The sequence below is a fragment of the Burkholderia sp. Tr-20390 genome, from assembly GCF_017104595.1.
GTDB lineage: Bacteria > Pseudomonadota > Gammaproteobacteria > Burkholderiales > Burkholderiaceae > Burkholderia.
On sequence record NZ_JAAGPC010000044.1, the window covers coordinates 1 to 55,756 of the forward strand.

Annotated in this window: 51 protein-coding genes; 16 read left to right on the forward strand and 35 right to left on the reverse strand. The window is 67.5% G+C overall.

Features of this window, described 5'->3' with window-relative positions; all coding sequences use genetic code 11:
• Window positions 1-77: 77 nt before the first annotated feature.
• The 5 genes from G3N98_RS14560 to G3N98_RS14580 form a co-directional block, all read right to left on the reverse strand.
• Window positions 78-1,460 carry an NtaA/DmoA family FMN-dependent monooxygenase gene (locus G3N98_RS14560; protein ID WP_206148535.1) on the reverse strand — a complete coding sequence of 461 codons (1,383 nt, stop codon included), beginning with the start codon at window positions 1,458-1,460 and terminating at the stop codon, window positions 78-80.
• Window positions 1,461-1,486: 26 nt separating this feature from the next.
• A complete protein-coding gene (locus tag G3N98_RS14565; RefSeq protein WP_089476386.1) occupies window positions 1,487-2,254 on the reverse strand; it encodes an ABC transporter permease subunit in 768 nt (255 codons plus the stop codon).
• Window positions 2,251-2,985, reverse strand: coding sequence for an ABC transporter permease subunit (locus G3N98_RS14570; RefSeq protein ID WP_206148536.1), 735 nt, complete (start codon window positions 2,983-2,985; stop codon window positions 2,251-2,253). The genes G3N98_RS14565 and G3N98_RS14570 overlap by 4 nt, the downstream gene beginning before the upstream one ends.
• A gap of 4 nt (window positions 2,986-2,989) precedes the next feature.
• Window positions 2,990-3,793 (reverse strand): transporter substrate-binding domain-containing protein, encoded by an 804-nt coding sequence (locus tag G3N98_RS14575; RefSeq protein WP_089433897.1) that lies wholly within the window; start codon window positions 3,791-3,793, stop codon window positions 2,990-2,992.
• A 188-nt stretch (window positions 3,794-3,981) separates the two neighbouring features.
• Window positions 3,982-5,289 (reverse strand): NtaA/DmoA family FMN-dependent monooxygenase, encoded by a 1,308-nt coding sequence (locus G3N98_RS14580; RefSeq protein ID WP_206148537.1) that lies wholly within the window; start codon window positions 5,287-5,289, stop codon window positions 3,982-3,984.
• 347 nt (window positions 5,290-5,636) lie between these two features.
• On the opposite strand from G3N98_RS14580, the gene G3N98_RS14585 reads away from it, so the two are divergent.
• From G3N98_RS14585 to G3N98_RS14610, 6 genes are all read left to right on the forward strand, one after another.
• Window positions 5,637-6,800 carry an MsnO8 family LLM class oxidoreductase gene (locus G3N98_RS14585; RefSeq protein WP_206148538.1) on the forward strand — a complete coding sequence of 388 codons (1,164 nt, stop codon included), beginning with the start codon at window positions 5,637-5,639 and terminating at the stop codon, window positions 6,798-6,800.
• Complete coding sequence (locus G3N98_RS14590; RefSeq protein WP_206148539.1) at window positions 6,797-7,372, forward strand: GNAT family N-acetyltransferase; 576 nt, start codon at window positions 6,797-6,799, stop codon at window positions 7,370-7,372. Before G3N98_RS14585 ends, G3N98_RS14590 begins: the two co-directional genes overlap by 4 nt.
• Before the next feature lie 66 nt (window positions 7,373-7,438).
• On the forward strand, window positions 7,439-9,079 hold the full coding sequence (locus G3N98_RS14595) for an ABC transporter substrate-binding protein (RefSeq protein WP_206148540.1): 1,641 nt from the start codon (window positions 7,439-7,441) through the stop codon (window positions 9,077-9,079).
• A 62-nt stretch (window positions 9,080-9,141) separates the two neighbouring features.
• Window positions 9,142-10,152, forward strand: coding sequence for an ABC transporter permease (locus G3N98_RS14600; RefSeq protein WP_089476393.1), 1,011 nt, complete (start codon window positions 9,142-9,144; stop codon window positions 10,150-10,152).
• Window positions 10,153-10,165: 13 nt separating this feature from the next.
• The gene (locus G3N98_RS14605) at window positions 10,166-11,035 is read left to right on the forward strand and encodes an ABC transporter permease (protein ID WP_089476394.1); all 870 of its coding nucleotides are present in this window, start codon (window positions 10,166-10,168) and stop codon (window positions 11,033-11,035) included.
• A complete protein-coding gene (locus tag G3N98_RS14610; RefSeq protein ID WP_206148541.1) occupies window positions 11,032-12,699 on the forward strand; it encodes an ABC transporter ATP-binding protein in 1,668 nt (555 codons plus the stop codon). Before G3N98_RS14605 ends, G3N98_RS14610 begins: the two co-directional genes overlap by 4 nt.
• A 471-nt stretch (window positions 12,700-13,170) precedes the next feature.
• Here G3N98_RS14610 and G3N98_RS14620 read toward each other — a convergent pair whose 3' ends face one another.
• Complete coding sequence (locus G3N98_RS14620; RefSeq protein ID WP_206148542.1) at window positions 13,171-13,911, reverse strand: GntR family transcriptional regulator; 741 nt, start codon at window positions 13,909-13,911, stop codon at window positions 13,171-13,173.
• Window positions 13,912-14,068: 157 nt separating this feature from the next.
• Here G3N98_RS14620 and G3N98_RS14625 point away from each other — a divergent pair, with 157 nt between their 5' ends.
• From G3N98_RS14625 to G3N98_RS14635, 4 genes are all read left to right on the forward strand, one after another.
• A complete protein-coding gene (locus tag G3N98_RS14625) occupies window positions 14,069-15,631 on the forward strand; it encodes a DASS family sodium-coupled anion symporter (RefSeq protein WP_346779087.1) in 1,563 nt (520 codons plus the stop codon).
• 38 nt (window positions 15,632-15,669) lie between these two features.
• Complete coding sequence (locus G3N98_RS14630; RefSeq protein ID WP_206148543.1) at window positions 15,670-18,081, forward strand: hypothetical protein; 2,412 nt, start codon at window positions 15,670-15,672, stop codon at window positions 18,079-18,081.
• 407 nt (window positions 18,082-18,488) lie between these two features.
• On the forward strand, window positions 18,489-18,710 hold the full coding sequence (locus G3N98_RS39795; RefSeq protein ID WP_089429953.1) for a hypothetical protein: 222 nt from the start codon (window positions 18,489-18,491) through the stop codon (window positions 18,708-18,710).
• A gap of 241 nt (window positions 18,711-18,951) precedes the next feature.
• Window positions 18,952-20,061, forward strand: coding sequence for a polyamine ABC transporter substrate-binding protein (locus G3N98_RS14635; RefSeq protein ID WP_175238619.1), 1,110 nt, complete (start codon window positions 18,952-18,954; stop codon window positions 20,059-20,061).
• 136 nt (window positions 20,062-20,197) lie between these two features.
• Here G3N98_RS14635 and G3N98_RS14640 read toward each other — a convergent pair whose 3' ends face one another.
• The 5 genes from G3N98_RS14640 to G3N98_RS14660 all read right to left on the reverse strand — a co-directional run bounded on the left by G3N98_RS14640 (window position 20,198) and on the right by G3N98_RS14660 (window position 25,186).
• Window positions 20,198-20,749 carry an LOG family protein gene (locus G3N98_RS14640; protein WP_179257781.1) on the reverse strand — a complete coding sequence of 184 codons (552 nt, stop codon included), beginning with the start codon at window positions 20,747-20,749 and terminating at the stop codon, window positions 20,198-20,200.
• 44 nt (window positions 20,750-20,793) lie between these two features.
• Window positions 20,794-22,041: an MFS transporter gene (locus G3N98_RS14645; protein WP_089476412.1), complete on the reverse strand. Its 1,248-nt coding sequence runs from the start codon at window positions 22,039-22,041 to the stop codon at window positions 20,794-20,796.
• Between the two features lie 300 nt (window positions 22,042-22,341).
• Entirely contained in the window at window positions 22,342-22,671 is a 330-nt protein-coding gene (locus G3N98_RS14650; RefSeq protein WP_089429956.1) for an H-NS histone family protein, read from the reverse strand.
• A 327-nt stretch (window positions 22,672-22,998) separates the two neighbouring features.
• Complete coding sequence (locus G3N98_RS14655) at window positions 22,999-24,348, reverse strand: reverse transcriptase family protein (protein ID WP_206148544.1); 1,350 nt, start codon at window positions 24,346-24,348, stop codon at window positions 22,999-23,001.
• Window positions 24,349-24,613: 265 nt separating this feature from the next.
• A complete protein-coding gene (locus G3N98_RS14660; RefSeq protein WP_206148545.1) occupies window positions 24,614-25,186 on the reverse strand; it encodes an Osa protein in 573 nt (190 codons plus the stop codon).
• 672 nt (window positions 25,187-25,858) lie between these two features.
• Here G3N98_RS14660 and G3N98_RS14665 point away from each other — a divergent pair.
• Window positions 25,859-26,131 (forward strand): hypothetical protein, encoded by a 273-nt coding sequence (locus G3N98_RS14665; RefSeq protein WP_021160117.1) that lies wholly within the window; start codon window positions 25,859-25,861, stop codon window positions 26,129-26,131.
• Window positions 26,132-26,513: 382 nt separating this feature from the next.
• Here G3N98_RS14665 and G3N98_RS14670 read toward each other — a convergent pair whose 3' ends face one another.
• The 6 genes from G3N98_RS14670 to G3N98_RS14700 all read right to left on the reverse strand — a co-directional run bounded on the left by G3N98_RS14670 (window position 26,514) and on the right by G3N98_RS14700 (window position 31,497).
• The gene (locus G3N98_RS14670) at window positions 26,514-27,437 is read right to left on the reverse strand and encodes a LysR family transcriptional regulator (protein WP_206148546.1); all 924 of its coding nucleotides are present in this window, start codon (window positions 27,435-27,437) and stop codon (window positions 26,514-26,516) included.
• Between the two features lie 123 nt (window positions 27,438-27,560).
• On the reverse strand, window positions 27,561-28,118 hold the full coding sequence (locus G3N98_RS14675; protein ID WP_206138115.1) for an ester cyclase: 558 nt from the start codon (window positions 28,116-28,118) through the stop codon (window positions 27,561-27,563).
• A gap of 72 nt (window positions 28,119-28,190) precedes the next feature.
• Window positions 28,191-29,372 (reverse strand): MFS transporter, encoded by a 1,182-nt coding sequence (locus G3N98_RS14680; RefSeq protein ID WP_206148547.1) that lies wholly within the window; start codon window positions 29,370-29,372, stop codon window positions 28,191-28,193.
• Window positions 29,373-29,524: 152 nt separating this feature from the next.
• Window positions 29,525-29,710 carry a hypothetical protein gene (locus G3N98_RS14685; protein WP_206148548.1) on the reverse strand — a complete coding sequence of 62 codons (186 nt, stop codon included), beginning with the start codon at window positions 29,708-29,710 and terminating at the stop codon, window positions 29,525-29,527.
• A gap of 304 nt (window positions 29,711-30,014) precedes the next feature.
• The gene (locus G3N98_RS14695; protein ID WP_206148549.1) at window positions 30,015-31,061 is read right to left on the reverse strand and encodes a polysaccharide deacetylase family protein; all 1,047 of its coding nucleotides are present in this window, start codon (window positions 31,059-31,061) and stop codon (window positions 30,015-30,017) included.
• A gap of 223 nt (window positions 31,062-31,284) precedes the next feature.
• Window positions 31,285-31,497 carry a hypothetical protein gene (locus tag G3N98_RS14700; RefSeq protein ID WP_206148550.1) on the reverse strand — a complete coding sequence of 71 codons (213 nt, stop codon included), beginning with the start codon at window positions 31,495-31,497 and terminating at the stop codon, window positions 31,285-31,287.
• Window positions 31,498-31,508: 11 nt separating this feature from the next.
• On the opposite strand from G3N98_RS14700, the gene G3N98_RS14705 reads away from it, so the two are divergent.
• A complete protein-coding gene (locus G3N98_RS14705) occupies window positions 31,509-31,943 on the forward strand; it encodes a hypothetical protein (protein ID WP_346779088.1) in 435 nt (144 codons plus the stop codon).
• A 164-nt stretch (window positions 31,944-32,107) separates the two neighbouring features.
• Here G3N98_RS14705 and G3N98_RS14710 read toward each other — a convergent pair whose 3' ends face one another.
• The 4 genes from G3N98_RS14710 to G3N98_RS14725 all read right to left on the reverse strand — a co-directional run bounded on the left by G3N98_RS14710 (window position 32,108) and on the right by G3N98_RS14725 (window position 35,407).
• Entirely contained in the window at window positions 32,108-32,818 is a 711-nt protein-coding gene (locus tag G3N98_RS14710; protein WP_206148551.1) for an SDR family oxidoreductase, read from the reverse strand.
• Between the two features lie 178 nt (window positions 32,819-32,996).
• Window positions 32,997-33,623 (reverse strand): hypothetical protein, encoded by a 627-nt coding sequence (locus tag G3N98_RS40335; RefSeq protein WP_346779089.1) that lies wholly within the window; start codon window positions 33,621-33,623, stop codon window positions 32,997-32,999.
• A gap of 51 nt (window positions 33,624-33,674) precedes the next feature.
• Window positions 33,675-34,640 (reverse strand): SDR family oxidoreductase, encoded by a 966-nt coding sequence (locus tag G3N98_RS14720; RefSeq protein WP_206148552.1) that lies wholly within the window; start codon window positions 34,638-34,640, stop codon window positions 33,675-33,677.
• 353 nt (window positions 34,641-34,993) lie between these two features.
• A complete protein-coding gene (locus G3N98_RS14725) occupies window positions 34,994-35,407 on the reverse strand; it encodes a DoxX family protein (RefSeq protein ID WP_089429970.1) in 414 nt (137 codons plus the stop codon).
• A 1,008-nt stretch (window positions 35,408-36,415) separates the two neighbouring features.
• On the opposite strand from G3N98_RS14725, the gene fliD reads away from it, so the two are divergent.
• On the forward strand, window positions 36,416-37,918 hold the full coding sequence (fliD, locus tag G3N98_RS14730; RefSeq protein ID WP_206148553.1) for a flagellar filament capping protein FliD: 1,503 nt from the start codon (window positions 36,416-36,418) through the stop codon (window positions 37,916-37,918).
• Window positions 37,919-38,110: 192 nt separating this feature from the next.
• Here the strand turns inward: fliD and G3N98_RS14735 are convergent, their stop codons facing one another.
• The 3 genes from G3N98_RS14735 to rbsK are packed head-to-tail and all read right to left on the reverse strand — an operon-like array spanning window position 38,111 to window position 41,406.
• Window positions 38,111-39,055 carry a dihydrodipicolinate synthase family protein gene (locus tag G3N98_RS14735; RefSeq protein ID WP_175238629.1) on the reverse strand — a complete coding sequence of 315 codons (945 nt, stop codon included), beginning with the start codon at window positions 39,053-39,055 and terminating at the stop codon, window positions 38,111-38,113.
• Window positions 39,056-39,099: 44 nt separating this feature from the next.
• Entirely contained in the window at window positions 39,100-40,419 is a 1,320-nt protein-coding gene (locus G3N98_RS14740) for an MFS transporter (protein ID WP_089433920.1), read from the reverse strand.
• A 60-nt stretch (window positions 40,420-40,479) separates the two neighbouring features.
• Window positions 40,480-41,406 (reverse strand): ribokinase, encoded by a 927-nt coding sequence (gene rbsK / locus G3N98_RS14745; RefSeq protein WP_206148554.1) that lies wholly within the window; start codon window positions 41,404-41,406, stop codon window positions 40,480-40,482.
• A gap of 241 nt (window positions 41,407-41,647) precedes the next feature.
• On the opposite strand from rbsK, the gene G3N98_RS14750 reads away from it, so the two are divergent.
• Entirely contained in the window at window positions 41,648-42,733 is a 1,086-nt protein-coding gene (locus G3N98_RS14750; protein WP_089476428.1) for a LacI family DNA-binding transcriptional regulator, read from the forward strand.
• 37 nt (window positions 42,734-42,770) lie between these two features.
• Here the strand turns inward: G3N98_RS14750 and G3N98_RS14755 are convergent, their stop codons facing one another.
• The 7 genes from G3N98_RS14755 to G3N98_RS14785 all read right to left on the reverse strand — a co-directional run bounded on the left by G3N98_RS14755 (window position 42,771) and on the right by G3N98_RS14785 (window position 50,795).
• Window positions 42,771-43,841: a lysozyme inhibitor LprI family protein gene (locus tag G3N98_RS14755; RefSeq protein WP_241025921.1), complete on the reverse strand. Its 1,071-nt coding sequence runs from the start codon at window positions 43,839-43,841 to the stop codon at window positions 42,771-42,773.
• Window positions 43,842-43,972: 131 nt separating this feature from the next.
• Window positions 43,973-45,010: a GTP-binding protein gene (locus G3N98_RS14760; RefSeq protein WP_206148555.1), complete on the reverse strand. Its 1,038-nt coding sequence runs from the start codon at window positions 45,008-45,010 to the stop codon at window positions 43,973-43,975.
• Entirely contained in the window at window positions 45,007-46,674 is a 1,668-nt protein-coding gene (locus G3N98_RS14765) for an amidohydrolase (protein ID WP_206148556.1), read from the reverse strand. Before G3N98_RS14765 ends, G3N98_RS14760 begins: the two co-directional genes overlap by 4 nt.
• Window positions 46,675-46,710: 36 nt before the next feature.
• Window positions 46,711-48,105: a sodium:solute symporter family protein gene (locus tag G3N98_RS14770; protein ID WP_206148557.1), complete on the reverse strand. Its 1,395-nt coding sequence runs from the start codon at window positions 48,103-48,105 to the stop codon at window positions 46,711-46,713.
• 84 nt (window positions 48,106-48,189) lie between these two features.
• Window positions 48,190-48,387 (reverse strand): DUF3311 domain-containing protein, encoded by a 198-nt coding sequence (locus G3N98_RS14775; RefSeq protein ID WP_085040323.1) that lies wholly within the window; start codon window positions 48,385-48,387, stop codon window positions 48,190-48,192.
• 274 nt (window positions 48,388-48,661) lie between these two features.
• Window positions 48,662-49,783, reverse strand: a complete 1,122-nt coding sequence (locus G3N98_RS14780) for a Fic family protein (RefSeq protein ID WP_175238635.1) — start codon at window positions 49,781-49,783, stop codon at window positions 48,662-48,664.
• Window positions 49,784-49,877: 94 nt separating this feature from the next.
• A complete protein-coding gene (locus tag G3N98_RS14785) occupies window positions 49,878-50,795 on the reverse strand; it encodes a LysR family transcriptional regulator (RefSeq protein ID WP_089476432.1) in 918 nt (305 codons plus the stop codon).
• 128 nt (window positions 50,796-50,923) lie between these two features.
• Between G3N98_RS14785 and G3N98_RS14790 the strand changes: the two genes are divergently transcribed.
• Together G3N98_RS14790 and wrbA are read left to right on the forward strand one after the other, a co-directional pair.
• A complete protein-coding gene (locus tag G3N98_RS14790; protein WP_089444529.1) occupies window positions 50,924-51,649 on the forward strand; it encodes a pirin family protein in 726 nt (241 codons plus the stop codon).
• Window positions 51,650-51,710: 61 nt separating this feature from the next.
• A complete protein-coding gene (gene wrbA, locus G3N98_RS14795; RefSeq protein ID WP_039355294.1) occupies window positions 51,711-52,313 on the forward strand; it encodes an NAD(P)H:quinone oxidoreductase in 603 nt (200 codons plus the stop codon).
• Window positions 52,314-52,404: 91 nt separating this feature from the next.
• On the opposite strand, the gene G3N98_RS14800 is transcribed toward wrbA, so the two are convergent.
• The 4 genes from G3N98_RS14800 to G3N98_RS14815 form a co-directional block, all read right to left on the reverse strand.
• On the reverse strand, window positions 52,405-52,710 hold the full coding sequence (locus tag G3N98_RS14800; protein WP_206148558.1) for a hypothetical protein: 306 nt from the start codon (window positions 52,708-52,710) through the stop codon (window positions 52,405-52,407).
• Window positions 52,711-52,982: 272 nt separating this feature from the next.
• Window positions 52,983-53,717, reverse strand: coding sequence for an LrgB family protein (locus G3N98_RS14805; protein WP_089429981.1), 735 nt, complete (start codon window positions 53,715-53,717; stop codon window positions 52,983-52,985).
• Window positions 53,714-54,085 carry a CidA/LrgA family protein gene (locus G3N98_RS14810; protein ID WP_089429982.1) on the reverse strand — a complete coding sequence of 124 codons (372 nt, stop codon included), beginning with the start codon at window positions 54,083-54,085 and terminating at the stop codon, window positions 53,714-53,716. The genes G3N98_RS14805 and G3N98_RS14810 overlap by 4 nt, the downstream gene beginning before the upstream one ends.
• Window positions 54,086-54,269: 184 nt before the next feature.
• A partial coding sequence (locus G3N98_RS14815; protein ID WP_206148559.1) for a HAMP domain-containing sensor histidine kinase occupies window positions 54,270-55,756 on the reverse strand: 1,487 nt, incomplete at its 5' end.

Here is a 55,756-nt window from a genome sequence, read left to right on the forward strand (position 1 = left end):
GCGCTTGCAGGAGAAACAGGTCGTCGTGGGTCATGTCACGCAACTCCGCTGAGGGTCGTCCGGTATTGATCGGCTCGTCAGCCCGCTTCCGGCACCGGAAACCGGAACGAAGCGCCATAGGCCGTGTCCGGCAGGCGGTCCCGCCCGCTCAGCCGTGAACGGAAGGTGCCGCTCGCCGGCGTCGCTCGGTACAGGCCGCGTTTTTTCAGTTCCGGCACGATCAGTTCGGCGAAATCGTCGAGCGTGCCCGGGCTGATCAGCGGATTGAGCATGTAGCCGCTCGTCGTCGATTGCCGCGCATGCTCGGCGAGCTGGTCGGCGACTTCGTCAGGCGAGCCGACGAGGATCAGGTCGGTGCCGCGCGTGACATTCGCGAACTTGCGCCGCACGTCGCCGGCGGTGAGCGGCTTGCCGCTGCCGTCCGGCCGCACCACGTAGGACGTGAGCCCTTCCGTTTGTGTCGTCAACGGCTCGTCGTCCGCATAGCGATCGATGTCGATGCCGGTATCGCCCGCATAGCTGACGAGTTGAGCCTGCAGGTGATAGTGCTGCTGCAGCGCGTGGTACTTCTCCTTCGCGTCGGCCGACGAACGCGCCGTCACGATCCGCAGCACCGTGAGCGCCTTCACATCCTCCGCTGCCCGGCGGTTTTCGACCGCCAGCCGCCGGATTTCATCGAGGCCGGTGCGGATCTCATGCGGATTCGACTTCGCGACGAACACCACTTCCGCGTGCTTCGCCGCGAATTCGCGCCCCCGCCCCGACCAGCCGGCCTGGATCAGCACCGGCGAGCGCTGCGGCGACGGCGCGCAGACGTGCGGGCCATGCACGCGATAATGCGTGCCTTCGTGCGCGATCGGCCGCACACGGTCGCCGCGCGCGTAGCGCGGCTCGCGCTTGTCGGCGACGACCGCGTCGTCCGCCCAGCTCCCTTCCCACAGCTTGTAGGCCACGTCGAGAAACTCCTCCGCACGCGCGTAGCGTTCGTCGTGGCCGATCATCCGGTCGAGCCCGAAGTTGCGCGCCGCGCTCGTCAGATAGGAGGTCACGATGTTCCAGCCGATCCGGCCGTTGCTCAGGTGGTCGAGCGTGCTGAAGCGCCGCGCGAGCGCGAACGGGTGCTCGTAGGTCGTGCTCGCGGTCACGCCGAATGCGAGCCGCTCGGTCTGCGCGACGAGCGCCGGAATCAGCATCATCGGATCGTTCGCGGGCGCCTCGACCGCCCACCGGACCGCCGCGTCAGCCGACCCGCCATGGACGTCGTACAGGCCGAGCACGTCCGCGAAGAACAGCATGTCGAGATCGGCCTGCTCGGCCGTGCGCGCGAGGTTCGACCAGAACGCGAGCGTGTTCGCGCGCAGCCGTTCGTCGGCGGGATGGGTCCACAGGCTCGGCGCACCGCCGCAGCCGACGCTGGCCTGTTCGTAAAGGGAAAACAGCAAGGGGCGAGGATCGGACATCGTCGTGTTCAGTGCAAAAGCAGGAATCAGTTGGGTGCCGCCCACGCGCCGGACGATGCGCGGCGGCGCCGTGCGGGCGGGCGATCGTCGGGCTCGCGCGTCAGGTAGCGGTTGAGGTGTTTCTCGAGACGGGCGGCGGGAATCGTCAGCAGCGCGACCAGCACGACATAGACGATCGCCGCGCCCGCGAGCGGCTCATAAACGCGCAAGGTTTCGAAACGAAGCGTATTGGCCGTCCCCATCACGTCGAACACCGTGACGGTCGACGCGAGAACGGTCGACTTCAGCAGCAGGATCGCTTCGCCGGTGAGCGCCGGCAGCGCGAGTCGCCACGCACGCGGACCGACGATCCGGCGCAGTACACCCGCCCGCGTCATTCCGTATGCAAAGCCGGCCTCGATCTCGCCGGCCGGCACCCCGGCAATCGCGCCGCGCAGGATCGTCGCGACATAGGCGCCCTCGTTCACGCTCAACGCGACGACCGCATACCAGAACGCGTCCCGCAACAGCGGCGACGCCCAGCTGTCGCGCATCCATTCGCGCGGGACGATCTGGCCGAAGCCGTAATACAGCAGATAAAGCTGCACCAGCAGCGGTGTTCCGCGAACCAGCATGATCCAGCCGCGCGCGGGCCAGCGGCAGGCTGCGTGGCGCGAACCCGCCGCCAGCGCGAGCGGAATGCCGATCACCACGCTGGCGATACCCGACAACAGCAGCAACGCCAGGGTCGTCGGCACCGCGGCGAGCAGCTTCGGCATCACCGTGTCGAGCAGGAAAGGCAGCGAGAAAATCATGTCGTCGCGCGCCTCGTGCCGCGGTTCGCATGCCGCTCCAGCGCCGCGAAGAGGCCGGTCGACGTGATGCTCAGCAGCAGGAACAGTGCGGCCGTGACCAGATAGAAGAATACGTAGTGCCGCGTCGCGCCGGCCGCGAGCTGGCTCGCCTTCAGCAGATCGGTGAACGAGCCGAGCACGCTGATGAACGACGCGTCCTTGGTTGCGTTCAGCCACACGTTGCCGACGCCCGGCAGCGCGAGCCGCGCGGCGGCCGGGAACCGGATGCGCGCGAACGTCTGCCATGGCGTCATCCCGTACGCGTGCGCGGCTTCGATCTGGCCGACCGGCACGTTGACGAGCGCCGCGCGGAAGATGTCGGTGAGATACGCACCCTGGATGAAACCGAGCGACAGCGCGGCGACGACGAACGGATCGAACGCGAAGTCGCCCGATACCATGCCGCTGCCGCGAAGCGCGTTCTCGATGGCCGGTGCGACCGCGTAGAACGCGAGCAGCAGGCACAACAGTTCGGGCAGCGCGCGCACGAGCGTCGTGTAGAGGCGCGCCAGCCACACGAGCGCCGCGTATCGCGACAGCTTGCCGAGCGCGCCGGCGATGCCGAGCAGCACGCCGGCGCAGAACGACGCCGCCGCGACGCCGAACGTCAGCGCGAACGCGCCCGCGAACACGCGGCCATAACCGCCGTCGCCGAATGCGAGCAACGCGAGCAGCGAATCGTCCGCGGCCATGCGCTCAGCGCCCCTTCTCGATCGTGCCTTTCAGGTTCGGATAGCGGGCGGTGATCGCATCCCACGTGCCGTCCTGCTGCAGTTGCGCGATCGCGGTCGACAGCTTGCCGCGCAGCGCATCGCCGCGCCGCACGCCCGCGCCGACACCGAGGCCCAGGACCGGATCGTCCGCGCACGTGGCCTTGACCTCGAAGTCCTTGCCGTCGCGCGACGCGAGGAACGCCGTGAACAGCCCCTTGCCTTCCTGCACGTAGTCGACGCGACCGGACACCAGATCCGCGAGCGCATTGTCGAACTTGTCGAACGCCTTGATCTGCACGTTCTGCTTGAAGCGGGCATCGAGGAACGCCGAGAAGTTCGTGCCGGCCTCGACGCCGATCACGCTGCCCTTGAAGGTCGTGGGCACTGCGCAGTCGACGCGGCGCCGGTCGCTTTTCGCGCCGACGAACACCGTCGGCGACTCATAGTAGGCACGACTGAAGTCGATCGCTTTCTGCCGTTCGCCGGTGATCGTCATCGACGACCAGATCACGTCGATCTTGCGGTTCTGCAACGCCGGAATCAGGCCGTCCCATGCAATGTCGGTGAGCTCGCACCGCACGTTCAGCTTGCCGCATGCGGCATCGAGCACGTCGATTTCCCAGCCCTTCCACTTGCCGCCGGCATCTTTCGAAAAGAACGGCGGATACGATTCGGCGTCGATGCCGACGCGCAACGTCGGCTGGGCCGCGTGGGAAATCGGCGCGAGGCCGAGCACGAACAGCGCGGCCGCGGCACGGCGGACCCTGGAACGCATCAAACGATTCATGTGGCGAATTTCTGAAATAACGTCGGAACGACCGGCGTTGCAGCCGGCAGGAGGCGTGACTGTAATGCGCGCCGATGCGTGTACCAAATGGTTATTTTTGCGATGGATATCTGATCGCGCGATATGCACGATATGCACGAAACCGCGCACCGTCCGACGTACGGCACGGTACGCGGTTCATCCGTCGTTCACGCCGCCACGGCCTCGCGCCGCAACGCCGGCAGTTCCAGGTTCGCGCGAAAATCGCCGCCTACGTAGTCGGTATCGAGCAGATCGCGCCGCCGCAATTCGGGCAGCAACCCGTTGAGCAGCAGGTCTTCCTGGTCCGGCTGGCCGAGCCCGTGCAACGACAGCACGTCGACGAGCCCCGCGCGATAGCGCGTTTCAATCGCGTCGGCGAGCTGTTCCGGCGTGCCGGCGACGGACCAGTGGCCCGTCTCCTGCGCACGGATGATCAGCTCGCGCAGCGTCAGCCGCTGGCGTGCGTAGCCCACGAAGATCGCGACGCGTCCGCGCCGGCGATGCACGCTGTCGATCGCCGGCAGCAGCGACGCCGGCAACGGCTGGTCGAGCGGCAGCTCGCGCAGGTCGACGCCGCCGCCGAGCATGTCCGCGAGCTTCAGCCTGCCCTGTTCGTAGTCGATGCGTTCATGCTTGTCGCGCAACCGCCGCGCAACGTCGGCATCGGATTCGCCGATCACCGAATGGAACGAGTTCATCACGAGCGGCAGCCGGTCGGCGCGGCCGAATGCGATGGCCTGCCGATGCAGCTCGGCGACGAATGCGCGCGCATCGTCGTGCGTCGGCTGTGACGTATAGACGACCTCCGCGTACTTCGCGCCGAGCGATACGCCGCTGGCCGACTGCCCGGCCTGAAACAGCACCGGCCTGCGCTGCGGCGACGGCGGCACGTTCAGCGGCCCCTGCACCTGGAAGTGCTCGCCGCGGTAGTCGATCGCGCCGAGCTGGCGCGGATCGACCGAGATGCCGCCGCCCTGCCCGCGCCGCGTCGCGCGCGGATCGTTCGCGTCGAACAGCGCGTTGACGACTTCGACGAATTCGGCCGCACGCGCGTAACGCCGTTCGGGGTCGGGCAGCGCCGCATCGCCGAAATTCTCCTCGCCGACCGACGACGTGACGGCATTCCACGCGGCCCGCCCGCCGCTCACGTGGTCGAGCGTGCCGATCAGCCGCGCGAGGTTGTACGGATGGTGATACGTGGTCGACACCGTCGCGACGAGGCCGATCGCCGACGTCGCCTGGCTCAGCGCCGCCAGCGCGACGATCGGCTCCTGGCTGCCGGTGGTGCCCGCGAGGCCGGCCGCATCGGCCTGCAGCAGGTCGGCGGTAAAGAGGCCGGTGATCTTCTCGGCCTCCGCCCTGCGTGCGAGCGACGCCGCACGTCGCACACCCTGTGCGACATCCGCATCGCCGGGCGCGTACAGCACGCTCGCCGCGCCGACGAGCGTCTTCAGCCGTCTGCGTGCGCCGCTCATGACGCGGCTCCGGTCGTCGCGCGATGGCACGCCGTGAGGGCCGTACGTCGTTCGCGTTGCTCGTTCATTCGCACTCCTCGTGATTCCGTTCGGTCTGAGAATCGGAGCGTGCCCGCGGGCATCGCGACGGCGAGCGTACTCGCGTCGGACCGTCGGTCAGGCTCCACGCACGCGCCGCGAGGCGCGCAGCCAACGACCATAACGCAAGCCCCCGGGGCGGCCGGAACGAATATTTTCGGCTTTCGATATTCTTCTTGATTGTTTGACCGTGCGAACGTCGACGCAAAATAATTCGGCATGCCAAATCCGCTGATCAGGCCGTTTCGACCCGCGCCGATCGCTTCATCATGACGTTCGACGCCCTCCGCTCCCACTTCGATTTGTCCGCTTTGTCCGCATTGCCGTTCCGCTTGAGCGTGCTCGACAAGAGCCCCGTCGCGCCCGGAGAAACCGCCGCCGACGCGCTGGCGCGCACCGTGTCGCTCGCACGCTTCGCCGATGCGGCCGGCTATCACCGCTACTGGCTCGCCGAACATCACAACACCGCCGCGCTCGCGTGCCCGTCGCCGGAAATCCTGATCGCGCACGTGCTCGCGCAGACGCGGCGCATTCGGGTCGGATCGGGCGGCGTGATGCTGCAGCACTACAGTCCGTACAAGATCGCGGAAAACTTCAACCTGCTCGCGTCGCTCGCGCCCGGCCGCGTCGATCTCGGCATCGGCAAGGCGCCGGGCGGCCTGCCGCTGTCGACCCGTGCGCTGCAGGCCGGCTACGATCCGGCGCGGCGCGCGTCGTTCGCCGATCTGGCCGAGGAACTGAATCGTCATCTCGAGGGCGACGATGCAACAGCCGACGCGACCGATCAGGATGGCGCTACGCTGCATGCGACGCCACGCCCGCCCGAGCCCGCGCAACCGTTCCTGCTCGGCGCCAGCGCGGAAAGCGCCACGCTCGCCGCGCGGCTCGGCTGGGCGTTCGTCTACGCGTCGCATCTGAATGCCTCCGCGACGGATCTGGAGCGCACGTTCGACACCTATCGCGACGCGTCGGGCGGCCGCACGCCGCTGCTGGCCGTCTCCGCGATCGTCGCCGGCACCCGCGACGCGGCGGCGCAACTCGCGAGCGGACATCAGGGCTTTCGCGTTCAGGTGGGCGACACGCCCGCCGTCAACGTCGGCAGCCTCGAACAGGCGCACGCGTACATCCGCCAGGCCGGCGGCGGCCCGCACCGGATCGACCCGCGCGAAACGCGGATCGTGCACGGCACGCGCGACGACGTGCTGCACGAGCTCGACGCATTGCATCGCCGCCACGGGATTGCCGAATTCGTCGTCGACACGCCGGTCGCCGACGCCGCCCCGCGCATTGCGTCGCTGCGCTTGCTGGCCGGCGCGCATGCCGACGGTGACGACACGGCGGCGGGGGCGCGCGACGAAGCCAACGCGAACGCGCGAGATGCCGGCGCACGCACGATCGCACGCCAACCGGACTTCGAGGGCACCGCGCCATGACCGATACGATTCGCATCGCCCGCGCGGACGACGTGCCGGCCGTCTACGCGTTGCTGCAGGACGCCTACGCGCCGCTCGCGGCGCAGGGCGTGCACTTCACGATCACGCGCTCGCCGATCGAACGCGTCGCGCAAGCCGTCGCGCGCGAAACGACGTTCGTGCTCGAACATGCGGCACCCGACGGCCGTACCGCCCTCGCGGCCACGTTGACCGTGCGGTTTCCGTGGGTATCCGGCGAACGCCATCGCACGCCCTATCCGTTCCTGCACTGGTTCGCGGTTGCGCCCGCGTTCACGCGGCAAGGGCTCGGGCACACGCTGCTCGAACACGTCGAGACACGATTCCTGGCCGCGCAGGTCAAGGCGCCCGCGACGTATCTCGCGACCGCGATCCACCATCCATGGCTGCAGTCGTACTACGAGCGCGGCGGCTACGTGCCGTTCGATCGCTCGACCAACGCGCTCGGCACGCCGCTCGTCTGGCTCAGAAAAATCCTGATCCCGGCTCTCTACGAGGATCCGGCGACGGCCGACGCCGCGCCGGAGCGCCTGCCTGTCCCCGTGAACGCGTGACGCGCGGGCACACCCTGCTTCGCATAGTGCATCCCCTGCCATCCATCTCGTGAAAGGCTTCAACGCATGACTCTCGCATTTCCGGATTCCGCTTTCCGCGCGTCGCGCCACACCGTATCGGCTGCGTTGCTGCTCGCACTCGCGATGCCGTATGCGGCGTTCGCACAGGGCACACCCGTCCCCGGCGGCACGCTGACCTGGGGTGTCGAAACCGAGCCCCGCACGCTGAATCCGCAACTGAACGGCCAGGACAAGGTCGAGCTGTTGCTGCGCAACGCCTACGAAAGCCTGCTCGCGCAGAAGCCCGACGGCAGTTACGTGCCGTGGCTCGCGACCGGCTACAAGGTCTCGGCCGACGGCAAGACCTACACGTTCACGCTGCGCGACGGCGTGAAATTCACCGACGGCGCGCCGTTCGACGCGCAGGCCGTCGCCCGCAACTTCCTGAACGCGCGCGAACTGTCGTACTCGGCCGGCAGCCAGCTTGCGCGGCTGATCTCGCACGTCGCGGACGTGAAGACGCCCGACGCGCACACGGTCGTGATCGCGCTCGACGCGCCGTATACGCCGTTCCTGACGTTCGCCGGCCGTCTGCCGCTGCTGTCGCCGAACGCGTTCGGCCGGCCGAGCCTGAAGTCGGGCGGCACCGACATCGCGGGCACCGGCCCGTTCATCCTGAAGCGGTACGTGAAAGGGCAGGAAATCGAGTTCGCGAAGAACCCCGACTATCGCTGGGCGCCGCCGACGGCGGGCCACCAGGGCCCCGCGTACCTCGACCGGATCGTCTACCGGTTCCTCCCCGAATCGTCGGTGCGCACCGGCGCGCTGTTGTCCGGCCAGGTCGACGTGATCGAAGGCGTGTCCGGCAACGACGCGGCACTGATCCGCAAGAACGCCGATTTCACGTATCGCCGCGCGCTCAATACCGGCACGCCCTACTCACTGTTCCTGAACGTCGACTACGGCCCGACCCGCGACGTGAAAGTACGCCGCGCGCTGCTCGAAGGACTGGACGCGACCGGCATCGTGCAGTCGATCTACCGCGGCGAGCGCACGCGCGCGTGGGGGATCACGTCGCCGATCGATCCGCTCTACGACGCCGCTGTCGAAAAGACCTACGGCAACAATCCGAAACGGGCGAACCAGCTGCTGGACGAAGCCGGCTGGCAAGCACGCGACAGCAGCGGCTACCGGACCCGCGACGGCGAACGCCTGACGATCGCGGTGATCCAGGCGCAGGCGACGGTACGCGATCAGCGCGACGTGCTGCTGCAGGCACTGCAGGCGCAGGCACGGCAACGCCTCGGCGTCGACCTGAAGATCCAGTACGTCGACGACGGCACGTACGTCGAAGCGCGCAAGAGCGGCAAGTTCGGCTCGATCGCGAACTCCAACACGCCGCCCGACGGCATCGACATCGAGGGCCACTACCTGCCGGTCGATCGCGGCGGCGCGCTGAACTACAGCCGTGCGGCGGCGCCCGAACTGACGCGCTGGTTGCAGGCGGCCGCGCGTACGCAGAACGTCGCGCAGCGCAAGCAGTCGTACGGCGAGCTGCAGCGCTTCGCGATCAACGAACAGGCGTACGCGGTCCCGCTTTACGAACCGGAAGACCAGATCGCGGCCGCGAAGGCCGTCCAGGGGCTGCGCTTCCGCTCGTTCGCGCAGATGCCGGAGAACCCGTACGACGTGTGGGTGAAGCAGTAAGCCGGCGCGCAGCGGCCCGCCTTTGCATCACGGTGCGCGCCGACCCGACAGGAGATTTCCCAATGAGCCATTCGACCTCCGCTCCCGCCTCCCTCCCTGACGCACGGCCGGCCGCGCCGTCGCCGGCCGCATGGCGACGCTGGCCGGGCTCGCCCGTCGTCACGCGGCTCGCCACCGGCGTGCTCGTGCTGTGGGCCGCGATCACGCTGTCGTTCGCGGCCGTGCATCTCGCGCCGGGCGATATCGTCAGCATCCTGATCGGCGAGCAGTTGAGCACGCCCGAGATCGAGGCCGCGATCCGCCAGGAATGGGGACTCGACGAACCGCTCGCACTGCAATACGTGCACTACCTGTGGCGCGTGCTGCACGGCGAGTTCGGCCGCTCGTACATCCTGAACACGGACGTCGCACCGCTCGTGCTCGGGCAGCTGTGGCCGACGCTGAAGCTGACGGGCGCGGCGCTCGTCGTGACGATCGTGTTCGCGGTCGGCCTCGCGGTTCTGACGGCCGGCCGCCGCTGGGCGGGGCGCGCCGCGTCCGGCGTCGAACTGCTGCTGGCCTCGACGCCGTCGTTCTGGCTCGGAATCATGCTGTTGTTCGTGTTCAGCTTCACGCTGAAGCTGTTCCCGGTGGCCGGCGATCGCGGCTTCGCGTCGCTCGTGCTGCCCGCGCTGTCGCTGGGGCTCGCGCAGGGCGCGGTGATCGGCCGCGTGCTGCGGCAAGGCATCGAGCGCGCGCTCGACGAGCCGTATGCGCTGACGGTGCGCTCGTGGGGGATCGGCGGGTTCGCGCTGCGCGTGCGCCATGCGCTGCGCCACGCGGCGCTGCCGGCCGTCACGCTCGCCGGCTGGCTCGTGGGCGGGCTGCTGAGCGGCGCCGTGATCACCGAGCAGGTGTTCGGCCGGCCGGGCCTCGGCAAGGTGACGGTCGACGCGGTGCTGTCGAAGGACATGCCGGTGATCCTCGCGATCGCGATCCTGTCGGCCGCGATCTACGTCGCGCTCAGCACCGCCGTCGATCTGCTGTACCTGCTGATCGATCCCCGCCTGCGCGAACGCCGCGCACGGCATTGAACCGGAGGCACCGATGTCCGTTCCCGTCGATCTCACGTTGCGCCCGAGCGCGACCCGCGGCACGGCCGGCTGGCTGTCCCGCCATCCGGGGCTGGCGCTCGCCGCCGTCTATCTGCTGCTGAACGTGGTCGCCGTCGTCGCGCCCGGCTGGCTCGCGCACGGCGATCCGCTCGCCGCCGATCCGCTGTCCGCGCAGCTCGGCAGCAGCGCCGAGCACTGGCTCGGCACCGACCAGCTCGGCCGCGACATCTACTCGCGCGTCGTGTATGGCGCACGCTACTCGCTGTCGATCAGCGTGGCCGCGATCGGCGTCGCGACGCTGTTCGGCACCGCGCTCGGGCTGCTCGCCGGCCTCGCCCGCGGCTGGCTCGACGAGCTGATCACGCGCGTGCTCGACGTCGTGTCCGCGTTCCCCGACCTGCTGCTCGCGCTGATGCTGATCTCGTTCACCGGCCCCGGCGCGGTGAACCTGGTGTTCGCGCTCGGCGTCGCGTCGGTGCCGCGCTTCGCGCGCGTCGTGCGCGCGCAGACCTTCGTCGTCGCATCCTCCGGTTACGTCGAGCACGCGCGCACGCTCGGCCTCGCGCCGGCGGTGCTGGTCTGGCGCCACGTGCTGCCGCACGCGATCGCGCAGGTGCCGGTACTCGCGACGATCGGTCTCGGCACCGCGATCATCGGCGCGTCGGGGCTCAGCTTTCTCGGCATGGGGCCGCAACCGCCGGCAGCCGAATGGGGGCTGATGCTCGCCGAGGGCCGCAACTATCTGTACAACGCGTGGTGGATCGCAGTGTGGCCCGGCCTCGCGATCACCGCGGCCGTGATCGCGGTGAATGCGCTCGGCGGCTACTGGCAGGCGCGCTTCGAGCGGCGGGAGGCAGCATGAGTACGATCGGCGCCGTGTCGCAGCCGACGCCCGCGCGTGGCGCGCCGCTGGTCCGCATCGAGCAGCTGACGGTCGGGTTCCGCGGCGCGCAGCCCGTCGTCGGGCCGCTCGATCTCACGCTGCATGCCGGCGAATGCGTCGCGCTGGTCGGCGAGTCGGGTTCCGGCAAGTCGGTGACCGCGCGCAGCCTCGTCGGGCTGAACGGCCCGCATGCCGCGATCGACGCAGCACGCTTCGACATCGCCGGCATCGACGTGCGCCGCCATCGGGAACGCGACTGGCGCGCCATTCGCGGCCGCCGGATCGGCTATGTGCTGCAGGACGCGCTGGTGTCGCTCGACCCGCTGTGGCGCGTGCGCGACCTCGTCGCCGAAGCGCTGCACGATACGCGGCGGCGCGACATCGCAACGCGCAGCGCCGACCTGCTGCGCTCGGTCGGCATCGACGACCCCGAGCGGCGGCTGCCGCAGTATCCGCACCAGTTGTCGGGCGGCTTGCGGCAGCGCGTGCTGATCGGCACCGCGATCGCGGGCGGCGCGGCGCTGCTGATCGCCGACGAGCCGACCACCGCGCTCGACATGACCGTGCAACGCCAGATCCTGTCGCTGCTGCGTGCGCGCCGCGATGCCGGCGACGCGGTGCTGCTGATCAGCCACGATCTCGCGGTCGTCGCCGAACTGGCCGATCGCGTGCTCGTGATGCGCGGCGGCCGGATCGTCGAGCAAGGGCCGGCACGCGACGTGTTGAGCGCGCCGACGCATCCGTACACGCGGCAGCTGCTCGCGGCGATTCCCACTGCCGCGTCACGCGGGTTCCGGCTCGCAGCCACCCCGCGCGTGCCGCTGCCGCCGAAGCGCATCGATGCGGGCACGCCGGTGCTGGCCGTCGACGCGTTGACGAAACGCTACGGCGGCCGCGACACGCCGGCCGCGGTCGACGGCGTGTCGTTCACGCTCGCGCGCGGCGAGACGCTCGGCATCGTCGGCGAATCCGGCTCCGGCAAATCCACCGTCGCGCGAATCGTGCTCGGGCTCGTCGAACCGGACAACGGCGCCGTCGCGCTCGACGGCCAGCCGTGGAACGGCGTGCCGGAAGCCGCGCGGCGAGCGCGCCGCGCGCGGCTGCAGTTGATCGCACAGGATCCGTACAGCTCGTTCGACCCACGCTACTCGGTCGGGCAGATCGTCGGCGAAAGCCTCGACGTGGCCGGCATCCGTGGCGACGCGCGGCGCCGCCGCGTCCTGCAGCTGCTCGACGAAGTCCAGCTCGGCGCCGGTTGCATCGACCGGTATCCGCGCGAACTGTCCGGCGGCCAGCGGCAGCGCGTCGCGATCGCGCGCGCGTTCGCGTCGAATCCGGCGCTGCTCGTCGCGGACGAGCCGGTCAGCGCGCTCGACGTGTCGATCCAGGCGCAGGTGCTGGACCTGCTCGCCGACCTGCAGGCCGAGCACGGCACCGCGATGCTGTTCATCTCGCACGATCTCGGCGTGGTGCATCACGTCGCCGACCGGATTCTCGTGATGCGAGGCGGCCGCGTCGTCGAAAGCGGCCCTGTCGACCGGGTGTTCGGCGCGCCGTCGCACCCGTACACCGCATCGCTGCTCGACGCGCTGCCGCTTCTGCCCGACGCCCGTGCGGCGTCGCCGCTGCCCGCCGTCGCCTGACCACGGCTTTTCACCGAGCCGCTGCCATGCGTCGATCGACGCCCGCCTCTCCCCGCCGGATCCATCTCGGCGCCATCATCCAGCGCGCGGCCGGCAACATGTCTGCGTAGCGGCACCCGGGTGCGGTCACTGACGCGAGCCTCTCGGGCTTCCGTATCCGCCGAACCGGCACGCACGCGCGGCATCGAGTCGTGCGCGTGGCCGGGCCTTGCGTGACGGTTCCGTGCGTAGTTGCACGGTACGAATCTTTCGCCCGGGAATATCGAGCAGGATCGGGAGATCCGGCAAGGGCCGCCGGATCAGCTCGATGGTCGCCCGATGCCAGTCGAGGGAGCCGTGCGAACCGTTCAGGCGCGCGACGGTCATCCCGCACGGTGCAGCGCGAGCAGCGCTTCAGCGGTATTCGACGCCGGCCCGATCGACCGACTGACTGCGCATGGCCATTGCCACGGCCCACGGCCAAACGCATGTTCAACCGACAAATCGCGCTTCGACACCGCTTCGCACCACCAGATCGAAGCGCTCCGGACGAATATGAAACACGGTGGATTCACACGTGCGGCCGTCGGCCAGACGCGACGTGCGCCGCAACACGAGCAGCGGCGCCTGCCTTGCGGTCTTGAGCCACACGGCGATATCGTCGGGCGCGGCCACGGCCGTCACCGACATGTCGGCGTCGGCAATGCGCCAGCCGAGCAGTTGCTCCAGCAGCTCGTAGGTCGGCAGGCTGTCGGCCCGCGCAAAAGCGACGTCGCTCGCTTCGGGCAGCAGGCAGGTCTGCGCGAGCGCGATGGGCGCGTCGTCGACCCAGTGCAGGCGTTCGAGATAGACGCAGCGCGTGACGTCGGCGGCGAACGCGTGTCGCAGGCCGGGCGGCACGTCGCACGCCTCCATGCGCAGCAGTTCCATCCGTGCCTTGGCCCCCTGTCCCGCGATCGAATCGTGCAGTCCACGCAGCACATCCAGTCGATGCCGCAGCCGCTGCTTGGCGGCGAACGTGCCCTTGCCCTGCTTGCGCTCGACGACTCGCGCGTCGGTCAGCCGGTCGAGCGCGAGCCGGACGGTCACGCGACTCACCTGAAAACGCTCGCTCAATTGCGCCTCGGACGGCAGCTTGCCGGTCGGCTCGTACGCGCCTTGCTCGATCTCATCGCGCAGCGTCGTCGCGATCTGCTCGTAAAGCGACGTCGCATCATCACGCAACAGCGTCATCGAATCTTCCTCTCCGTGCCCGGCTCGCGCTATGCGCGAATCCTGATTTCGATATGAAAAGCAATTGGATCGACCAACTTGTATTAATACGTATTATGACATCTCGATAGACGATCGGGCCTGCTGTCCCAGGGCCCGACGCACGGGGAGCATACCAGTGACTGAAAACGCAATCGGCACGCCGCCGCTCGACAGCACGCACGCCAGCCGGCCGCCATCGGCCGGATCGCCGGCGACGCGACACGCCGATCCGCACGCGGCCGGCCGATCGCATCGCGCGCACTGGCGTGCCGCGATCGGCTTCGCTGCAGCGTGGCTCGCGTTCTTCGCGATCGCCTGGTGGCTGCCTGCCCCCGCGCATCTGTCCGCGGAAGGCAAGGCGACACTCGCGGTGGTTTCGTGGGTCGCGATCGTGTGGATCACCGACGCGGTTCCGGTCGGCGTGAGCGGCATCCTGCTGCCGATGCTGCTCGTGCTGTCGCATGCGAGCCCGTCGTTTCCGAAGGCGGCCAGCGGCTTCGCCGCGCCCGTCGTGTTCCTGTGCCTCGCCGCGTTCCTGTTCTCCGCGATCATGCAGGCGTGTGGACTCGACCGCCGCATCGCCCTGTTGCTCCTCGATCGCCTGAAGGTGCGAACCGCCAACGGCGTGATCTGGGCCATGTTCGCGGTGAATTGCGTGATGGCGCTCGTCGTGCCGGCCGCGAATGCTCGGGCCGCTACGCTGCTGCCCGTCACGAACGGGATCGTCCGGCTGTTCGGCGAGTCGCCGCGCGAGCGTGCCGCACGCAAGGCGATCGTGATCCAGACGCTCGTCTACGGCGCGATGATCAGCGGCATGTGCATCCTGACGGCCCACCTGCCGAACATGGTCGTGTCCGGGCTGCTCGAGAAACAGCTCGGCATCCGGATCTCGTATCTGACGTGGCTCAAGCTCCAGTGGCCGTACCTCGGGATGTTCGCGATCACGCAAGCCTGGGTGCAATTCCATTTCCGCTCGCGCGCCGTCGCGATTCCCGGCGGCCCGGGCGCGATCGCGGCCATGCGCCGCGCGCAACCGCGCGCGGCGCGCAACGACTGGGCCGTGCTCATGCTGTTGGCCGCCGTCGCCGTGTTGTGGGCGACCGAGCCGCTGCATCACCTGCCGTCGGAAATCGTCGCGCTGATCGCGCTGGCGCTGCTGTTCGCGCCCGGCGTGCTGCGCTTCGGCTGGGCTGAAGTCGAGCAGCGCACGATCTGGGGCACGCTGTTCCTGCTGGCCGGCGCGCTGTCGCTGTCGTCGGCGATCAGCGCGTCGGGGCTCGCGAGCTGGGCCGCCGATCACATCTATGTCGCCGCGCGCGGTCACGGCTGGTGGTTGGCGATCGCGATCGTGATGCTCGGCACGCACGTGATCCGCATCGGCATGCTGTCCAACGTCGCGGCCGTCACGATGATCGCGCCGATCGCCCTCGCACTCGCGCCGCGCCTCGGGCTGCATCCCGTCGCCTTCACGATGCTCGTCAGCGATACCGACAGCTTCGCCTATCTGCTGCCCACGCAGATCACCGCGGGCGTCATCGCGTACAGCAGCGGCGCGTTCTCGACGGCCGACTACGCGAAGGTCGGCGCGGTGTCCGTGCTGATCGCGATCGTCTACGGCCTCTGCGTGATTGCACCGTGGTACGCGTACATGGGCATCCCCGTCTGGGACGCGAGCGCGCCCTGGCCGTTCGCGCATTGAAGCGCCCGAGTTCCATCGCCATTTCTTCCGGATTGACCATGAACGAATCCAACGACGCCCTCGATACCGTCGATGCCCGCGCCGCCGCGCTGCGCGACCGCCTGGGCCCGCACGTCGCGCCCGAAGGCCTGTATGAGCGCCACAAACGCCTGCCGTTCGCCGGACGCGTGCGCTGCAACGTCGTACAGCTCGAAGCCGGCGCATGGAGCGAGATCGTGCTCGACTACGAAGTCGGCTCGTCGGGCATCGCCGACGGTGGCTGGCTGAAGGCCACCTTCAAGTTCTATTCGGATTGGGCGCTGTTCCAGACCAGCGACCCGGGCGCCGCCAACTACATCAGTGCCGAGTACCATGCCGCACCACCCGTGCCGGGCCAGAGCCCGGCCACCGTGCAGGCGCTGAACGTGCGCTTCGACCAGAAGGGACACGAGCGGCCGTTCCAGAAAGCCGTGATCGTCGACGTCGTCGACGGTTACGTGAATGCCGGCGACCGGATCGTGATCCGACTCGGCGATCGCCGTCGCGGCCCCGGCACGCGCGTGCAGACCTTCGCCGAGGACAACTTCCGGTTCCGGCTCTACGTCGATCCGCTCGGTACGTCGCGCTTCGTCGCCGTGCCCGGAGACATCTCGATCGACATCCGTGCCGGCGCACCTTCCGACGTACTCCTGAACGGCCCGCGCTTCGTGCGGCCCGGCACGCGCGCGCCCTTCCGGCTATCGCTGCAGGACCGCTGGGGCAATGCGTGCCGAGACGCAGGCGGCACCGCGCGCGTCGTCGCATACGACGCACGCGGCGAAGCCGTCTACCGACGCGAGCACGCGCTGCCCGATGCCGGGCTCGCGACCTGCGCGGTCGACGACCTGCCGGTCGATGCCGGCACGCTGCGCATCGTGGCCGACATCCCCGCCCGCCCGGACGTGCGCGCGGCCGAAACGTGGCTCACGCGCGACGCGTCGCTGCCTGCGCCCCGTGCGTGGTACGCCGACCTGCACGTCCACGCCCACGATACGGTCGGCACCAACAGTCCGGCGTACAACGCGCGCTATGCACGCGACATCGGCGGCATCGACGTGCTCGGCTATACGGCGAACGATTTCCAGATCACCGACGAGAACTGGCAACTCGGTGTGGATGCGGTCGAGCAGTTCAACGACCCGGGCCGCTTCGTCGTCTATCCGGTGCAGGAATGGTGCGGCAGCTCGACCGCGGGCGGCGACCACAATGTCGTATTTCTCGGCGACGCGCGGCCGGATTTCCCGTACAACGCGCGCGGCGAGCACAACCGCACGCTGGTCTGGAACGAGGACATGAAGGGCAATGCGGTCGAGCTCGGCCGCTGGCCCGTCGAGGAACTGTGGGATGCGTATGCGGACGATGCCGCGCATCATCTGGTGATGCCGCACGTCGGTGGCCGCCGCTATATCCCCGACTGGCACCATCCCGAGCTCGAACGGCTCGTCGAGATCGCGTCGTCGTGGGGGCACTTCGGCTGGCTTTACCAGGACGTGATCGCGCGCGGCTATCGGCTCGGCGTGGCGGCCAGCGGCGACGAGCATCGCGGCCGGCCCGGCGGTGGCGCGCCCGGCGTGCAGGTGTTCGGCGTGCGTGGCGGCCTGACCGGCGTGCTGGCCGAATCCCTCGACCGCCGCAGCGTCGGCGAGGCGCTTCGCGCCCGTCATACCTGGGCGACGACGGGAGAGCACACCGCACTGCTCGTTCAATGTGGCGAATACCGGCAAGGCGACGCGTTCCGCCATCGCGGGCCAGCCAAGCTCGATTACCGCCTGCTCGGCAATGCAGGCTGGGAATACGTGGCGGCCTACGACCATACCGGCGTGATCTGGGAGCGCGATCTTCACGCGGAGCTGGGATACGCGCAGCGGCACATCCGGGTTCGCTGGGGAGGTGCACGCATTCGCGATCGCTATCGCTGGGCCTCCTGGCGCGGCACGATCCGTGTGCTGAACGGCACGATCCACAATTTCAGGTCAACCGGTTTCGAACACCTCGAGGAGGCGGCCTGGCGTTCCGGGACGACCGACATTGGCTTCGCAAGCGATACCTACGGCGATGCCGACAGCGTCGAGATTGAAGTGGGCGGCCTGGCCCATGCCACGATCGTCGTCGAAGGCACCATTGACGGTTTCGTCAAGGTCGGCGATCCGCTGGCCGGCAATCCGTTTGCGCATGCGCCGACGTTCCGTTATGAAATTCGTGGCGCGGATCTGCTGGCAGCCGGCTCCGCGACGCACCAGCTCGGTGGCACCGAGCTGTTTCTCGCCATCGAACGGCTGACTGAGCAGACGTTGCCGACCGACCTCTCGGGAAGCATCGAGATCGCCCCGGCCAACGCCTCGTTCGGCCACCGCCCCGTGTATTTCTTCGGGCGGCAACGCGATGATGCGAAGGTCTGGTCTTCGGCGCAGTTCATTACGTTCGACGATTGAGCGCGTCCGACTCGACCCACCTTGTCACCGGGCGCTTGCGACGGTCTTTCCGACGCTCGCCCGGTGACGCTCGCGCCAGCAAACCGTCGAATATTCTCATCACTTCGAGCCTGTCTCGACCGGCAAAGCGGCCTCACGCGCGCCGTTCACCCACCATCGCCACCCCACCCGGACGCATTCATCGGCCTTCGAACGCCTAGGGAAAATCCGGAGACATCCTTACAGCGATTTACCTGATGATTCATGGAAGCGTCATGTTTCGGCGATTCAGGTGTCCGCCAAGCTTTCAATTCGCGTCACGCAACCGATGCCGCCGCGCGGTACATGCGATGACCGAAACCTGAAGCGGCCGCCGCCGGCGCATCGTCAGGTGTTCAATACTTTCAACAACCCGGTCGAGAGTAATCGTGAGATTCCGTGGCCCGCTGGTGCGGTGGAGACGAGGCGACGCGCGAAACCTGCGCGCCGCGATCGCGTCCTCCGACGACAGTGACGGCGGGCAAAGCCCTTGCCTGCCTCTGTCGATCTACACCATCCTGTCCCGCCGCTCCGTTCGCCGCCACAACGCCGTCGCCGCGCGTGCGTACGTCGCGATCCATACCGACGACGTGGCATCGCTGCTGCCTTAGCGCCCCGCCTCTTTTCCCGACTCCGTTCGACCCACTCGCCGTGTCACCCGACCGGTGACGGGATCGGCTTGCGCTGCGTTTCCTTGCAAGCCGGCTCCCAATCGAACGGACTCCTGATCGCCGTGCCCCACGCTCGCTCGCCACGCGCGGCGGTCACGCACGTCTGCTTCATCCGATGAACCATCGCGCCACGACCCGCGCCTTGCGGCTCGACACGCGCACCGAAATGGAAGACTCCGTCATGCGAATCCGCACGCTTCGCCGCGCCGTTGCAACCGCCGCCATCCTGTCGGCCGCCGCGGCTGCCGGCACGACCGCCCACGCGGCCGGCGAACTGAACATCTACAACTGGTCCGACTACATCGCGCCGGACACGATCCCGACCTTCCAGAAGCAGACGGGCCTGCACGTCCGCTACGACAACTACGACAGCGACGACACGCTGCAGGCGAAACTGATGTCGGGGAATTCCGGCTACGACGTCGTCGTGCCGACGTCGAACTACATGGCCAAGCAGATCCAGGCGAGCGTCTACCAGCCGCTCGACAAGTCGAAGCTGCCGAACCTCGCGAACCTCGATCCGCTACTGATGAAGATGGTCGCCGATGCCGATCCGGGCAACCGGTACGGCGTGCCGTGGGCGTACGGCACCGACGGCATCGGCTACAACGTGCAGGCCGTGAAAAAGGTGCTCGGCGACAAGGCACCGGTCGACAGCTGGGCGCTGGTGTTCGACCCGGCCAACATGGCGAAGCTGAAAAGCTGCGGCGTGTCGTTCCTCGACCAGGCCGTCGACGTGTTCGCGGCCACGCTGCAGTACATGGGCAAGGATCCGAACAGCACGAATCCGGCCGACTACCGCGCCGCGTACGAGGTGCTGAAGAAGGTGCGCCCGTACATCACGCAGTTCAACTCGTCGGGCTACATCAACGATCTCGCGAACAACGACCTGTGCGTGGCGTTCGGCTATTCGGGCGACGTCGGCATCGCGCACCGTCGTGCCGCCGAAGCGAAGCGCCCGTACGAGATCGGCTTCGCGAACCCGAAGGAAGGCGGGCTGCTGTGGTTCGACATGATGGTGATCCCGAAGGACGCGCCGAATCGCGACGCCGCATTGAAATGGATCAACTACGTGCAGGATCCGAAGGTCAACGCCGGCATCACCAACGCGGTGTTCTATCCCACCGCGAACAAGGCCGCGCGCCAGTACGTGAAGCCCGCGATCGCGCGCGATACGTCGGTCTATCCGCCCGACGAGGTGCTGAGCAAGATGACGCTGCTCAAGCCGATGCCGCCGGAGATTCGCCGGCTGCAGAACCGGCTGTGGGCGCAGTTGAAGACGGGGCGCTGAACCGCGCGCCGCGGTAACGAATCGTGCCGCCGGCGGCTTGCTCGCGCCGGCGGCACGTGGTCGCATCGGAACCGGTCACCTCGCGTACCGAGGCGCCGACCCTGCCACGCGAGCATCGCAACGACCGCCGCGCGAATTATCGAAGCGCCGGCTCCGCCGAAAACGCGTGTTCCACGAAGCGAATCACATCGTCGAACGACGACGTGCACGTGGCCCCCGCCGCAAGCTCGCGAAACGCACCGTCCGGCCCGAAGCAGATGAGCGGCTTGCGCCAGCGCCGCGCGAGCGCGATCTCCTCGGCCGTGCCGGGCCCGCCCGGCAGCGCGACGATGAGGTCGCTGCTCAGCACGTTCACGTAGTTGCGGTTGATCGTGTCCGGGGCGGCGTCCGGCTCGCGGCGCGGCAGCGGCGTGAGGATCGGGATGTCGACGAACGGATGCGGATAGCCGTCGAGCGGCACGAAGCCCGCGAGCGGATCGGCCTGCGTCGGCAGGATGCCGATCGACCGGCCGGCCCGCCCCGGCACGCCGGCGAACGCACGTGCGACCGCCAGCATCACGCCCTGCCCGCCGCCCGTCAGCAGGTTGAAACCGGCCTGCGCGAGCCAGGCGCCGAGCGGCTCCGAAAACGCGAGCCACGGCTCCTTGCCCGAGCCCATCACGCCGATCGTCTTGTTCTTCTGTTGCATCGAAATTTTCAGTGAAGTCGTTGTGTTGCGCGCGATGGCCGCGCTCATTCGAGCTCGACGCCCTTGAGCTCGGGAATCAGGAACAGCGTCGCGACCATGTCGAGCACGTAGAGGCCGGCGAGCAGCGCGATGGCCGTCTGGAACGAGTAGTGCGCGGCCAGCGCGCCGACCGCGACCGGGCCGAAGCCGCCGACCGCGCGGCCGATATTCCACAGCACGTTCTGCGCGGTGGCGCGTGCGGCCGTCGGATAGCCTTCCGACATCAGCGTCCCGTAGCCGCCGACCATCCCGTTGACGAACATGCCCATCAGCGCGCCGGCCCACAGCATCGCGGTCGGGTCCGACAGCCGCGCATACGCGAGGACCGTCACGACCGCGCCGAGCTGGTACAGCAGGAACGTCGGCTTGCGCCCGATGCGGTCGGCCAGCTGCCCGAACACCCAGACGCCGATCATCATCCCGACGACCGTCGCCGCCGTCCACAGCCCCGACTTCGTCAGCGAGAAGCCCATCTGTTTCGACAGGAAGGTCGGCAGCCAGATCATGATCCCGTAGTAGCCGAAGTTCTGGACCGAACACAGGATCACGATGCCGACGCTCGTGCGCGCGGTGCGGCCGTCCGCGACGAGCAGGCGGAATGCGTTGGCCTTCGGCTGCGCCGCGCGCTGCACGAACGCTTCAGGCTCGTGCAGCCGGTTGCGCATCGCCCAGGCGAGCAGCGCGGGCAGCACGCCGACCACGAACATCCCGCGCCAGCCGATGTGCTGCAGCAGGAACGGCGTCAGCAAGGCGGCCAGCAGCACGCCGGCCTGCCAGCCGAGCGCGACGTAGCACGACACGCGGGCGCGCTTGCTGGCCGGCCACGCTTCCGCCGCGAGCGCCATGCCGATCCCGAACTCGCCGCCGAGCCCGATGCCCGCGATGGTGCGATACACGAGCAGATCCTCGAAGCCCTGTGCGAACGCACACAGCCCAGTGAAGACCGCGAACAGCAGGATCGTCCAGGTCAGCACACGCACCCGCCCGTACCGATCGCTCAACGCACCGAACAGGATGCCGCCCGCGACGGCGCCGATCAGCGTCCACGTGACCAGCGCGCCGCCCTGCCCGGGCGTCAGATGCAGCGCCGCCGTGATCGCCGGCAGCATGAAGCCGAGGATCAGCAGGTCGAAGCCGTCCATCGCATAGCCGATCGCCGATCCGGCCAGCGCTTTCCACGCGTACGCGCCGACCTGCTCCACGCGCGGGGCCGGCGGGCCGCCGAGCGTCGAAGATTCTATGTTTGCTGCCATGGTGTCCTGCCACGATTGTCCGGCGACATTTTAAAGCCTGTGCCCGTGAGCGACGGGCCGGCAGCCCCCCCGGTGACGATGGTTCACGCGTGCGTCGGCGCCCGCTTGCGGGACGGCGTGGCGGAAATCTGCAGACAATGAACGGGAGGGGAAAAACGGCGATCCGGTGTCGTCGGCGAGGCCGGCGATGCCGCGGTCAGGCCGGACACCGAATGAAAAGCAGCATGCTTGCGGAGTGTTGCCGTCCGGCCCGCTGGCGCGAACCGGACGGCGCCGGGTGGCCTGGCGGCCGGGCCGGCTTCAGCCCTGATCGTCTCCGGGCCACCAGGTCTTGGCCTCGCGGTCGACGGCGAGCGCATCGAGATCCTTGCCTTCGAGCCATTTCGGGCGCGGGCCGCGGCCCGACCACGAGCGGCCGGTCGTCGGATCGTAGTACTTGGCAGGCGCCTTGCGTTTTCGCTGGACGATGTAACCGAGCGCGCTCAGCACTTCCTGCTGCGAAATTCCCAAAAGCTCGACCTGTTCCTTGAATGCCGCGAGCGCGGCCTGCTTCTCCTTCTGCTTCGCATCCGACAGCTTGATGTTCAGGTCCCGAAGTTGTGCTTCGAGTTCCTGCAGGGCCTGGGTCATGTATTCATCCTCTTTGGGCATGTTTTCGCAAAAAGCTCCGATGGCGGAACCTACCACGAAGTTCCGCCGATGGGGGCTGTCAAATGTCTGAATCGTTTGCCGGAGCCGGCATGGCTTGCGCGATACGCACTAAACGACGTCGTGCGTCAATCAATGGCAGACAGGACCGGGCCGGCAACGCACAGCCCGCCATGTACGAAGGCACGGCGAACGGCTGCGGCAAGTAAGCGTCGCACCATGGCACTGGCGCGGCATGGCGCGAATGATAGCAGTGCTCGGCGTCGTGTTGCAGATGTCGTCGGCCGGCGTCGATGCGGATACGTCGGATTACTGGCCGACGTCGCGGGCGTCCCACTGGATCCGGTCGAACAGCGCGCGCAGCTTCGCGCCGCGCGCCGCGTTCAGCGCGGCCGCATGCGCGACACGCCCGGCGAGATGCGCGCGGAAGTCCGGGTGCGCATCGCGATTCTGCGACGCCGGGCCGCTGCGGATGCAATTGGTCAGGATGGCCTTCAGGAGATCGAACGCATCGCGCGCCAGGTTCGGATGACGATTGACGACCACGCCGGCCAGTTGTTGCCGCGTGCCGCGCCGCATCACGCGCGTCTTGCGCAGTTGCAGCGCAAAGCCCTCCTCGAGCGCGATCGCGGCGACCCGGATCTGCAGCCGTTCGACGTCGCGTGCCAGCGTGCCGCCGCCGGAGAAGGCGAGATCGTCGGCATAGCGCGTGTAGGTTGCACCGAACGAACGCGCGAGCGCGGCGAGCCGCATGTCGAACCGGAACGCGCTCAGGTTCGCCAGCGCCGGCGACGTCGGCGCGCCCTGCGGCAGATGCCGCTCTCGATAACGCTGGCGGCCGATCCAGTCGAACCGGTCGCGCAGGTCCGGTGCGAGCAGCCGTGCGGACGGCACGCGGTTGGTGCACAGCCCGGTGAGCATGCGCGCGACTTCGACCGGGTACCCGAGCGTGACGAACAGCGCGTGCACGCGGGCGGCGCGTATCGATACGAAGAAATCCGCGAGATCGAACCGGACGACGACGTCGCGATCCGCATGGGGTGCCGCGAACGACACGATCCCGTGCCCCTTGCGAAAGCCGTGTACCGCACCGTGCGGCGCGATGCGATCGAGCAGCCCGTGCAGGATGCGGCGCTGCGCTTCGCGCAGCCGGCCTTTCGGGATTTCGACGAGGCGGCTGCCGCCGCTGCGCTTGTCGTGCGCCGCGTACGTGTAGTGATGCAACGGCGTGGCGCTGCCGCGCGCGTCGACGCGCCAGTGGTCGGACAGCCAGTCGAGCCCCGGCGCGCTCACGCCGAGCCAGCCGGCGAGATCGCCGGGCGTCGCCCATTGCGGCACGTCGCAGCCGGCGAGCGGCGCCGGCAAGGGCCGCTGGACCAGCGGGCGCCGTACGGCGCGAATCGCGACGGGCCGATCGCTGCCGTACCACGCGCGCACGAAAGCCGGCGCATCGGCGAGGTCAGCCGCAAGCGTATCGATGTCGATGTCGGCCCAGCGCGCACCGAAGCGTGCGAGCGCGGCATCCGCGACTTCGTGAGTCCACGGTGGCGCGCCGCCGAGCACGGCTGCCATCCGGGACAGGACGCCGGGGCGTTCAGGTTCGCCGGCCAGCATCGCTTCCGCAATCGTGCGGGTGGTGTCGAACAGGGAGCCGGACATGGGAATCGATAGGCGGGACGATGAGCCAACGTGACTGGTGCTGCGAGGAGTCGCGTTGCGCAACGCGCAACCATGCTCCTTGCGACGCATCGGGGTGTCAATCTCATCCACGGGGTAGCCCCGTAGTCCTGGAACATCGGCTGCCTGTTCCGGGCGTGTGCTTGACCCACCGGCCCGCGATGCGACTTTAATGGCCGCGAACGCGGCGTGTCAAACCGGGTGGCGATCCGGCGCCGCGGCGACGCGCCGGATCGCGACGCGCAACCTACGCGTGCCGGGAAAACAGTTCGCGGTACGCGATCGGCGGAACGCCGACGCCGGACATGTCGTTCAGCATCGTGGCCCAGGTCGCGTTGTCGACGCTGACCGGAAACGACCGCACGCGGTTGGCGAGCAGCCAGAAGGTGCGCGTCATGCCGTTGCTCATCGCGACTTCGTACCCGCTTCCCTCGAGCCAGTGGCCGACCGGCGGCAGCGCCACCGGTTCGAGGCGGCCGGCCCGGAACGCGGCGGCGGCCGACGCGTATTTGCTGTCGAGCGGCATGACGCGGCGCGGCACGCAATCCTGCGAATTCAGTTGCGGAAACGCCGGGCTCGTGCCGAGCCACAGGCCATAGAACTTTTGAGCGTCGAGATGCACGACGAAGCGCTCCGTTTCGGCGGGCGTTGCCGCCATGTAGCAGTCGGCCTGGCCGGGAACGACCACGCGCCACGTCGCGCGCTGCGCGCTCAGGTCGACCAGCTCGCTCGGCAGCGGCCGCGGCTGGATGGGAGACGGTCGTCCCGCTTCGCGCAGGTCGCGCGCGCGATCGAGTCCGATACGAAGACGTGTCAGCATGGGCCCTCTCTCTTTCTCTCGTGATTTGTTCGAATGCGTCAGGGGGCGGGCGATTACATCGTCACGTGCTTGCAATCCGTGGGCCCGGTGTCCTGGCGCTCCCGGTGTGTTCGGGAACTGGCGCAGTGTAGCGTCTTTCCGGGTCGGCAAGAATCAACCCGGCAGGCGTCGACTGCAGCATTGACGGATGTGCGCTGCGCAGTTCGCGCATCGGACAAACCACGCGCCCGAACGCTCGAACCCTCATGAACGCCCATGCGCTTCGCCTGCCATGCCCGCCACACCATCAACCATCGAATCAATATTCGTCGCCGATCATTTAAATATCGAAATAATCAAAAAACAAAACAACTGCCGACAGAATTCCAGAAAATCATATTCAAACAAAAAATTATCGAATTTGATTAACGATAAATTAATACGATTGGCGCCCTCAAAATCAAATAAATAGTCTGTGTTGTGCGCCGCAACACCGTGATTCAAAGATCAACGAGATACGGAGGCGCAGCATGAATTACTTCATTCATGCTTGGTCGCAGAGTTTCCCCCTTATCAGGCCACCGTTGATTTCCAGACATTTGTGAATCAGCAATCCGGAAAGACAGTCACGTCTTCCCGGACGTGACCGACGTCGTCAGATCGCATCAAGTCATTCAATACCAAAGGAAAGTCATGAAGAAGATTGCAACCGTGCTGTTTTCAGCACTGATGCTCGCCTCCACGTGCGCGTCCGCGCAGGCGCTTTGCAAAGCCGGCAAGATCGACAAGATCGAAACCGACACCACCGGCAACCTGCTGGTGACCATTAACGACGGCGTCTATTCGTTCAGCGCGAAGGAAGTTTATTCAATTATTTACCAGGCCTATTCAGAAAACAGGAATCTGTTTATCTATGGAAACAATTGCGCGAATGGCTCGCCGGCAACCCGTTTTGCGATTCGCTAATCGACCTTAAACGCTCGACGATCATCAATACGTGGAGCCCGGGGCTGGATTGACATTCCGAATCCAGCGCCATCGCGGGCTGGGGTGTCGGCGCTGCGCGTCATGACGCCCGGCCCGCCCCCTGCCGTCCCGGTCCCCATGGAGCAGCCGTGCTTGCCGCTATAAGCCAAACGTTGTCGGGTATTTTTCATCCCGACCACCTCGGGCGCCCGCCGGCCCGTAGTTCACCATGCAACTGGATGCCGGACATCCCCGGCATGCGGACATCCGCAATCAAAAACGCGATGACGCGAACGTGGGCAGAATCGAGAAGCGACCGCGCCGAATCGAATGTATTCACGCGCCACCCCGACGAACGCCGAAAGCCCGCGATCGCGGGAAACTACCGCAGAAACGGCGCCAGCGTGTCGGAAGCTTCGGAGAACCGCTGCTCGAGGAAGTCGAGCAAGGTGCGCACGCGTGGCGCCATATAAAGCGTTCGTTGAAACAGCGCGTTCACCGGCACGTCCGGGCAGCGCCACTCCTGCAGGAGCAGCTTGAGCCGCCCGGCCTGAAGATCGGCGCCGATGTCCCAGATCGATTTCATGGCCACCCCGCGCCCCTCGATCGCCCATTCGCGGGCAAGCGCACCATCATTGGTCTGACGGGAACGGTCGAGCGGCGCGGTGAACGACGCGGTCTCCCCGTCGCGCGCGAAACGCCAGTTGTTCGCCGCGCCGGCCGCGGAAGAAAGGACGATGCATCGATGCTCACGCAAATCGTCGGGATGGCTCGGCATGCCGTGCTCGGCGATGTAGTCGGGCGACGCGCATAGCGCGCGGCGATTGTCGGCCATGCGCTTGGCGACCATCGAGCTGTCCGCCGGCACGCCGAACCGGATCGCGAGATCGATGTCGTCCTGCAGCAAGTGTGACAGTGAATCCGAGAGCACGAGCGTCAGTGTGACGTTCGGATGGCGTTCGTTGAATTCGTCGAGCCATCGACGCAGCACGGTGCGCCCGAAATCGGAGGTGGCCGATACGCGCAACGCCCCGCTCACCGATGCACGTCCGGCCTGCAACGCCGCGCGCGCATCTTCCAGCGTTTGCAGTGCATGCTGGCAATGGACGAGATACAGACGACCTTCATCCGTGAGGCGCAGCTTGCGGGTCGAACGCTCGAACAGCTGCGTGTGGAGTTCTCCCTCGAGCTTGACGAGCCGGGCGCTCGCCGCCGCGGGGGACAGTCCGAGCTTTCTGCCGGCCGCCGAAAGACTGCCCTGGCCTGCTGCTTCGACGAAAAGACGAATGTCACCGAGATTGTCCATGGTCGCGTCGCGCGAAAGGAATGTTGGGGTGTGCCGCGCGATGCGCCGCGGGGGACCGGGCATGGTAACGCGATGCGGACGGACGAGGAAAAGGCCGACCGGCAGGATCGGCCCCCGGCCCGCTTACCTGGCGACCACGCCGAGCTGTTGCAGGAACGTCAGGTTGTCTTCGAGATGCCAGTTGTCGGTGATCTTGCCGTCGCGAATGCGATAGATGTCCGTGGCGATGAAGTCGACCACTTGCCCCTTGCCCTGCACGCCGTTGAAGGTGCCGGTGAAGTGACCGGTGAAGTGCAGATGGGTGACGACGCGGTCGCCGGCGACGATCATCTGTTCGACGTCGGCGTGGACGTCCGGCACGGCGCGATGGAAGCCTTGCGATGCAGCCAGCGGCCCGGCGATGCCCTGCGGCCGACCGGCGGGCAACGTGCGGTCCGTGAAATCGGCCGCCAGCGCCTCACGGGCCTGGGCCTCGTCGCCCGTGCTCCAGAAGGTATCGTAAAGGCGTGCCGCGCGGATCTGTTGCTCGGCCTGCCGCTTCGAGAGGCGCTTGTCGACGATCAGCGTTTTCGGCTGCACGAGATCGTCGCCGGTCGCGGCGACGGCAGGCAACGCGGCAGCGGCGGTGGCCGCGGCCAGCGCGATGCGGGAAACGGCGGAAAGGACGGTGCGGGTTTTCATGACGGGCTCCTTGAGTGTGTACGCGATGCGCGATGAACGGATTGAATCCGACAGTGGTGCGACTTGGGTCATTCAGGCTGGAAAGCGGGCGGTGCGATTCGCTTGTGCGGTCTCGCGTCGATCAAGCCGGGACGCGAAAGCGGTCACCGCAATCGCCATCAGCGTCATCGCGGCGGCCACGAGCGGCAGCGTGTCGAGTGCCTGCCCGTGCGAAAGCGCCATGCCGCCGAGCCATGCCCCCATCGCATTCCCCACGTTGAACGCGCCGATGTTGAGCGTCGATGCGAGGTTCGGTGCGCTCGCGGCCTTGCTCAGCACGCGCATCTGCAGGCCCGGGACCGTCGCGAATGCCGCGACGCCCCAGACGAAAATCGTCAGGACCGATGCCACGGGGTGATGCATGGTGCGACTGAACACCACCATGATCGCGACCAGCACGACGAACACGCCCGTCAGCGCCCGCATCACGCCGCGATCAGCAAGCTTGCCGCCGAGCGCATTGCCGATGGCCAGACCGATGCCGAACAGCACGAGAATCTTCGTCACGCCGCTCGGCGCGAATCCGCTCGCCTGCTCGAGCACGGGGGTGATGTAGGTGAACACCACGAACATGCCGCCAAAGCCGAGCACGGTCATCAACAGTGCGAGCCAAACCTGCGGGTGCTTGAGCACGCCTACTTCGTGCGCAAGGCTCGCGGGTTGCGCTTCGAGCGTGTTCGGCACGAGCGCCACGAGGGCCAGCGCGGCGAGCACGCCTGCGCCGGCGACGGACCAGAATGCGGCACGCCAGCCGAGCATCTGGCCGATGAAGGTGCCGAGCGGCACGCCGAGCACGTTGGCGAGCGCAAGACCGGTAAACATCAATGCGACGGCGCTCGCGCGCTTGTCCTGCGGCACGAGCGACGCGGCAACGACCGACCCGATGCCGAAGAACGAGCCATGCGCGAACGACGTGACGACGCGGGCGATCATGAGGCTCGTGTAGCCCGGCGCGACCGCGCACAGAACATTGCCGACGATGAAGATCCCCATCAGCAGCAGAAGCGCCCACTTGCGCGGCATACGGCTGGTGAGGACGGCGAGCAGCGGCGCGCCCACGGCGACGCCCAGCGCATAGCCGCTCACGAGCAGCCCCGCCGACGGAATGGAAACGGAAAGCGACTGCGCGACATCGGGCAGGATGCCCATGATGACGAATTCCGTGGTGCCGATCGCAAAAGCGCTCAGGGCCAGCGCGAGAATGGGAAGTGGCATGGCTGTCTCCGGGAAAGCGGCAGAGCCGCAGGGGATGTGCAGCGATTCTGCTTGCCACCGTGCGGATTGATAATTGGCCTCCGTCTTGAATCATTTTCAAGCCAGACAAGAAAATCAACGCAAGGGGCGGCGCGTGCCTGATCAGCACTCCATCATTCGTCGCCGGTCAACGCGCCGATCAGCGCGCGCACGCGAGCAGGCCTCGTCCGCGAGCCAGGCATCACGAGATTGACGGGCAGCGGCGCGGGGCGACGGGTCGGCAGCACTTCAACGAGCGTGCCGCTGAGCAGGTGGGGTTTGGCGAGAAACGCGGGGAACTTGTGGGAGGCCCGCGCCAAGCGCGTCGGCTTCGACGAGCGCTTCACCGTGGTTGATGCGGAAGCGGGCCTCGATGGTCAGCGTGACCGTTCGCCCGTGTTCGACGAACTCGATTGGCCGATCACGGCCCGTGATTGGTATGCGAAACGCACTGAGGCGCTGCTTTCGCAAATCGCCAACCGAACGAATCGTCGGATTGGCCGCCAGGTAATCCGGATGCGAGCACACGATCAGCGCCGCTTCGCCGATACGACGGGCGACAAGCGAAGCGTCGTCGAGCGCCTTCGCACGATCGCACCGGTGCGAAGGCGCTCGGGCAGCCCGCTAGATCGTCTCGCTTTCTCGTACCGTAATCGGGCTTTGCAGCACGAACCGCGCAATGTCGTCCTTGCGCATGAACGCAACGCCGGGATGGCTCTTTGCATGACGCAGGAACGCGTCCCATGCACGCGTCATCTGCGGCGTGCCGCTGATACGGTCATGCGCGCTGATCGACATCATGCGCCGACGCGTACCCGCTTCCTCGTACAACTGATCAAAATCGAACTTGATCTGTTCGAGGAACTTGTCCGGCGAGTAATTCCGGCCCTCCACCAGCAGGATGTCGTTGTTGCGCAGCGTATACGGAATCACGACGAAATCCTTGCCGTTGACCTTTTCGATGAACGGCTCGTCGCGGCTCGTATCATCGATGTGATACACGTAGCCCAGCTCCTGCAGCAGCGACAGCGTGTTCGGCCCGCGTCGCAGCCAGTTCGCGTTGTAGCCGATCGGACGTTGGCCCGTCACCTCCTCCACCATCGATCGCGCCTGGATCAGAAACTCGCGTTCCTGCGGTCGCGACATCGCATACTGTGAGTTCCAGGTCGGCCCATGGCCCGACGCTTCGTGGCCGCGCGCCACGATTTCGCGCGCCACCTGCGGATGCCGCTTCGCCGCCTCGCCGATCATGTGAGTCGTCACCTTCACGTCATGTCGATCCCACAGATCCAGCATTCGGGGAATGCCCTCGCGATACCCGTACGCAAACCATGCTTGCGCGGCAAGATCGGCGGGCACGCTCGCCGGGAAATCGACTTTCGGAAACGGATTGTCGGCGCCCTTTGGCGGCTGTCCGCCCGCCTCGAACTGCATCGAGATCGAAATGACCAGCCGTGCACCGTTCGGCCAGAATTCACCCTGCACGGGCGCGGCTACCGGGGTCGATCGGGGGCTGCCCGTTTGCGCACCGGCCTGGGTGGATTGAAGCATCGCACCGACGGCGAACGCGCCCGCGCCGATTCCGGCCTGGGTCAGGAAGGAACGGCGCGTCGGTTGATCGGGCGCCTGCTCGGCCGGATCGCGATCCACATGATCGATTTGAATTGCCATGGACAATCTCCTCATGACGCGCAAGCGCGTCGCTCGCACCGCAACGCGATGCATGATGACGAATGAACGGGTATGGAATGTCACGCAGATTGGTGCGTGTACAACCCATTTTCAGAAAACGGTCCCGCTTTGAAAATGGGCCTTGAAATGAATAGACTTTCAATCCAGGCCAAAAAATCGGTGTTCCGTCCGGATACGGCAAGCCCGCTCGGCCTACCGCGCTTCAATGCGTCGACACCCTTCGATAAACGACGGTGAGCGCCATCGCATCGTGATGGCGATCCTTCAACCATCCGAACACGATCGGCCCCGAAAAACCCATCAGGTTTCCGAAGCAATTGATCGTCGCGATCCCCACCGCCGCAGCCGCGCCGGCCATTCGCATGGTCGGCAGGTGCCGGAACAGCGGCAATCGGTGCGATCGACACGTACGCACGATCGCTCGTCGTGCAGACGATATCGGCCCGGCTCTCACGACACACGCAGTTGTACGTGTCCGTTCAAGCCCTTCCGGCTGCGGCGATCGACCAGGGGCTGGTGGAAAATGAACTGGACGTCGGCGTGTCGTTCTCCCATCTGTCGCATGCGGACGTCGAGCAGAGAACGTTGTGCATCGAACGGCTGGCGCGGGTGCGTCGATCCGCCAGTCGCAAGGTCCGGAAGACCGCCAGCCTGCGGGAAGTGGCGACGACGATCGCGGACGATGGCCTGTCGCGCATCGCCGCGTCGCGCTGGCGTCGCGGCAAGACCTTCAAGCCTGCCAAGGAGCGTTTTGAAGAAGCGTTGTCGCGAACGATCCGCTCGTCCGGCCTCGACATGCCGGACAACGATTCGGTACGCCCATCGAAGCCATCGCGGCCTGCGGGCACCAGAAAGCGCTAACGGCATCCTGAATACGCGTGCGCCCCGAAACGAAGGCGGCGCAGACGCTCATGCTCGCCCGTGCACCCGGGATCATCCGGCGCCGCACACGGCACGCGGAATTCGGGCACGGGCGCTCGGACAACGGCGACGCATCGCGGTTCGACCTTCGACCACCCCGGCCGCTACGCGATCGCACCGCCACCGTCGACCAGCACCGTCGAGCCGGTCGCGTACGGGGTCGATGCAAGGTAGAGCACCGCGTTCGCAACGTCCTCGGGTTGACCGACACGGCCGGCCGGCAAGCGCGCCGCGGCGCCTTCGTACATCCTGTCCCGCGCCTGCGCATCGAGCTTCGACCAGAGCGGCGTCGCGATCAGGCCCGGGGATACCGTATTCACCCGCACGGGCGACAGCTCGAGCGCCAGCCCCCGCGCCAGCGATTCGAGCGCCGCGTTGATCGCGCCTTGCAGGACCGAGGTCTTGCTCGGCCGCACGCTCAGGAAGCCCGACACGAACGTCAGCGATCCGCCCTGCCGAATGCGTACGGCCCGCGCGACGCGATAGGCGCCCCAGAACTTGCTGTCCATCGCCGCGTAGGCATCGGCGAGCGCGAGACCACGCACCGGCCCCGTGGGTGTCTGCGCGGCCGACACGACAACGTGGTCGAATTCGCCCGCCGATTCGAAAAATGCACGTACGCTCGTGTCGTCGGTCGTGTCCATCACACCGGTTCGCACGCCGTGACCGATCCTCGCTGCGCTCGCCGCCAGTTTGGCCGCGTCGCGCGACGCGATCGTCACGCTCGCCCCGGCCGCCGCAAAGGCCCGCGCGGCCGCTTCGCCGATTCCCGAGCTTCCGCCGACCACCAGCACGTCTCGTCCATCGAATTTCATCGTTCGCTTCCTCCGATCAAAAGCGTGCTCGCGAGCGTGAAGCCGTGCCCGTCGCACGCACCAAATGTTCTGAATACCGCTTGCGGCCAAGGATGGTCGGCCGCCACGCCGAATCGCCGCTGTCGCCGGCGAAGCCGGCAAGCGTCATGGGTTTCGCGAGACGATTCGGCAGATCCGGTCATCCGTTCGGAATCCCAGGCTGCTCATCCGCTGCGAGCGTCGTCACGAATTCGACGGAAACCCCCGGGGCAATGGACACGAACAACTGAAGCTCATTGGACAACGGCACTTCACTCAGCGAGTAGTCGATCCGACTGCCGGAGAGTCGATCGATCAACGTCGCCCATTCGCGGTGCGTGTCGACGCGAAGCGCAATGTGATCGATGCGCGGCGTGCTACGGCCTGCGTGCGCCGGTAGCGTTGCACGCGTGACATGAATCATCGGGCGGCTATCGAGGTACAACCAGTAGCCATCCACCCTGAACGGCGGTCGAGGCCCGGTATCGAGACCGACGACCTCATCGAAAAAGCGGCGTGTACCGTCAATGTCATCGGTAACGATGGTGGCGTGGTCGAAATGCATGCTTCGTGTCCATGCTGGAAAGCCTGGTACGCATTCTGTCGCACGTCGGTCGGTCTTGATAATTGGCTTCGCCATTGAATGATCTTCAATGACGACAAGAAGATGGGGGCCGCTGGTTGCCTGGGGGTCCCGGTTTCGTCGCACGCCAGCGGATTCACGAAACACGATGTCACCGCGACGCCATGCGTGCACGTCTTCGGCAATGTCGCGAACGGCATTCATGGCGCGGCCGGCGCAACGGGCGTGTGCACGGGCCGCGCGGGGCGCCCGATCCTACAGCCCCTGCGGCGCATCGCGCAGCACGGCGCGCAGCGCGGTATCGAACGGCGTCGCGTGGTCGATCCCGGCGGCGCGCACGCTCGATGCGTCCAGATGGCAGTCATAGGGGCGCGGTGTCGCGTCGGTCGGCTGGTCGATTCGCTTGAGCGCGGCGTCGATGCCGAGCGCGGCCGCGATCCGCTGCGCGATGTCGTACTTCGTCATCGGCTCCTCGCCCGACCAGTGACGAAGGCCCGTGATCGACGCACCCGCGAGATGGCGCAGCGTCAGGTCGCGGATGACGTCCGCGACATCCGGCGTAAACGTCGGGTACCGGATCGCCCATGCGTCCATGCCGACCGCGTCGGCGCCCGGCCGAGCGGAAGCGACGATCGCCGGCACGAGGCTCGTGACGGCCGATTCGCTCCAGTCGACGATCGGGCCGAAGAGCAGCGGCAGGCGCAACACACACGACAGCGGCGACGCGGCGAGCAGGGCCGCCTCGCCTTCGAGCTTCGTGCGGCCGTAGATGTTCAGCGGGTTCGGTACGGCGTCCTCGCGGTACGGCGCCGCCTTGCCGTCGAAAACGTAGTCGGTGGAGATGCCGAGCGTCCATGCGCCGTGGCGCGCGGCGAGCGCGCCGATGCGGGCCGGGGCCGTGACGTTGATCGCCCGCGCGCCGGCAGGATCACGTTCGCAGACATCCGGGCGGCGCTCGGCCGCGCAGATGATCACGGCGGCCGGTTGGCAAGTGGCGAAGAGGTGTTCGAGGGCCGGCTCGTCGAGGACGTCGAGTTCGGCGAGGTTTTCCGGGGGCAGCGCCAGGCGTTTGGCGCCGGCGCCTTGCGGGTTCCGGATCGTTGCGACGAGGTTCAGCGACGATTCACGGGCCAGGGATGCGGCAACCGCGCGGCCGAGGAGGCCGGCGGCACCAATGAGGAGGACGGTCGGGAGGTCAGTCGACGAGGTCGGATTTGGCATGGGCGGTCATTCGGGTGACTGGGACGTGCTCGAGGTCGCGTTCGACACTCGGGCCAGGGTCGCGGGGAGCATAGCCGAGTATGACAGCCAGTACATCGTGATGGCAGATCGGCAACCCCGCGACGGGCGCGCGTCACGTGCATCACTTGCGCCGCGACCGGCGGCCGGCGCTCGGCACGGCGCCCCCCGTCCACCGGGATGACGCCCGTCCTGCCGACGACATCGGCACGCCGCGCGGCCGCCCGCGCGCGGGCAATCCGCGGCGCCGCCACCTCACGAACCTCGCCCAAAAGCAAAGCCCGGTGCGCTTGCACGCACCGGGCCGTCACCTCTGCGGAAAACCGCGTCCCGCGTTACTTCCGGTCGAGCGAATACCGCCCCGGCCCGGTCAGTGCGAGCAACAGCAGCCCGCCGATGATGCTCACGTTCTTGTAGAAGTTGATCATCGCCATGTATTGCTCCATCCCCTGCAGCGCCCAGTAGCGATGGCCGATCAGCGCGGTCGCGAGCGTATAGGCGGCGAACACCAGTGCGAGCGGACGCGTATAGAAGCCGATCGCGATCAGCAGGCCACCGGCCAGCTCGACCGCCACCGCGATCGCGGCCGCCAGCTCGGGCGCCGGGTTCCCCGTCGACGCCATGTACGCGACCGTGCCCGAGAAGCCGCTCAGCTTCTGCCAGCCGAACAGCACGAACAGGATCATCAACAGCACGCGAGCCGCCAGCAACAGCTCGTCCTTCTTCGACTCCAGTGAAACGTAACGCATGACAATCACCCTTGAATTGACGGTTTGATGCGTCCGGTGCCGATACGCGCCAGATCGGCGCGCCAGGTCGGCAACGAACCACTCCTCGCACACTCGGACAGCAAGCCGGCTGGCCCGCCGCCGAAGAATCCGCCTGATCGCGCCGCTCCCGGCGCGCTCCGGATCGGTTCTGGCGAAGCACGGATGCAGTCTACTGTCTCCCTGCGAATCATCAATCCTTCAAAACAAGATTCGCTGTCACAATCTAGTGGACAATCGAGCGAATCAAGGCCGCACGCAGCAGCCATCAATCCGATCAAATGAATCTGCCGTTGTGTTTCAAGGACATGAAAACCGCCCATTCATATCCGGCCTCCGTATCCAGTCGATATTGAATCGCCAATTCGCGATCACAGGCCAAATCGAAATATCGCAATCGCGATTCGACGATACGTTATGTGTACAAACCTGCCATCAGTGAATTAATTTACAAATTCGACTTTCTTTCCAATCGGCGAAGGCCCTCCGTTCGGGGCAAAGACGTCCGGCCTGGAAATGCGTTTTGGCAAACGAAAACGTTTCACGGGCAAGCGGGTTGATGTCGTCCACCGCGGATGCCGTCTCACATTCAAGGATTTCAGCTCGATAGCTGCCGGGAAGAACACCTTCCGCGCACTATCGATAGATCCGGTGTTTAGCCGAGCAAGCGAAAAAACGATCAAGCATTCACGCTCCCGGCAAGTTCTCGATTCCAGCAAAAAATCCGTTAATAAACACAATCAAAAATGATTCGTTTACGGCAAAAAATCGCAAACCTTTACCCCCACTCCACCACGACATTTCCATCCACACTTTTCCCAACAATCATTACAAAAAATTACTAACCAATACGGATTTAAATATACGATAGCGCACGCCCTTACATTTCCCCGACATTCCCGTGACTTCCAGAACGCGTCGCTCCGGACACAGCCCGCAGGCCGTCGCCAGCCGCTCGTCGCGGGATCGCTTTTCAACCGGAGACTCCCCATGGCAACGAACATGTCTGTGAACAGCAGCGCGAACGCGAACAGCCTGTTGCAACAGGCGGCGCAATCGATCATCAACGGCTCGACCGGCAATGGGTCGATGGATGTCGGCTTGCTCGTCACGACGCTGGTGAACGCGAAGACGGCCGGCCGGGCCGCGGCGCTCGCCGCGTCGCAGCAGACCGGCACCACGCAGATTTCCGCATTCGGCGCGCTGTCGTCCGCGCTGGGCGCGCTCGAAGCGGGCCTCGCCACGCTGGCGAATGGCGCGCTGCAGTCGACGTTCACCGCGGTCGCGAGCGGCAAGGGCCTGACCGCGACGCCGAGTGCAGGCGCGGTTGCCGGCACCTACACGGTCGGCGTCACGCAGATCGCGACCGCGCAGGCGCTGGCTTCGTCGGGCGTCGACGGGAAGAAGGCGCTCGGCACCGGCACCCTGACGCTGTCGCTCGGCAACCAGTCGTTCAAAGTCGACGTCAACGGCACGAACAACACGCTGTCAGGCATCGCGGCCGCAATCAACTCCGCAGCGAACAACCCGGGGGTCAGCGCGACGGTCATCAACGGCACCGACGGCGCGCACCTCGTGCTCGCGTCGTCGAAGACGGGCTCGGCGAGCACGATCAGCGTCGCGGTCGGCAACGTGGCCAACGACAACGGGCTGTCGAACCTCGGCGTCACGTCGACGGCCGACACGAAGGGCGGCCCGTCGAAGATCGACTCGGCGAACAGCGCGGCCGCGTGGCGGCAAAGCGCGGTCGCGCAGGACGCGAAGTTCACGGTCAGCGGCATCGCGTCGACCAGCGCGAGCAACTCGGTGTCGGGCGTGCTGAACGGCGTCACGCTGAACTTGTCGGCGGCTGCGGTCAGCGCAACCGATACGCAGACGCTGACGATCAGCCCCGACACGAAGTCGCAGGCGGCCACGATCACGAATTTCGTGAACCAGTACAACGCCGTCGTCAAGACGATGGGCGCGCTGTCGAGCTACACGCCGGGGGCGAGCGCGCAGGGCGCGCTGATCGGCGACTCGACGCTGCACACGATCCGCAACGCCCTCGCGTCGACCATCGCGCGCGGCGTTCCCAACAAGAACGGCGACGGGCACACGAACCTGGCGGCGATCGGCGTCTCGCTCGAGAAGGACGGCACGCTGAGGGCCGACAGCGCGAAGCTCGACAGTGCGCTGACCAACAACCCGTCGGGGGTCGCGCACCTGTTCAACCCGACGAACGGGGTAGGCAAGCAACTGACCGACCAGATCGCGACCTTCACGAAGCGGGGCGGGATGATCGACCTGCGCACGAACGCGCTGGGCGCCGACCTGAAGCGCGTCACGCAGCAACAGACGAATCTGGCCGACTACGCCGCGCAACTGACCAAGCAGTACCAGGCGCAGTTCACGGCACTCAACGCGCTGATGGCCAAGATGAACTCGAACACGCAGTACCTGACGCGGCTGTTCGGCGGGGCCAACAGCAACGGCACGCTGGCGAACAAGTGAAGAGCGTCCGGGCCGATTGGCGATCATCGCGGCGCGAGCCGGTCAATGGATCGACCGGCTCGCGCCGCCGCGCACGGTGTCCCGCGTGGAAGCCTCACTCACTCACTCACGCACGCCCGGCAGTGCGCGAGCATGCGCCGGGTTCGGCTCCCCGTCTCGCACCGTCAACCCCGGACGGCCGCGCGCGCCCGATTACGCGGCGATCCTTCGCCGGAAATGCTCGGTTCCGGCCACGATCTTGTCGAGCACCGCATCGAGCGCCCAGAACCGCTCACGCACGTCGTAGTCGATCACGCGGCAACGGATCGACGCGAAGGTGCCGATTCGCTGGTGATAGAGCTTCGCGAGCGCCGGGTACCCCAGCGCCTCCGACACCGCCGACACGACGAGGAACGTCGACAGCTCGTCGGCCAGCGCCGGATTCGACGCCCCTTGCGTGCGCAACCACCGGTACAGGTCCGGATGGAAGTTGGTGAACACACCGTTGAAGCCGGCGGACCCCGCCTTCATCGCGTCCCACGCAATCGCGGCGTTCGCGTTGAGGATCTTCAGCGGCGAGCCCTCGGCGAGCGCGACGCGCCGCTTCACCGTCTCCAGGTCGCAGCTCACGTCCTTGAGCATCACGAACCGGCCCGTGTCGATGCACGCACGCAGTTCGTCATCCGACAGCAGCCGCCGGTAAGGCGCCGGGCACTCGTACAGCCCGAGCGGCAGATCCGACGGCAAGCGCGCGAGCAGCCGGTGCAGATGGTCGAGCAGCGCGGCGCTGCCCTTGCGCTGCGGATCGAGTCGATTGGTCACGAGCACGACGCCCTGCGCGCCCGATTCGGCCGCCGCGCGCAGCTCCTCGACCTGCGCGTCGAGATCGTCGCTGATGTGGCCGGACGCGACGACCGGCACGCGCCCGGCCACCCGCTCGACCACGAAGCGCGCGAGTTCCGCGCGTTCGGCCAGGCTCAGGAACTGCATCTCGCTCGACTGCGCGACCGCGAACAACGCATCGGCGCCATGCGCCAGATACCATTCGATGAGCCGCTCGAGCCCGGCGTAGTCGATCGCGCCGGCGTCGTCGAACGGCGTCAGCATCACCGGGACGATGCCCTCGATGGTCACGTTCGATTGCTGCGGGTGTTGCATCTGTTTCTCCTTGCTTCAGTGAATGCGTGACGCATGCCGCGTGCTCAGGCCGGCAACGGCCCGGGCGCGGCGTTCGCGGCCTGCTCGGGAATCGGCTTGCGCACCAGCAGCAGGTACGCCATCGCGCCCGCGAACGCGATCGCCGCGGCCGTCAGCAGCGCCGGCACGAACGACCACTTCTGCGCAATGATGCCCGTCAGGATCGGCGCGAGCGCGCCGCCGATGAAACCGCCGAAATTCTGGATCGCGCCGAGCGACGCAATGCGGCTCGGCGGCGCGGCTGCCGTCGCGAGCGCCCACGAGCAGGCCGACGCCGCGTTGGCGAGAAAGATCACGACCGAAATGCACGCGAGCGCCACCGTGTTGCTCTGCGCGAGCGCCGCGGGAATCGTGAACGCGACCATCCCGAGCATCGCGACCACCACCGCATTGCGCCGGCTCACGACCGGCGAACGGCTGCGGCGCGTGACCAGGTCCGACAGCCAGCCGGCCAGCAGCGAGCCGACGAACCCGCACAGGAACGGCACCGACGCGGCAAAGCCGGTGCGGATCAGGCTCATGTGCCGCTCCATCGTCAGGTAGCCCGGCAGCCAGGTGAGGTACACCCAGTTCAGGTACACGGAACCGAAATAGCCGATCAGCATCCCCCAGGTCGTGCCGTGCGAGAACAGGCCGCGCCATTCGGCGAACGTCAGTTTCGGTGCCGCGACCGTGCTTTGCGCGTCGGCGTCGAGGTAATTGCGCTCGGTGGCAGTCAGTTGCGCGCGCACCGGATCGCGATACAGCGCGAACCAGACGACGGCGACGACGAGACCGGCTGCGCCCGTCGCGATGAACGCCCAGCGCCAGTCCAATGACGCGACGAGGATCGACAGCAGCAACGGCGCGAGCGCGGTGCCGAGCGGCGACGCGGCGTTGAAAATGCCGGTCGGCGTGCCGCGTGCGCGCAGCGGAAACCAGTTGCTCACCACCCGCGCGGCCGACGGGAACTGCGGCGCCTCGCCGATGCCGAGCACGATGCGCGCGACGATGAACCAGCCAAAGGTCGACACGATGCCGCCCGCCGCTTGCGCGATCGACCACACGATCAGGCCGATTCCGAGCAGCCGGCGCGGCCCGATGCGGTCGACCAGCCCGCCGACCGGGAACTGGCACAGCGCATAGCTCCACGAGAAGGCCGACAGCAGCAGCCCCATCTGCGCGAGCGACAGGCCGAGATCGGCGCGGATCGCCGAGCTTGCAACGGCCAGCGTGCCGCGATCGAGGTAGTTGACGATGCCGCTCACCATCAACAGCGCGAGCGCGATGCGTTGCCCGCGCCGGATACGCGGCGGTGCGGGCGGAACGGTCGGGGTTTCGTTCATTGCGGTTGTCTCCATGTCAGTGATATCGGCCGGTTCCGGCCTGTCCGTCTGATGCGGAATTCAAGGTTCCAGGCATGCCACTTCGTCGCGCGTCGGAATCGAGGTCTGCGCGCCGTGGCGCGTCACGCTGATCGCGGCGGCGCGCTGGCCGAAGCCGATCGCGTCGTCCATCGACGCACCGCCCGCGCGAGCGGCCGCGAAGCCGCCGACGAAGGTGTCGCCGGCCGCGGTCGTATCGACGGCGACCACCGACATCGCCCGCAGGCGGCCGTTGCCCGCACCGCCGCGCCAGCACACGCCGCGCGCGCCGAGCGTGACCAGCACGTTGCCCACGCCCTTCGCGCACAGCGCATCGGCGGCGCGCACGGCGGACGCATCGTCGCCGACGGCGATGCCGGTCAGCGATTCGGCCTCGGTTTCGTTGACGACGAGGTAGTCGACCCGTGCGAGCAGCGCGTCGAACAGCGGCTGCGCGGGCGCGGGATTGAGCAGCACCGGCGTGTGGTGCGCGCAGGCACAGGCGATGGCACGCGCGACGGTAGCGACCGGCACTTCGAGCTGGCTCACGAGCATCGCCGCCCCGGCGATCGCGTCGCGCGCCGCGTCGATCCGGTCGGCATCGAGGCGCGCATTCGCGCCGGGCACGACGACGATGCTGTTCGCGCCGCCCTCGTCGACCGTGATCGTGGCCACCCCAGTGGCCGTACCGCCGATCCGCGCCAGATGCGTCACGTCGATGCCCTCTGCCGACAGCGCGTCGTGCAGGCGCGCGCCGAACGCGTCGTCGCCAACGCAGCCGATCATCGCGACCGACGCGCCCAGGCGCGCAGCCGCGACCGCCTGGTTCGCGCCCTTGCCGCCATGGACGGTATGGAAATCGGTGCCGAGCAGCGTCTCGCCCGGCACCGGCAGGCGCGGCGCGCGTGTGACGAGGTCGATGTTGACGCTGCCGACGACGGCGATGCACGGGGAAGTGGTGTCTCTCATTTCCGAATGTAACCGCTTACATTTACGACGGACAAAAAGGCCGGAATGGCCGTCGTCGATGAAAATTTCACGATATGGATAGAATATGGGTCTGACATAATACGGAAGCACGTCAAGATAGCGCTTACATTCTCACAGGGTCGACCGGGAATGCAAGCGGCGCCACCACGAAACGAGGGTAAACATTGACGCATTTGACAACTTGTAGCGCTGCCATCGCCGCTACGCCTGGAGGCAGCCGATGAGCTCGCCCCCTTCCCGCGCCGGCGCGCCCCGCGCGCGCCGCGGCAGCGGCCGCTCGGTGCTCGGCGATGTCGCGAAGCTGGCTGGCGTGTCGACCGCGACCGTTTCGCGCGTGTACAACGATCCCGGCAAGGTGTCGGCCGACGTGCAGCAGCGCGTGCGCGACGCGGCGCGCGCACTGAACTGGATCCCGAATGCGGCGGGCCGTGCGCTCGCGTCCACGCGCACCCACATCACGGGCGCGATCATTCCGACGCTCGACGACCAGGTGTTCGCATCGCAGGTCGCGGGCATGCAGACGGTCATGGCCGAGCACGGCATCACGCTGTTCCTCGGCTGCTCGAACTACGATCCCGCGCAGGCGCTGGACCAGGTGCGCGCGATGCTGTCGCGCGGCGTGGAAGCCGTGTCGCTCGTCGGCGAAGCGTATCCGCCGGAACTGTTCGAACTGCTTGCGATGCACCGCGTGCCGTACGTCGTCACCTATGCGTATCGCGACGACAGCCCGCACTGCTGCATCGGCTTCGACAACCGCGCGGCGTTCGCGCAGCTCACCACTCACCTGCTCGACCTCGGCCACCGCGATTTCGCGATCATCATGCAGCCGTCCGCCGACAACGACCGCGTGCAGGCGCGCCTGCGCGGCATTCACGACACGCTGGCCGCGCGCGGGCTCGCGGTGCGCCCCGTCCATCAGCACGAAGGCGCGGCCACGATCGCGTTCGGGCGGGCGAGCCTGCGCGCGATCGCCGACAGCGACGCGGCCACGCGGCCGACGGCCGTGATCTGCGGCAACGACGCGCTCGCGCTGGGCGCGTTGCTCGAGGCGCAGGCGCTCGGCATCGACGTGCCCGCGCAATTGTCGATCACCGGCTTCGACGACATCGCGCTCGCGCGCGAGATCCAGCCGCCGCTGACGACGATGTGGGTCGACACCCACGCGATCGGGCGCCAGGCCGCGCAGGCGTTGCTCGACGCACTCGAGAACGGCGCAACGGGGCCGGGTCATGCGGTGCTGCCGGAGTTGCGCACGCGGGAATCGGCTGCGGCGCCGGCGCAGGTTCGGGCAGGACGTAAAAAATGACGACGCGCCGGGCGGCTTCGACTGCCCGGCCCACCTGTCACTGCATCACGTCGACCGGCAGCGTCTTGTCGAGATTGTCGTGCCACGCCTGGATGGTCTTCGGCACGTTTTTCTTCCACGCCGGCACGTTCGTGTAATAGCGCATCCGGACGTTGTTCTTCGCGTCGAACACGAGCAGGCCGATCCACAGGTCATTCCCGCGGCGCATCACGATCGCCGCATTCGTCGTCGCGATGCCGCGCACCCAGTACGCATTCACGTGCGCGTTCAGCCCGTCGAGATCCTTCTCGTCGGCGCTGTAGTTGACGTTGTCGACGAGCGTCTGATAATCGGCGCCGAGCAGCTTGTGCGCGGTCGCGTTCTGCGTCGCGTCGTCAACGACCTTGAGGCTCAGCAGGTCGGCCGCCGGTTTGGCCTGGAACTGCGACGCCGTCACATACTGGCCGTCGTAGGAGACGCCCGAGCCCGCACCGCAGTCAAAATCCGCGCCGTGTTGCGTGACGCCGATGCGCCCGCCCTTGCGTTCGAAATCGAGCCGGCATTTGTCCTTGCGGTAGGTGCCGCTGTCGCCGTGCAGCATGATGTCGCCGTCGAGGCCGCCCGTATTCGCGCCGTTGTTGCCGCTCAGCTCGAAATGCAGGCGCGGCGCCGTGCCGGTGAACGTCAGCTCGCCGCCGAACGACGGGTTGTCGCTCGTCATGTACCACGTCTGCTGCCAGCGGTCGGCGGCCAGCGGCTTGCCGTTCAGGCTCGCGAGCCGTTCGCGGTAGCGATCGCCGAGGCACTGCGCGTCGCCGCCGCACCGGTCGCGCTGCTTGAGCCACTTCAGCTGCGCGGCTTTCAGCGCGGCCGTATCGCCGCCTTTTGCGAGCGCCTGCTTCCACGCCGTCGCCAGGTCGCCATCGAGCTTCGACAGCGCGGCATCCGCGCAGATTGTCTTCTCGGTTGGCGAGGCGGCTTTCGCGCAGTCGAAGCCGGCGGCATGCGCAGCGAGCGGCAGCAGTGTCAGCAACGCGGCGGCCGCGACAGATCGCAGGTGCGTGTGCCGCACGGCACTGGCGGAAATCGCGGTTTGCCCGCGCGCATTCTTTTGGTTCTGAAGGGTCATCAGCTTGGCTCGTCGCAGGATCGCGCGCCTGTAGAAGCTACCTGCACGCGGCATTCGAGGTAAAAACGCCCGGCCCGGCATGCGGCGCATGCCGTTGCTCGCCGAAGCCTAACCCGAATGCGCGGCGCCGATCAATCGACGTTAGATGTCAGCGCAACCGTCGACGCAGCCACGCTGCATTGCACGATGCCGTCACGCAAGGTGGCTTCCACGGCGGCGTCGATGAAGCCGATGAACACCATCACGCCGTCTCCTTCGTGCACGGCCAGCCCTTCGTCTTCCATCGACGAAAACCGGATGCGCCGCGCGGCGACCTGGCACACGCGCGTGGCGACCGCGCCCTGCACATCGGCCACGCGCACGATGCCCTTCGCGCGCAGGATCGTGCGCGGCAACGCCTTCAGCCATGCACGCAGCCGCGCCTTGTCGAGCACGTCCGGCGCGGCGACGGTAACGCTCGCGAACGCCGGCATCGCGTCATGTCCGATCGACCGGCGCGAACGTACGAAACCCGCCGGCATCGCGCCACGATCGGGCACGGCCGCGTCGAACAGCAGCGCGAGCGGAATCTCGCCATGGCGCGCGGCGACGACGATGTCGGTCGGCGCCCACGCGCGCACGTCGTCGAGTACCGCGTCGCGCCGTTCCGGCGCAACGCGGTCGAGCTTGGTCACGACGATCGCGCCCGCGCCGTCGAGCTGGCGCTGCGCCATCGCGCCGACGAGCGGATCGGCGAGCGTGTCGCGCCACGCGAGCGCGTCGGCGACGACGAGCACCGACGTCAGCCGGAACGCACCGTTCAGCAGCCCGATCTGCGCGATCTTCGCGGGATCGGCCACGCCGCTCGCTTCGACGAGCAGCAGGTCGGGCCGCACGTCGCGCGTCGCGACGCGCGTCAGCGCATCGACGAGCGCGCCGCCGATCGTGCAGCAGATGCAGCCGTTGTCGAGTTCGATCACGTCATCGCCGCGCGCCCGCACGAGCCGCGCATCGATGTTCACCGCGCCGAAATCGTTGACGAGCACCGCGATGCGCCGGCCATGCGGCGCCTGCAGGATCGCGTTGACGACCGTCGTCTTGCCCGCGCCGAGATAGCCGCCGATCACCGCGAGGTCGATCGGCGCGAGCGCAGCCCCGGCGGGCACGACGGCGTCGCCTTGCGCACTCATCGCGGCGACCGGAACACGCGCCCGCCGAGCACGGTGCCCCACACGGCGAGCTCCTTCAAACGTGCGGGTGCGCAGACCGACGGATCATCGTCGAGCACCGCGAAATCCGCGAACTTGCCGATCTCGATGCTGCCGACGAGATGATCCATCCGCAACGTATAGGCCGCGCCGAGCGTGATCGCATGCAGCGCGTCGTCAACCGAAAGCCGCTCGCCTTCGCCGAGTACGCGCCCGGATGCCGTCTCGCGCTGCACCGCGCACCATGCGGTGAACAGCGGATTCAGCGGCGTGATCGGCGCATCCGAATGCAACGCGAACGGAATGCCGAGCCGCTGCGCCGAGCCGGCCGCATCCATCCGGTTCGCGCGATCGGGGCCGATGGTCTGGCTGTAATGCGCGTCACCCCAGTAGTACAGATGATTCGCGAAGAAGTTCACGCACATCCCGAGCGCGCGAACGCGCTTCAACTGCGCGGCGTCCGCCATCTGGCAATGCTGCAGCGTATGGCGATGATCGGCACGCGGATGGCGCGCGAGCAGCGTCGCCATCGCGTCGAGCACGACGTCGGTCGCTTCGTCGCCGTTGGTATGCACGTGCAGTTGCAGCCCCGCGCGATGAAACGGCTCGAACACGTCGACGAGCTGGGCGGGCGGAATCAGCCACAGCCCGTTCGGCTGCCCGCCCGCGTAACCGGGCCAGCGCACGCGCGCGGTGAAGCCCTGGATCGAGCCGTCGACGATGAACTTCACCGGCCCGAAATGCAGCTTGTCGGTATTGCGCTCGATCTCCGCCAGCACGCTGTCGGCCGAGCGCGCCGGATTGCGCTGCGGCGCGAACGCCGGCACGATCCGCACCGGGTAATCGGAATCGGCGGTGACCTCGCGCAGCGTGCGGTTGCCGTCGGCCGACAGGTCGTTGACGAGATCGGTGGCCGTCGTCACGCCCGCGAGCTGCGCAACGCGCCCGAAATTCCAGACGGCGTGCGGCTTCTCGCTCGCGGAAATCGCGAGCTTGCCGCCGATCGTCTGATACACCGGCAGCATCGCCGCGAACTCCTGCAGCTCGCCGGTCGGGCGGCCGTCGGCATCGCGCGTCACGCCGTCGATGTCGGTGTCCTCGTCGATGCCGGCGCGCGCGAGCATCGCGCCGTTCACGTTCATCAGGTGCACACTCGCATGCAGGATCGCGATCGGCCGCTGCGCCGACACGCGGTCGAGTTCGTGCGCGGTCAGCCGCGCGGTGCCGAAGAAGATCGGATCGAAGCCCCACGCGAGCAGCGGCCCGTCGTCGGTCATCGCGCGCTCGGCTTCCGCGAGCCGTTCGAGCACCGCGTCGAGCGAGCGCAGCCCCGGCCACAGCGTGCCGTCGGGGCCGCGCCGGTCGTAGTAGCCGACGTACACGGCGTCCCACATCGCGCCTTCCATCAGGTGGCAATGCCCTTCGACGAGCCCCGGCATCAGTACCTTGTCGCGCAGCGTGTCGTCGGTCGTGCACGCGCCGAACCGCGCGTGCCACGTGGCCGCGTCGGCGGCGTCACCGACCGCGAGGATGCGGCCGTCGCGCACGGCGACGTGCGTGGCCGACGGCTGCGCCGGGTTCATCGTCAGGATGCGGCGCGCCGTGAACACCGTCACGGGTGCGGCCGGGGTTGCGGATGCTGGCATGGGATGCGGTTCTCCTTGCGGCGGAACGCCGATGCGTCAGGATACGGCGTATTGCTTCACGGGACGGCCATGCAGCATCACATGCACGGCCGCGACGACGAGCACGTTGACGACGAGGCACACGAGGCCGAGGTTGATGCCGCCAAAGTCGACATGGAGCACGTAGAAGATCATCGCGAGCACCTGGCCGCAGATCATCCCGGCCCCGACCGCGACCGGCCGCACGCGGCGCCCCGCGAGCAGGATCAGCACGCCCGGCAGGAACTGCGTGACGCCGTAGTACGTGGTGTTGATCAGCGTGAGCATCAGGTTCGGCGTGAGCATCGTGGTCGCGATCGACAGCAGCAGGTAGCCGACGATCACGTATTTCGCCGCACGCTTCTGGCGCGACTCGGGCAGGTTCGGCATCAGGTTGCGCGTGACGATCGGCCCGATCGCGAGGCAGATGCCGGCCAGCACGAGCAGCCCCGACAGCGCGGCGCCGGCCGCGACGAGGCCGATCAGCCAGCCGGGCAGCAGGTGCGTGACGGCGGCGAAGAATGCGTCGTTCGGCGACGCGAGCGTCAGGTTCGCGGTGATCGCGTAGTACGACGCGATCACGAGGAACGGATACATCAGCATGTACAGCGGCATCACGACCTGCGTGCGCCGGATCGCGTCCGGCCCGCGCGCGGTGAAGAAATTCTGCGCGGCGAACGGCATCAGGTAGAAACCGAGCGACTGGAACAGCATCGTGCTCATCGAGAAGCGCAGCTGCGATCCGCTCATCGTGTTGCTGACCTGCCGGCTCGCGGCGTCGAACACCGGATGCACGCCGCCCACCTGCCATGCGACGGCCACGCCCGTCACGACGATCGCGAGCAGCATCAGGATGTCCTTCAGGATCGCGATGTACGCCGATGCGCGCACGCCGGAGATCGTGATATAGGTGAACGCGAGCGCCGCGCACACGAGGATCAGGTACAGCGGCTCGACGTGCCAGCCGAGCCCCTTGAGCGCCGCGACGAGGCCGGTGAACTGCAGCTGCCCCCACGGGATCAGGAACAGGATCGATGCGCACGCAACGACCAGCTCGAGCCCGCGGCTGCGGTAGTGGCCCTTGAACAGGTCGGGCAGCGTGATCGCGTTGTGGCGCTTGCCGGCCTCCCAGATCTTCGGGCCGACGAAATAGCCGATCGGGTAGGCGAGCAGGATGTAGCCGAGGAACCACACGCCGTAGGTCGGCCCTTTCGCGTAGATGCCGCCGGGGAAGCCGACCATCGTGCCGATGCTGTAGATCTCGCCGGCGGTCAGGAAGAACACGAGCGCCGTGCCGAACTGGCGCGACGCGACGAAGAAGTCATGCACGCTCTGCTTGCCGCGGCCGCGGCCGGAACGGATGGCAAGATAGAGCGACAGCGCGATCAGCGCGGCGAAGACGACCGTGGACATGCGCACCTCTGCGAAGGAAAGGAATGCGTAGGGTTCGCCGGAAAGCGCGGGCGGCCGGCGGTCCGCGAGCAGCGGATGCGTGCGCTAGGCGGCGCCGCTCGCGCGGCGGTCGAACAGCATCCAGCATGCGAACAGGCAGCCGGACGTCAGCACGAACCACGCGAAGATCCACATGAAGATGAACGGCACACCCAGCACGTAGCGGTCCTGCGCGGCCGCCCACGGCAGCACGCCGATCACGCCGAGATACGGAATACCGATGCCGATCAGGTACCTGAGCATGCGTGTCTCCTTGAAAGCGGGTTCGTACGGAAGGGGCGTACGCGGGGGCGGCGGATGTCGCCTGTACGACATCCGGGCTCGAATCCAGTATTCGAAGACAAAAAGGCGCGGGATAGTGCCAGACGCGGGCAATCGCTTGGGCCAGTGGTCCATTGCCCGGCGCGGCCCGGTCAACGCGGCAACGCGGCAACGCGGCAACGCGGCAACGATCGAAGCGGCAACCCGACTGCGCTCCGTCGCGGCCAGCGCCCACCGGTCATGACCCGGGCCGGCGTCAGCCGCTAACCGGCATCAGCTCGTAACTCGTGCTCCGCCCGCCGGACGACGACCGACGCAGCACGCCGTGCTCGACGAGTTCGGTGATGTCGCGCAGCGCGGTGTCTTGCGAGCACTTCGCCAGCGCCGCCCACTTGGTGGTGGTCAGCTTCCCCTCGAAGCCGTCGAGCAGGCGATTCATGACCTTCACCTGGCGTTCGTTCATCGCGAAGCCCGCGCAGCGCTGCCAGAAGCGCGCCTTGACCAGCACCGCGTCGAGCGTCGTGTGCGCGTGATCGATGGCGCGGCCGAGCGCGGTCAGAAACCACGCGAGCCATTCCGTGACGTCGAGCGAGCCGCGCTGCGTCCGCTCCAGCACGTCGTAATACGCGTTGCGCTCGCGCTGGATTTGCGCCGACAGGCTGTAGAAGCGCTGCGGACTGCGGTCGGCGCGCGCGAGGACCAGATCCCCGAGCGCACGCGCAATCCGGCCGTTGCCGTCGTCGAACGGATGGAGCGTGACGAACCATAGATGGGCGAGGCCGGCCCGGATCAGCAACGGCTCGACCGGCTCGGCATTGAGCCACGCGAGAAAGCGCGCGATCTCGCCGGCGAGGCGCGCGGCGGGCGGCGCCTCGAAATGCACGCGCTGCCGGCCGATCGGGCCGGACACGACCTGCATCGGCCCGGTGGCGTCGGTGCGCCAGCCGCCGACCGTGATCCGCGACATCCCTGAATAGCCGGTCGGAAACAGCGCCGCATGCCACCCGAACAGACGGGCGTCCGTGACCGGTGCCGCCGCGTGGGCGGTCGCGTCCAGCACCATGTCGACCACGCCCTCGACGTGACGATCGACCGGCGCCAGCGCGCCGATGTCGACCCCGAGCCGGCGCGCGATCGACGACCGGACTGACGCCACGTTCAGGCTTTCGCCCTCGATCGCGCTGGTCTTGACGACGTCCTCCGTCAACGCGGCGAGGCTGGCCTCGTCGCGCAGCGCCAGGCCGACATCCGCCAGCCGCCCGGCCAGCATGCCTTGCGCCCGGCTGACGTCGGCGAGTGGCGTCGCCAGTGCAGGGAGGTCGAAGCGCCACGCGGGCCAGTCGGCCGACTCCCAGATGTAGGTGTAATCTCCGCTCATGATGCGGAGATTATCTCACCGATTCACCGCATGACTCAATATTCTCCGCAAATCATGCGGAGAATAGCACCCCTATTCCCCGCAAACCGGCCCGCTACCGCGCCCGGCCCGCCCCGCCCTTCGCGGCCGGCGCCGCGTCGCCGAGCCGTTCCGCGAGAAACCCGATGAACGTGCGCAGCGTGACGAACCCTTCCCGATGCTGCGGAAACACCGCATTGAGCGTGATCGGCGACGGCGCGTACGCGTCGAGCACCGGCACGAGCGCGCCGCTGTCGAGCGCCCCGCCGACGATGAAATCCGGCAGCAGCGCGATGCCGAGCCCCGCGATCGCCGCGTCGCGCACCACCTCGCCGTTGTTCGCGACGAGCGGCCCCTGCACGTCGAACGTGCGCGCCGCGCCGTCGACCCGGAATTCCCAGCCGATGCGCCGCTCGCGCCCGTACAGCACGCACGTATGGCCGGCGAGGTCGGCCGGCGTCTGCGGCGTGCCCTGCCGCTTCAGGTAGGCGGGGCTCGCGCACGCGACCATTCGCCACGCGCCGAGCGGGCGCGCGATCAGCGTCGAATCCTCGAGCGAGCCGATCCGCAGCACGAGATCGAAGCCCTCGCCGATCAGGTCGACGCGCCGGTCGGTCAGGTCGAGGTTCAGCCGCACGGCCGGGTGCGCGGACAGGAATTCGGCGATCAGCGGCGACACGTGGGTGATCCCGAACGACAGCGGCGCGCTGATTTTCAGCGACCCGTGCAGCTCGGTGCTGCGCACCGACATCGCCTGCTCGGCGTCGGCGATCTCCGCGAGGATCCGCTGCGCGCGCGCATAGAACTCCTGACCCGATTCGGTCACCGCGAGATTGCGCGTGTTCCGGTGCAGCAGCCGCACGCCGAGCGACGCCTCCAGCGCCATCGTGCGCCGGCTGACGAACTGCTTGGACAGCATCAGCTGGTCGGCCGCCGCCGTGAAGCTGCCCGCATCGACCGTCGCGACGAAGATCCTGAGATCGTTCAGTTCCATATTGTCCACTCCATAGCGACAGTCATTATCTCTACAGCCATTTATTTGTCAAATCGATTGACCTAAGATTCATCTCAACGAACGGCCGGGCCCACTTCCGAGGTCCGGCGTCTTGAGGAACAAAAATCATGATCGAAATCCGTGCAGCAAACCAACGTGGCCGTGCGGAGCATGGCTGGCTCAGCTCCCGTCATACGTTTTCGTTCGCGAACTACTACGATCCGAAGCAAGTCGGCTTCTCCGACCTGCTGGTGATCAACGACGACCGCGTCGCCCCGGGCCGCGGCTTCGGCACGCACCCGCACCGCGACATGGAAATCCTGTCGTACGTGCTCGACGGCGCGCTGGAACACAAGGACTCGATGGGCACCGGTTCGGTGATCGTGCCGGGCGACGTGCAGCTGATGAGCGCCGGCACCGGCGTGCGCCACAGCGAGTTCAACCACTCGCCGGAACTGCCGGTCCACTTCCTGCAGATCTGGGTCGGGCCGGCCGAAAAGGGTGCCGAGCCGCGTTATCAGCAGACGAACGTCACGGCCGACGACAAGCGCGGCAAGCTCGCCCTCGTCGTCTCGCCGAACGGCGACGCCGGTTCGCTGAAGATCCGGCAGGACACGCGGATCTACGCAGGCCTGTTCGACGGCGATGAACGCGCGACGCTGGAACTGGCGCCGAACCGCTTTGCCTACGTGCACGTGGCACGCGGCAGCGTGACGGTCAACGGCGTGACGCTCGGCGAAGGCGACGGCGTGCGCATCCGCGACGAACAGGCGCTGACGTTCGCCGACGGGAAGGATGCCGAAGTGCTGGTGTTCGACCTGCGTCCGGTCGAAGTAACGGCCGAATGGGCATGACGCCCGTTCGGGAAACCGGGCCCCGCTGAACGCGGGGCCCTTTTAATCGGAGATTCGCAACATGGCCAAGGTACTCGTTCTTTACTACTCGTCCTACGGGCACGTCGAAACGATGGCGCAGCACATCGCGGAAGGCGCGAAATCGGTGGCCGGCGTCGAGGTCACGCTCAAGCGCGTGCCGGAAACGATTCCCGTCGACCAGGCCCGCGCGATCGGCGTGAAGGTCGACCAGGCCGCACCGGTCGCCACGGTGGACGAACTCGCCGACTACGATGCGATCATCTTCGGCACGCCGACCCGCTTCGGCAACATGGCCGGCCAGATGCGCACGTTCCTCGACCAGACCGGCGGCCTGTGGATGAAGGGCGCGCTCGTCGGCAAGATCGGCAGCGTGTTCGCGTCGACCGGCACGCAGCACGGCGGCCAGGAAACGACGATCACGTCGTTCCACACCACGCTGCTGCACCACGGGATGGTGATCGTGGGTGTGCCGTACGCCTGCAGCGGCCTCGTCAACATGAACGAAATCACCGGCGGCACGCCGTACGGCGCGACCACGCTCGCGGGCGCGGACGGCAGCCGCCAGCCGAGCGCGAACGAGCTCGACATCGCGCGCTACCAGGGCAAGCACGTCGCGGAAATCGCGAGCAAGCTCGCGTCCTAACGCGGCGGCCCGGCCGTTCGGGCCGCCCCGCACATGCGCGAACGGCGCCGGTCGATCCGGCGCCGTTCGCGCTGTGCCGAGGTTCCGGCCGTTACTGGCCCGATGCCGGGGCGGCCGGCGCCGCCTTCGTCGCGGGCGCCTTCAGCGCGGCGTTCTGCGGATAGTTGCTCTGATCGTTGGTCAACCGGTAGCCGCTGCCCGTGCCGATCGCCTTCAGGTCCGACGCATGCCGCGCCCGGGCGGCCTTGCGGGCCGCCTTCTTCTGCGCCTTGTCGAGCTGCTTCTGCGTCGGCGCGGACGCCGGATCCTGCGCGTATGCCGCCGGCGCGGCGGTCAACAGCAGACCGAACGACGCCGTTACTGCTACTGCCACCGATACCACGCGAGACTGCTTCATGGCCGGATCTCCTTGTCGATTGTTGATAGTGGGTCGAACACCGGCGCGCACGCGACCGCTTGCGACATCGGCGCCGTTGCAACGTTAGCCGATCAGTATTCCGTTGTCCGTGTGCGTTCCTGAATTCTCCTGATAACGGCCACGATACATGCACACCGCGAGTGCCGCCGTTTCGGCGCCGCGCCGGCGCCATCAGGGAAACCGATAACCCGGCCTCGCCCTAGGGCACGTTCGCAAGCCCGTTATTAGCGTGAACAGGCCCTAGCCGGCGCTCAGATCCAGCGCGACAGCACCGGCAGCAGGATCGGCACGACGAAGGCCGTCAGCACGCCGTTCAGTCCCATCCCGAGCCCGGCGAACGCGCCGGCCTCTTCGCTGACCTGGAACGCGCGCGCGGTGCCGATCCCGTGCGACGCGACGCCGAGCGCGAAGCCGCGCACGGCCGGTTCGTCGACCCGCAGCGCATTGAGGATCCCGCGTGCGCACACCGCCCCGAAAATCCCGGTCGAGATCACGAGCACGGCGGTGAGCGACGGAATCCCGCCGATTTCGGCCGCGACGGCCATCGCGATCGGCGTCGTCGCCGATTTCGGTGCAAGCGACGCGATCGTCTGGTGCGACGCGCCGAACAGCGCCGCGATGCCCACCGCCGACACGATCGCGGTCAGCGAACCCGCGAGCAGGCCGACCAGCAGCGGCACCGCGGCGCGGCGCAGCTTCGACCACTGGCGGTACAGCGGCAACGCGAGCGCGACGGTCGCGGGGCCGAGCAGGAAGTGGACGAACTGCGCGCCTTCGAAATACGTCGGATACGGCGTGCGGGTGATCGTCAGCAGCACGACGATCAGCGCGACCGCGATCAGCACCGGGTTCGCGAGCGGGTTGAAGCGCGCCCGCGCATAGACGGCTTGCGCGAACAGATAGGCGATCAGCGTGATGGTCAGGCCCAGCAGCGGGGTCGCGGCGAGATAGACCCAGATCGCGCCGAGTGTCGGGAAGGCCGTCATCGCGTGCCCTCCGCCGCGCCGCCCGCGCGCCGCTGGCGCCGCAGCAGCGCGCGCGTGACGAGCGCGGTCACCGCGATCGCGAGCGTGGTGCTCACCGCCAGCGCGACGACGACCGCGACCGCATCGCCGCGCACGCGGTCGGCCGACACCATGATGCCGACGCCGGCCGGCACGAACAGCAGCGACAGGTGGCGCAGCAGCTCGAGCGCGGTCGGCTCGATCGCGTCGGCCACCTGCGGGCGCAGCATCACGAAGCCGAACAGCAGCAGCATGCCGATCACCGGGCCCGGCACCGGCAGGCCGAACAGGTAGGACACGCCTTCCCCGAGACACTGGAAGGTCAGCAAGACCGCGAACGCCTGCAGCATGAACCGCTTCTCCCGAACGGGGCCACGCTGCCGGGCGGCCGCGCGACGGATGGCCGGCGGGTTGCGGCGCCGGCGTGAACGATACGCGCGATCGTACCAACTTCACGCGCCATCGAACATCGCCGCGTGCGGCTGCGGGAAGACACCACCGGGTGCACGGCGTGCGGCGTCCCGCCGCCACGCATCATCCCGGCACCGGTTCGGCCGACATCGCCTTGCCCGGGTCGTGCGCGTTGCCGGCTACGCCGGCCACGGGCAGCGTGACCGTCACGGTCGTGCCCCGCCACGGGGCGCTGCGCACGTGGATCTCGCCGCGGTGCCGGTCGACGACCGCCTTCGCGAACGCCATGCCGAGCCCGACACCCTTCGTGTCGGGTTGTCCCGGCAGACGAAAGCGCCGGTAACGCTCGAACAGGCGCGCCTGATCCTCGGCCGCGATCCCGTAGCCGTCATCGCGAATCACGCAGCGTACCGAAGCACCGTCGTCCGCCAGTTCGACGCTGCACGCGATGCGGGTATGCGCCGCGCTGTAGTCGACCGCGTTCCCCAGCAGATTGACCAGCGCACGCGACAGCAGCGCCGGATCACCATGCACGAGCGCGTCGTCGCACGACGGTACATCGTCGATCGCGATGTGCTTGTCACGCGCACGCGGCCAGATTTCGTCGCGCGCGTGATTCATCAGGTCGGCCACGTTGACGAGCTCCGACGCGTACTCGCCCGCCTCGGCCCGCGACACCTGCGCGAAACCGTCCGCCATCGCGAGCGTATGACGCGCCAGCCCGCCGATCTCGTGAAGACGCTCGCGCAGCGCGCAGTCGGGCGGGCACGCGGCAGGCGCGTTCACCAGCACGATGACCGACGTGAGTGGCGCACGCATGTCGTGCGAGAACAGCGTCAGCATGTCGTTGCGCTGCCGCTCGAGCAGCGTGCGATGGACGTAGGCGCCGCGCAGCGCGTCCAGTGCATCGTTCACGTGCGCGATCTCGGGGCTCGTGCCCGGAATCCGGACGATCGGCGATACGTCGCCCTCGCTCAACGCGACGATGCGCCGGCTCAGCGCATCGAGCGGTTTCGACAGCGTCCGCTGCGTGCCGCGCACGAGCAGGAACAGGATCGCGATGCAACACGCCGCCTCGGCACCGGACAGCGTCATCCGGACGCGCGCCGCATCGCGCAGCGCCACCGCGCGCGCCCGCGTGAGGTCGAGCACGTGGTCGCGCAACCGCGCCGCTGCGTCGAGGTCGCGCATGATCCGCGACGCGAAATCCTCCGCGTTCATCGCATAGGTGCCCGTGCGCCCTGCGCGAAGCGTCGTGGCCACGAGCGGCAGGAAGCTGCCGTCCATCGTGTCGTTCAACCGGGCCAGGTCATTCGACAGCATCGCGTCGTCGAGCGCCGGTGCGATCGCGCCGGCGATCAGTGCGCGGAGCTGCACGATGCGCCCGCGCATCTGGAGGATGCGCGCCAGCCGGTCGTTGTCGAGCGCCTCATTCCTCACCAGCGGCGCGACGAACAGCGCGCCCAGCCGGCCGGTGTATTCGCGCAGGTCGCCCAGCAGGCGCGCGAGGACCAGCGCGCCGGCCGTGTCCGGATGACGCATCGCCGTCCCGGCCATCACGACGCCGGTCAGCGCCGCCAGATCGTCGGCGGCCGCGAACATGCGGTCCT

What these genes read in the sequence shown, in the direction of transcription:
- G3N98_RS14560 (WP_206148535.1), bottom strand. Translation starts at nt 1,460, where the DNA reads ATGTCCGATCCTCGCCCCTTGCTGTTTTCCCTTTACGAACAGGCCAGC.
- G3N98_RS14565 (WP_089476386.1), bottom strand. Translation starts at nt 2,254, where the DNA reads ATGATTTTCTCGCTGCCTTTCCTGCTCGACACGGTGATGCCGAAGCTG.
- G3N98_RS14570 (WP_206148536.1), bottom strand. Translation starts at nt 2,985, where the DNA reads ATGGCCGCGGACGATTCGCTGCTCGCGTTGCTCGCATTCGGCGACGGC.
- G3N98_RS14575 (WP_089433897.1), bottom strand. Translation starts at nt 3,793, where the DNA reads ATGAATCGTTTGATGCGTTCCAGGGTCCGCCGTGCCGCGGCCGCGCTG.
- G3N98_RS14580 (WP_206148537.1), bottom strand. Translation starts at nt 5,289, where the DNA reads ATGAGCGGCGCACGCAGACGGCTGAAGACGCTCGTCGGCGCGGCGAGC.
- G3N98_RS14585 (WP_206148538.1), top strand. Translation starts at nt 5,637, where the DNA reads ATGACGTTCGACGCCCTCCGCTCCCACTTCGATTTGTCCGCTTTGTCC.
- G3N98_RS14590 (WP_206148539.1), top strand. Translation starts at nt 6,797, where the DNA reads ATGACCGATACGATTCGCATCGCCCGCGCGGACGACGTGCCGGCCGTC.
- G3N98_RS14595 (WP_206148540.1), top strand. Translation starts at nt 7,439, where the DNA reads ATGACTCTCGCATTTCCGGATTCCGCTTTCCGCGCGTCGCGCCACACC.
- G3N98_RS14600 (WP_089476393.1), top strand. Translation starts at nt 9,142, where the DNA reads ATGAGCCATTCGACCTCCGCTCCCGCCTCCCTCCCTGACGCACGGCCG.
- G3N98_RS14605 (WP_089476394.1), top strand. Translation starts at nt 10,166, where the DNA reads ATGTCCGTTCCCGTCGATCTCACGTTGCGCCCGAGCGCGACCCGCGGC.
- G3N98_RS14610 (WP_206148541.1), top strand. Translation starts at nt 11,032, where the DNA reads ATGAGTACGATCGGCGCCGTGTCGCAGCCGACGCCCGCGCGTGGCGCG.
- G3N98_RS14620 (WP_206148542.1), bottom strand. Translation starts at nt 13,911, where the DNA reads ATGACGCTGTTGCGTGATGATGCGACGTCGCTTTACGAGCAGATCGCG.
- G3N98_RS14630 (WP_206148543.1), top strand. Translation starts at nt 15,670, where the DNA reads ATGAACGAATCCAACGACGCCCTCGATACCGTCGATGCCCGCGCCGCC.
- G3N98_RS14635 (WP_175238619.1), top strand. Translation starts at nt 18,952, where the DNA reads ATGCGAATCCGCACGCTTCGCCGCGCCGTTGCAACCGCCGCCATCCTG.
- G3N98_RS14640 (WP_179257781.1), bottom strand. Translation starts at nt 20,749, where the DNA reads ATGCAACAGAAGAACAAGACGATCGGCGTGATGGGCTCGGGCAAGGAG.
- G3N98_RS14645 (WP_089476412.1), bottom strand. Translation starts at nt 22,041, where the DNA reads ATGGCAGCAAACATAGAATCTTCGACGCTCGGCGGCCCGCCGGCCCCG.
- G3N98_RS14650 (WP_089429956.1), bottom strand. Translation starts at nt 22,671, where the DNA reads ATGACCCAGGCCCTGCAGGAACTCGAAGCACAACTTCGGGACCTGAAC.
- G3N98_RS14655 (WP_206148544.1), bottom strand. Translation starts at nt 24,348, where the DNA reads ATGTCCGGCTCCCTGTTCGACACCACCCGCACGATTGCGGAAGCGATG.
- G3N98_RS14660 (WP_206148545.1), bottom strand. Translation starts at nt 25,186, where the DNA reads ATGCTGACACGTCTTCGTATCGGACTCGATCGCGCGCGCGACCTGCGC.
- G3N98_RS14665 (WP_021160117.1), top strand. Translation starts at nt 25,859, where the DNA reads ATGAAGAAGATTGCAACCGTGCTGTTTTCAGCACTGATGCTCGCCTCC.
- G3N98_RS14670 (WP_206148546.1), bottom strand. Translation starts at nt 27,437, where the DNA reads ATGGACAATCTCGGTGACATTCGTCTTTTCGTCGAAGCAGCAGGCCAG.
- G3N98_RS14675 (WP_206138115.1), bottom strand. Translation starts at nt 28,118, where the DNA reads ATGAAAACCCGCACCGTCCTTTCCGCCGTTTCCCGCATCGCGCTGGCC.
- G3N98_RS14680 (WP_206148547.1), bottom strand. Translation starts at nt 29,372, where the DNA reads ATGCCACTTCCCATTCTCGCGCTGGCCCTGAGCGCTTTTGCGATCGGC.
- G3N98_RS14695 (WP_206148549.1), bottom strand. Translation starts at nt 31,061, where the DNA reads ATGGCAATTCAAATCGATCATGTGGATCGCGATCCGGCCGAGCAGGCG.
- G3N98_RS14710 (WP_206148551.1), bottom strand. Translation starts at nt 32,818, where the DNA reads ATGAAATTCGATGGACGAGACGTGCTGGTGGTCGGCGGAAGCTCGGGA.
- G3N98_RS40335 (WP_346779089.1), bottom strand. Translation starts at nt 33,623, where the DNA reads ATGAATGCCGTTCGCGACATTGCCGAAGACGTGCACGCATGGCGTCGC.
- G3N98_RS14720 (WP_206148552.1), bottom strand. Translation starts at nt 34,640, where the DNA reads ATGCCAAATCCGACCTCGTCGACTGACCTCCCGACCGTCCTCCTCATT.
- G3N98_RS14725 (WP_089429970.1), bottom strand. Translation starts at nt 35,407, where the DNA reads ATGCGTTACGTTTCACTGGAGTCGAAGAAGGACGAGCTGTTGCTGGCG.
- fliD (WP_206148553.1), top strand. Translation starts at nt 36,416, where the DNA reads ATGGCAACGAACATGTCTGTGAACAGCAGCGCGAACGCGAACAGCCTG.
- G3N98_RS14735 (WP_175238629.1), bottom strand. Translation starts at nt 39,055, where the DNA reads ATGCAACACCCGCAGCAATCGAACGTGACCATCGAGGGCATCGTCCCG.
- G3N98_RS14740 (WP_089433920.1), bottom strand. Translation starts at nt 40,419, where the DNA reads ATGAACGAAACCCCGACCGTTCCGCCCGCACCGCCGCGTATCCGGCGC.
- rbsK (WP_206148554.1), bottom strand. Translation starts at nt 41,406, where the DNA reads ATGAGAGACACCACTTCCCCGTGCATCGCCGTCGTCGGCAGCGTCAAC.
- G3N98_RS14750 (WP_089476428.1), top strand. Translation starts at nt 41,648, where the DNA reads ATGAGCTCGCCCCCTTCCCGCGCCGGCGCGCCCCGCGCGCGCCGCGGC.
- G3N98_RS14755 (WP_241025921.1), bottom strand. Translation starts at nt 43,841, where the DNA reads ATGACCCTTCAGAACCAAAAGAATGCGCGCGGGCAAACCGCGATTTCC.
- G3N98_RS14760 (WP_206148555.1), bottom strand. Translation starts at nt 45,010, where the DNA reads ATGAGTGCGCAAGGCGACGCCGTCGTGCCCGCCGGGGCTGCGCTCGCG.
- G3N98_RS14765 (WP_206148556.1), bottom strand. Translation starts at nt 46,674, where the DNA reads ATGCCAGCATCCGCAACCCCGGCCGCACCCGTGACGGTGTTCACGGCG.
- G3N98_RS14770 (WP_206148557.1), bottom strand. Translation starts at nt 48,105, where the DNA reads ATGTCCACGGTCGTCTTCGCCGCGCTGATCGCGCTGTCGCTCTATCTT.
- G3N98_RS14775 (WP_085040323.1), bottom strand. Translation starts at nt 48,387, where the DNA reads ATGCTCAGGTACCTGATCGGCATCGGTATTCCGTATCTCGGCGTGATC.
- G3N98_RS14780 (WP_175238635.1), bottom strand. Translation starts at nt 49,783, where the DNA reads ATGAGCGGAGATTACACCTACATCTGGGAGTCGGCCGACTGGCCCGCG.
- G3N98_RS14785 (WP_089476432.1), bottom strand. Translation starts at nt 50,795, where the DNA reads ATGGAACTGAACGATCTCAGGATCTTCGTCGCGACGGTCGATGCGGGC.
- G3N98_RS14790 (WP_089444529.1), top strand. Translation starts at nt 50,924, where the DNA reads ATGATCGAAATCCGTGCAGCAAACCAACGTGGCCGTGCGGAGCATGGC.
- wrbA (WP_039355294.1), top strand. Translation starts at nt 51,711, where the DNA reads ATGGCCAAGGTACTCGTTCTTTACTACTCGTCCTACGGGCACGTCGAA.
- G3N98_RS14800 (WP_206148558.1), bottom strand. Translation starts at nt 52,710, where the DNA reads ATGAAGCAGTCTCGCGTGGTATCGGTGGCAGTAGCAGTAACGGCGTCG.
- G3N98_RS14805 (WP_089429981.1), bottom strand. Translation starts at nt 53,717, where the DNA reads ATGACGGCCTTCCCGACACTCGGCGCGATCTGGGTCTATCTCGCCGCG.
- G3N98_RS14810 (WP_089429982.1), bottom strand. Translation starts at nt 54,085, where the DNA reads ATGCTGCAGGCGTTCGCGGTCTTGCTGACCTTCCAGTGTCTCGGGGAA.